General features: G+C 56.2%; 47 protein-coding genes (2 of these 47 only partly in view). 28 read left to right on the top strand and 19 right to left on the bottom strand.

Going from position 1 to position 57,671, the window contains the following annotated elements; all coding sequences use genetic code 11:
* The 6 genes from PGR91_RS04515 to PGR91_RS04490 form a co-directional block, all read right to left on the bottom strand.
* A protein-coding gene (locus tag PGR91_RS04515; RefSeq protein ID WP_101571101.1) for a zinc-binding dehydrogenase crosses the window boundary here: on the bottom strand, window positions 1-1,110 show its 5' portion. Its footprint begins 165 nt before the window's first position; only the first 1,110 of its 1,275 coding nucleotides appear in the window; it begins with the start codon at window positions 1,108-1,110; the stop codon falls past the left edge of the window.
* A 198-nt stretch (window positions 1,111-1,308) separates the two neighbouring features.
* Window positions 1,309-3,267, bottom strand: coding sequence for an SDR family NAD(P)-dependent oxidoreductase (locus tag PGR91_RS04510; RefSeq protein ID WP_118656323.1), 1,959 nt, complete (start codon window positions 3,265-3,267; stop codon window positions 1,309-1,311).
* A gap of 15 nt (window positions 3,268-3,282) precedes the next feature.
* Complete coding sequence (locus tag PGR91_RS04505; protein ID WP_118457960.1) at window positions 3,283-4,470, bottom strand: hypothetical protein; 1,188 nt, start codon at window positions 4,468-4,470, stop codon at window positions 3,283-3,285.
* 115 nt (window positions 4,471-4,585) lie between these two features.
* A complete protein-coding gene (locus tag PGR91_RS04500) occupies window positions 4,586-7,066 on the bottom strand; it encodes an alpha-ketoacid dehydrogenase subunit alpha/beta (RefSeq protein ID WP_118656321.1) in 2,481 nt (826 codons plus the stop codon).
* A 39-nt stretch (window positions 7,067-7,105) separates the two neighbouring features.
* On the bottom strand, window positions 7,106-8,464 hold the full coding sequence (lpdA, locus tag PGR91_RS04495) for a dihydrolipoyl dehydrogenase (protein WP_118656319.1): 1,359 nt from the start codon (window positions 8,462-8,464) through the stop codon (window positions 7,106-7,108).
* A 72-nt stretch (window positions 8,465-8,536) separates the two neighbouring features.
* Window positions 8,537-9,880: a dihydrolipoamide acetyltransferase family protein gene (locus tag PGR91_RS04490; RefSeq protein WP_118457964.1), complete on the bottom strand. Its 1,344-nt coding sequence runs from the start codon at window positions 9,878-9,880 to the stop codon at window positions 8,537-8,539.
* Between the two features lie 319 nt (window positions 9,881-10,199).
* Here PGR91_RS04490 and PGR91_RS04485 point away from each other — a divergent pair, with 319 nt between their 5' ends.
* The 12 genes from PGR91_RS04485 to PGR91_RS04430 all read left to right on the top strand — a co-directional run bounded on the left by PGR91_RS04485 (window position 10,200) and on the right by PGR91_RS04430 (window position 28,372).
* Window positions 10,200-10,907, top strand: coding sequence for a GntR family transcriptional regulator (locus tag PGR91_RS04485; RefSeq protein WP_055205462.1), 708 nt, complete (start codon window positions 10,200-10,202; stop codon window positions 10,905-10,907).
* 38 nt (window positions 10,908-10,945) lie between these two features.
* Window positions 10,946-11,920 (top strand): KpsF/GutQ family sugar-phosphate isomerase, encoded by a 975-nt coding sequence (locus tag PGR91_RS04480; RefSeq protein WP_259336728.1) that lies wholly within the window; start codon window positions 10,946-10,948, stop codon window positions 11,918-11,920.
* A 215-nt stretch (window positions 11,921-12,135) separates the two neighbouring features.
* The gene (locus PGR91_RS04475) at window positions 12,136-13,050 is read left to right on the top strand and encodes an AraC family transcriptional regulator (protein ID WP_118656315.1); all 915 of its coding nucleotides are present in this window, start codon (window positions 12,136-12,138) and stop codon (window positions 13,048-13,050) included.
* A gap of 117 nt (window positions 13,051-13,167) precedes the next feature.
* Window positions 13,168-14,253: a hypothetical protein gene (locus tag PGR91_RS04470; RefSeq protein ID WP_101571090.1), complete on the top strand. Its 1,086-nt coding sequence runs from the start codon at window positions 13,168-13,170 to the stop codon at window positions 14,251-14,253.
* 86 nt (window positions 14,254-14,339) lie between these two features.
* The gene (locus PGR91_RS04465) at window positions 14,340-17,438 is read left to right on the top strand and encodes a glycosyl hydrolase (protein WP_118656313.1); all 3,099 of its coding nucleotides are present in this window, start codon (window positions 14,340-14,342) and stop codon (window positions 17,436-17,438) included.
* Between the two features lie 26 nt (window positions 17,439-17,464).
* On the top strand, window positions 17,465-18,874 hold the full coding sequence (locus tag PGR91_RS04460; RefSeq protein WP_118656311.1) for an L-fucose/L-arabinose isomerase family protein: 1,410 nt from the start codon (window positions 17,465-17,467) through the stop codon (window positions 18,872-18,874).
* A gap of 23 nt (window positions 18,875-18,897) precedes the next feature.
* A complete protein-coding gene (locus PGR91_RS04455) occupies window positions 18,898-20,103 on the top strand; it encodes a hypothetical protein (RefSeq protein ID WP_147387386.1) in 1,206 nt (401 codons plus the stop codon).
* Window positions 20,104-20,182: 79 nt separating this feature from the next.
* Complete coding sequence (locus PGR91_RS04450; RefSeq protein ID WP_182424234.1) at window positions 20,183-22,519, top strand: hypothetical protein; 2,337 nt, start codon at window positions 20,183-20,185, stop codon at window positions 22,517-22,519.
* A 217-nt stretch (window positions 22,520-22,736) separates the two neighbouring features.
* On the top strand, window positions 22,737-23,258 hold the full coding sequence (locus PGR91_RS04445; protein ID WP_055205470.1) for a YtfJ family protein: 522 nt from the start codon (window positions 22,737-22,739) through the stop codon (window positions 23,256-23,258).
* Window positions 23,259-23,387: 129 nt separating this feature from the next.
* Window positions 23,388-24,629, top strand: a complete 1,242-nt coding sequence (locus PGR91_RS04440) for a BamA/TamA family outer membrane protein (RefSeq protein ID WP_055205471.1) — start codon at window positions 23,388-23,390, stop codon at window positions 24,627-24,629.
* The gene (locus tag PGR91_RS04435; RefSeq protein WP_118656306.1) at window positions 24,629-26,386 is read left to right on the top strand and encodes a phosphoethanolamine transferase; all 1,758 of its coding nucleotides are present in this window, start codon (window positions 24,629-24,631) and stop codon (window positions 26,384-26,386) included. The genes PGR91_RS04440 and PGR91_RS04435 overlap by 1 nt, the downstream gene beginning before the upstream one ends.
* 48 nt (window positions 26,387-26,434) lie before the next feature.
* Entirely contained in the window at window positions 26,435-28,372 is a 1,938-nt protein-coding gene (locus PGR91_RS04430) for a PCMD domain-containing protein (RefSeq protein ID WP_118656304.1), read from the top strand.
* 164 nt (window positions 28,373-28,536) lie between these two features.
* On the opposite strand, the gene PGR91_RS04425 is transcribed toward PGR91_RS04430, so the two are convergent.
* From PGR91_RS04425 to rlmD, 5 genes are read right to left on the bottom strand one after another with little or no spacing between them, the layout of a single operon-like run.
* Complete coding sequence (locus PGR91_RS04425; protein ID WP_101571076.1) at window positions 28,537-29,226, bottom strand: RluA family pseudouridine synthase; 690 nt, start codon at window positions 29,224-29,226, stop codon at window positions 28,537-28,539.
* A gap of 17 nt (window positions 29,227-29,243) precedes the next feature.
* Entirely contained in the window at window positions 29,244-29,705 is a 462-nt protein-coding gene (locus tag PGR91_RS04420) for a cytidine deaminase (protein ID WP_101571074.1), read from the bottom strand.
* Between the two features lie 11 nt (window positions 29,706-29,716).
* The gene (mnmD, locus tag PGR91_RS04415) at window positions 29,717-30,388 is read right to left on the bottom strand and encodes a tRNA (5-methylaminomethyl-2-thiouridine)(34)-methyltransferase MnmD (RefSeq protein ID WP_055205476.1); all 672 of its coding nucleotides are present in this window, start codon (window positions 30,386-30,388) and stop codon (window positions 29,717-29,719) included.
* On the bottom strand, window positions 30,385-31,083 hold the full coding sequence (locus PGR91_RS04410; protein ID WP_101571617.1) for an SIMPL domain-containing protein: 699 nt from the start codon (window positions 31,081-31,083) through the stop codon (window positions 30,385-30,387). The genes mnmD and PGR91_RS04410 overlap by 4 nt, the downstream gene beginning before the upstream one ends.
* A gap of 50 nt (window positions 31,084-31,133) precedes the next feature.
* Window positions 31,134-32,552, bottom strand: coding sequence for a 23S rRNA (uracil(1939)-C(5))-methyltransferase RlmD (gene rlmD, locus PGR91_RS04405; RefSeq protein WP_101571072.1), 1,419 nt, complete (start codon window positions 32,550-32,552; stop codon window positions 31,134-31,136).
* A 70-nt stretch (window positions 32,553-32,622) separates the two neighbouring features.
* Here rlmD and PGR91_RS04400 point away from each other — a divergent pair, with 70 nt between their 5' ends.
* The 9 genes from PGR91_RS04400 (at window position 32,623) to PGR91_RS04360 (ending at window position 40,705) form a co-directional block, all read left to right on the top strand.
* A complete protein-coding gene (locus tag PGR91_RS04400; protein ID WP_101571070.1) occupies window positions 32,623-33,288 on the top strand; it encodes an MBL fold metallo-hydrolase in 666 nt (221 codons plus the stop codon).
* 20 nt (window positions 33,289-33,308) lie between these two features.
* Entirely contained in the window at window positions 33,309-34,094 is a 786-nt protein-coding gene (locus tag PGR91_RS04395; RefSeq protein WP_310648900.1) for an FkbM family methyltransferase, read from the top strand.
* Entirely contained in the window at window positions 34,085-34,759 is a 675-nt protein-coding gene (gene trmD / locus PGR91_RS04390; RefSeq protein WP_055205480.1) for a tRNA (guanosine(37)-N1)-methyltransferase TrmD, read from the top strand. The genes PGR91_RS04395 and trmD overlap by 10 nt, the downstream gene beginning before the upstream one ends.
* A 52-nt stretch (window positions 34,760-34,811) precedes the next feature.
* Complete coding sequence (gene lpxB / locus PGR91_RS04385) at window positions 34,812-35,948, top strand: lipid-A-disaccharide synthase (RefSeq protein WP_055205481.1); 1,137 nt, start codon at window positions 34,812-34,814, stop codon at window positions 35,946-35,948.
* Window positions 35,945-36,568, top strand: a complete 624-nt coding sequence (locus PGR91_RS04380; RefSeq protein WP_118656302.1) for a fumarylacetoacetate hydrolase family protein — start codon at window positions 35,945-35,947, stop codon at window positions 36,566-36,568. Before lpxB ends, PGR91_RS04380 begins: the two co-directional genes overlap by 4 nt.
* Before the next feature lie 28 nt (window positions 36,569-36,596).
* Window positions 36,597-37,175, top strand: a complete 579-nt coding sequence (locus PGR91_RS04375) for a Crp/Fnr family transcriptional regulator (RefSeq protein ID WP_118457985.1) — start codon at window positions 36,597-36,599, stop codon at window positions 37,173-37,175.
* Window positions 37,176-37,242: 67 nt separating this feature from the next.
* A complete protein-coding gene (locus PGR91_RS04370) occupies window positions 37,243-37,977 on the top strand; it encodes an SDR family NAD(P)-dependent oxidoreductase (protein ID WP_101571062.1) in 735 nt (244 codons plus the stop codon).
* Between the two features lie 124 nt (window positions 37,978-38,101).
* Window positions 38,102-38,707, top strand: a complete 606-nt coding sequence (locus tag PGR91_RS04365; protein ID WP_118656300.1) for a Maf family nucleotide pyrophosphatase — start codon at window positions 38,102-38,104, stop codon at window positions 38,705-38,707.
* Between the two features lie 57 nt (window positions 38,708-38,764).
* Window positions 38,765-40,705, top strand: a complete 1,941-nt coding sequence (locus tag PGR91_RS04360; protein WP_118656298.1) for an LruC domain-containing protein — start codon at window positions 38,765-38,767, stop codon at window positions 40,703-40,705.
* Between the two features lie 70 nt (window positions 40,706-40,775).
* On the opposite strand, the gene PGR91_RS04355 is transcribed toward PGR91_RS04360, so the two are convergent.
* From PGR91_RS04355 to aspS, 3 genes are all read right to left on the bottom strand, one after another.
* Window positions 40,776-41,486: an SIR2 family NAD-dependent protein deacylase gene (locus tag PGR91_RS04355; protein ID WP_101571057.1), complete on the bottom strand. Its 711-nt coding sequence runs from the start codon at window positions 41,484-41,486 to the stop codon at window positions 40,776-40,778.
* A gap of 94 nt (window positions 41,487-41,580) precedes the next feature.
* On the bottom strand, window positions 41,581-43,173 hold the full coding sequence (locus tag PGR91_RS04350) for a glycoside hydrolase family 32 protein (RefSeq protein ID WP_145996496.1): 1,593 nt from the start codon (window positions 43,171-43,173) through the stop codon (window positions 41,581-41,583).
* 117 nt (window positions 43,174-43,290) lie between these two features.
* Complete coding sequence (gene aspS / locus PGR91_RS04345; RefSeq protein ID WP_118656296.1) at window positions 43,291-45,048, bottom strand: aspartate--tRNA ligase; 1,758 nt, start codon at window positions 45,046-45,048, stop codon at window positions 43,291-43,293.
* A gap of 110 nt (window positions 45,049-45,158) precedes the next feature.
* Between aspS and PGR91_RS04340 the strand changes: the two genes are divergently transcribed.
* From PGR91_RS04340 to PGR91_RS04330, 3 genes are all read left to right on the top strand, one after another.
* The gene (locus PGR91_RS04340; RefSeq protein ID WP_259336727.1) at window positions 45,159-45,599 is read left to right on the top strand and encodes a nucleoside deaminase; all 441 of its coding nucleotides are present in this window, start codon (window positions 45,159-45,161) and stop codon (window positions 45,597-45,599) included.
* 216 nt (window positions 45,600-45,815) lie between these two features.
* The gene (locus tag PGR91_RS04335; protein WP_055205490.1) at window positions 45,816-46,190 is read left to right on the top strand and encodes a BlaI/MecI/CopY family transcriptional regulator; all 375 of its coding nucleotides are present in this window, start codon (window positions 45,816-45,818) and stop codon (window positions 46,188-46,190) included.
* Window positions 46,187-47,719 carry a M56 family metallopeptidase gene (locus tag PGR91_RS04330; RefSeq protein ID WP_118656294.1) on the top strand — a complete coding sequence of 511 codons (1,533 nt, stop codon included), beginning with the start codon at window positions 46,187-46,189 and terminating at the stop codon, window positions 47,717-47,719. Before PGR91_RS04335 ends, PGR91_RS04330 begins: the two co-directional genes overlap by 4 nt.
* A gap of 59 nt (window positions 47,720-47,778) precedes the next feature.
* Here the strand turns inward: PGR91_RS04330 and PGR91_RS04325 are convergent, their stop codons facing one another.
* Entirely contained in the window at window positions 47,779-48,540 is a 762-nt protein-coding gene (locus PGR91_RS04325; RefSeq protein ID WP_118656292.1) for a M15 family metallopeptidase, read from the bottom strand.
* A 1,520-nt stretch (window positions 48,541-50,060) separates the two neighbouring features.
* On the opposite strand from PGR91_RS04325, the gene PGR91_RS04320 reads away from it, so the two are divergent.
* The gene (locus PGR91_RS04320) at window positions 50,061-51,074 is read left to right on the top strand and encodes a nucleotidyltransferase domain-containing protein (protein WP_118656290.1); all 1,014 of its coding nucleotides are present in this window, start codon (window positions 50,061-50,063) and stop codon (window positions 51,072-51,074) included.
* Window positions 51,075-51,152: 78 nt separating this feature from the next.
* On the opposite strand, the gene PGR91_RS04315 is transcribed toward PGR91_RS04320, so the two are convergent.
* The 3 genes from PGR91_RS04315 to PGR91_RS04305 form a co-directional block, all read right to left on the bottom strand.
* Complete coding sequence (locus PGR91_RS04315; RefSeq protein ID WP_118656288.1) at window positions 51,153-52,379, bottom strand: site-specific integrase; 1,227 nt, start codon at window positions 52,377-52,379, stop codon at window positions 51,153-51,155.
* A gap of 326 nt (window positions 52,380-52,705) precedes the next feature.
* Entirely contained in the window at window positions 52,706-54,403 is a 1,698-nt protein-coding gene (locus tag PGR91_RS04310) for a M56 family metallopeptidase (protein WP_118656286.1), read from the bottom strand.
* Window positions 54,404-54,455: 52 nt separating this feature from the next.
* Window positions 54,456-54,866: a BlaI/MecI/CopY family transcriptional regulator gene (locus PGR91_RS04305; RefSeq protein WP_259336726.1), complete on the bottom strand. Its 411-nt coding sequence runs from the start codon at window positions 54,864-54,866 to the stop codon at window positions 54,456-54,458.
* 252 nt (window positions 54,867-55,118) lie between these two features.
* On the opposite strand from PGR91_RS04305, the gene PGR91_RS04300 reads away from it, so the two are divergent.
* Window positions 55,119-55,607: a low molecular weight protein-tyrosine-phosphatase gene (locus PGR91_RS04300; RefSeq protein WP_118656284.1), complete on the top strand. Its 489-nt coding sequence runs from the start codon at window positions 55,119-55,121 to the stop codon at window positions 55,605-55,607.
* Between the two features lie 26 nt (window positions 55,608-55,633).
* On the opposite strand, the gene PGR91_RS04295 is transcribed toward PGR91_RS04300, so the two are convergent.
* Window positions 55,634-56,185 (bottom strand): NADPH-dependent FMN reductase, encoded by a 552-nt coding sequence (locus PGR91_RS04295; protein ID WP_055205495.1) that lies wholly within the window; start codon window positions 56,183-56,185, stop codon window positions 55,634-55,636.
* 220 nt (window positions 56,186-56,405) lie between these two features.
* Between PGR91_RS04295 and PGR91_RS04290 the strand changes: the two genes are divergently transcribed.
* Window positions 56,406-57,248 carry a metallophosphoesterase gene (locus tag PGR91_RS04290; RefSeq protein WP_118656282.1) on the top strand — a complete coding sequence of 281 codons (843 nt, stop codon included), beginning with the start codon at window positions 56,406-56,408 and terminating at the stop codon, window positions 57,246-57,248.
* 148 nt (window positions 57,249-57,396) lie between these two features.
* Window positions 57,397-57,671 carry the 5' end (the start) of a UDP-N-acetyl-D-mannosamine dehydrogenase gene (gene wecC, locus PGR91_RS04285; protein ID WP_118656280.1) on the top strand. It continues 943 nt past the right edge of the window, so 275 of the gene's 1,218 nt are visible here — the first part of the coding sequence; it begins with the start codon at window positions 57,397-57,399; its stop codon lies beyond the right edge, outside the window.

The raw sequence follows: 57,671 nt of genomic DNA, 5'->3' as shown, positions 1-57,671 counted from the left end.
CAATTTCTTTCCGCCGGGGATGCTCGGCAGGTTCAGCGTCGTTTCGATCACGGCGTTGATACCGCCTACGTGCGTTACCAGGCCGGCCGGATCGAGTCCTTTGCCCATCATCTCGATGGCTTCCTTCATGTCGTCCGTATTGCCGCCGCTGGTGCCTACGACGTGCGTGTAGGCGTAGTGTACGTTGTAGAAGTTGAATTGCGCCTTGAAATCCGTTTTGGCCGGGCCAGCGAAGAAGTTCAGGCAACCGTCGAATCCGAGGATCGCGTCTCCCTGTTCCACGACCGGAGCGACCGGAGCGAATACGAACACGTCGTCGTAGCCTTTGCCGCCGTTCAGCGCTTTCAGTTCCGCTGCCGGATCGGCCATTTTGCCGGTGTTGACGTATTTCAGTTCGATGCCGTTTTTAGCGGCTTCCGCGGGCGAATAGAGCGATGCGGCGCGATCCAGACGCGTCTGGTCGATATCGGTCACCACGATCAGCTTCGGTTTGCGGTCGGTGCGGTGGATGGCGTAGTTGATGGCGGCCAACCCCATCGGGCCCACGCCGGCGAGTACCGCCATGCTGCCGCCTTGTTTGATCTCCATCGCGTGTTTGTACGACCCGGGCGTGATGTGGTAGTTCGCATGCATCGCGCCGATCACGCACGACAGCGGTTCGGACAGCGAAGCGGGGTAATATCCGGCGCCGGTATACGGCAGCAGGCAACCGTTTTCCATCACTTCGTTCGGGATTACCACGTAGGTGGCGTCGCCGCCGATGAATTGGTACGAATAGCCCGGAGCGCTCAACACGCCGACCGGCCCTTTTTCGTAATTCAGCGCGGGTTGGATCGAGAATTTGTCGCCGGCTTTGAATTGTTTGCTCCACTTGCTGCCCACTTCGACCAGTTCCCCTGCGAATTCGTGACCGATAATGACCGGACGCTGCGCGATGTCGCGCGGAACGCGTTTGTGGATGTCGGCCTCGTGGGAGGCTTTGTACGACGACATGCAGATGCTGTCGCATACGACTTTGGCGAGTATTTCGTTATCTTTGATCTTCGGCAGTTCGAATTCCTCCAATCGGAGGTCGTTTTTGCCGTACAGTCTTACAGCTTTTGTTTTCATGTGTTTTGGTTTTAAAAGTTCACGACGACAAGGTTTCACATGAAAAATCTAAATTTTCTGCAAAGATATACATTAAATTCATATCATGCGAATTTTTGTCATACTTATATAGGTTAAAGGCGTTACGAAACGGTTAACTGTCGGGCCCGCACCGTCCGTATTCGTACGGGCCCGATAGTCGGTGTGTTCCGTCTTCCGTTAGCTCAGCATCACCTGACCGCCGGTGACCGGTACGGCCTGCCCCGTTTCGCAGGTCTGTTCGATCAGGTACAGCACGGCTTTGGTAACGTCTTCCGGGCCGGTTCCCTTACGCATCGGAACCTGATCCATGTAGAACTTGCGGACGTCTTCGACGGTCTTCGCTCCCGGCACTTTGCCTGCGTGCAGGTATTGCAGGAACAGTCCGTTCTCGGGGTTCGACCACAGCGGCCCTTCGTAGAAGTTGCCCGGACATACCGAGTTCACCTTGATCCGGAACGGAGCCAGTTCCAGCGCGAACGACTGCGTCAGCCCGATTCCGCCGAACTTGCCGCCGGCATAGGCGAAGTTCGCCTTCGAACCGCGCAGACCCGATTTCGAGTTGATTTGGACGATGTCGCCGTAATTGTCCGGCGCGTATTTGTTTTGCAGCTTCATCACACGCGAAGCGGCTTGAGCGCAGTAGAAGTAAGCGTTGTAGTTGATTTTCGTGACGAATTCGAAGTTTTCGGGCGTCATCTCTTCGAGACCGCCGGCGCGCAGAACGCCCGCGTTGCTGACGAATACGTCCAGGCCGCCGAAGTTGCACACCGTTTCGTGGATCAGGTTGCGCAGGCTCGCCGTATCGGCTACGTTCGTTTTGACGAAGATCGCGCGGTTGCTCTTTGCCATACCGCAGAGCCGTTCTGCGGTTGCCGCGCCGACCGTTTCGTTCAGGTCGGCCACCACGATGTTCGCCCCTTCTTTGATCAGACAGGCGGCGATTCCTTCACCGAACCCCTGGGCGGCTCCGGTGACGATGATCGTCTTGTTCTCGACGCGGCCCGAAGCTCCGCCGGCGCTTACTTTGCGGCGGTAGTTTTCCACTTCCCAGTTGTCGATGAAGTCGATCTGTCGCTGGGTCATCGGGTGTTCGCCGCCGAATGCCTGCGCGATCAGGGCGATCTTCATCATGTCTTCGTAGACGTCGAGGATGATGTCGCAGCCCGCGGCGTTGTCGCCGACGGCTACCAGGCCGATCCCTTTGATCAGGATCACTTTCGGCGTGTAACCGTTCTTATTTACATACGCTTCGATCTCTTTTTCGGCCGTTTCCAGCAGCGCTTCCTTGCTATCGCAGTCGAAATAGAGGTATTTCGATTTGCAATATACGATCGCGTCCGGCGAGAACGGAGCGGCTACCTTGGCGTACTCGGCCGCCGAAGAGAGGAAGTGTTTGGTCAGTTCGTTATTGCGTACTTTCAGCGTTTTGAGACCCTGCTTGCTGAGCATCATCCGGATGGCGGGCAGCACTTCCTGAGCGCATTCGCATACCGGAACGTCTCCTTCGGGCAGTTTCGCGCCGGCCGCCTTTTCGATCGTTCCGAGCACTTTTTCGTAGATGGCTTCCACCTCTTTGGTCGTATTCGCTCCGACGAAGATGCCGTGGTTCTGCAGCAGCAGGATTGCGGGCTCCTTGCCGAATTTCGCTTTGTAGGCGTTGATCCGGTTTTCGACTTCTTTGAAGAGCACGTAACCCGGGTCGGTGTACGGAATGTAAACCGCATCGTCGCCGAACAGCTTTTGCGTTTCGGCCTCTGCGTTTTGGCCGCACATCAGGCCGTTGACCATCGTCGGATGCAGGTGTACGATGAAGTTAGCTTCCAGCGCGTTGTGCATCGACGTCTCGACCGACGGACGGCGATCTTTGGTGATGCAGGCGGCCGCCAGGTCGTTTTTGACCTCTTCCTCGCGGGCTGCCGTGTCGCTGCTGTACGTTTTTTCCGAGATCACGTTCAGCTTTTTACGGTCAAGCACCGCAAAGCCGTCCTCGGTAATGGTGGCCAGCGCGCATCCGCTCGCTTTGACCCACAGTTTTTCCGCATTTTTGTACGAAGTGTTTCCGCCGCCGGCGATGACATAGCGGCTGTCTTTGCCGTATTTGCGGGATATCTCGATCAGTTCTTCTATCTCTTTCATGATTGGTTTACGGGTTTAAAGGATGATGGATTTGATAACGCGGTCGCCGTGCTTGACGTATTCGTCGCGTTTGTCGATATCGGCCTTTCCGCGGCTATCTACGTAGCCTTGCATACCGCTGCGGACGATGTCCTGATGGGCGGCCACGACGCAGGCGCCGCAGTAGTTGATGAATTTGAGCCGTTCGGTCAGCGGCGCGCCGCCGCGGGCGAACAGTTCGATCGGTTCCATCGCGGGCGTGTTGTGTTCCGAGCCGAACGTTACGACGAAACCGTTGTCGTGCAGGTAGCCGGCGTACTTCTCAAGCACTTCGACGCTGTTGCGCGTCGTGATGAATTCTACCGAGAAAATACCGCGCTGGCGCAGGATTTCGGCCGTTTTCACGACGTCCTGTTCGAAGTCGGTGAATCCGCCCTTCGCATCGTCCGCCAGGAACGGGTAGGTCGGGATGCCCCCGGCGGCCAGGATGATCTTGCGTACCGTGTCCATCGGCAGGAATGCTTTCGGGTCTTCCGGGACGAAAGCCGCTCCGCCCGCTTTGAGCAGGTTGCCGCGAATTTCGTTCTCGACGGCGGCGAGGTCGTCTACATTCGATTTCAGCGCCTTGCCTCCGAAAATCGTTTCGAAGAATTTAGCGATGGCGGCCTTGTCGTTGTTAAAATGCGCGTATGCGGCGATCCGCAGCGCTTTGGCCAGATGGCGTTCGCGGATCGAACCTTTGGTCAGCGTCTTCTCGATCAGGTCGAAGTCGAGCCTGAACGGGGCGTCGTACGATGCGAGCACGTCGTTCAGCTTGCCGCACATGGTTTTTACCTGCGCGTTCGATTCGGCGCGGACGTTGGCCAGTTGCGAGGCGTACGGTTCGGGCAGGTCGATCGGGTAGGCGAGGCCTTTGCCGCTGAGGTAGGTGCGGCCCGGGTTGTTCGGGTCGTTCACCCGTATGCCGGCGGCTTGGTCTTCTTCTTGCAGGCTGATGAACTCGATGTTGAACAGCGGGAACAGCTTGCGCTGAATACATCCGTCGTTCCACTCTTTGTAGCCGTCCATCGAATAAAAGTCGTTGATGCCGACCACTTTCACGTTTTCGTTGACGGCGCGATCCAGCGCGTCGGTCAGTTTGTCGAAAGCGCTGAACGAGTACGGCGTGTGCAGGTGTGCGTTGACGTCGACGCATTCGAGCTTATGTTTTTTTGACACATCCATGATTGTCGGTAGTTTTACGTTTATTAGGTTTTGACATGTTTCGTTAAGAACGAAAGGTCACACGGACTTCGATATCTATGCGACCTTTCGGAAATCGGTGTTATGTTACACGTCTTTAGATACCTTCTTTAGCTCGGCGGATCTGTTCGGCATCGGTGTAGTTACGCGTCGGAACGTATCCCTGCAACGGAACGATCTTTTCGTGGATGATGTCCAAGAAGCTGTCCGGTTGCGGGAAGAACGCGTATTCCAGCTCGTAGGCCGGCGTGATCCAGTCGCGCGATCCCAGAACGACGGCGGGCGCGTCCAGGTAATCGAACGCCAGTTCGGTGATGTTGCGGGCCAGGTCGTTCAGGAACGAGCCGCGCGCCGTAGCGTCGCCGGCGATGACGATCCGTCCGGTTTTCTTCACCGAAGCGAGCACTTTCTCGTAGTTGAACGGAACGAGGCTGCGCGCGTCAATCACTTCGGCGCTCATGCCGTATTTCTCTTCGAGCGTTTTGGCCGCTTCGAGCGCGCGGTACAGCGTGGCGCCGATGGTCAGGATCGTGATGTCCTTGCCTTCGCGTTTCACGTCCGGTTCGCCCAGCGGAATTTCGTAGTATCCTTCCGGAACGCCGCCTTCGTGGAACTGCTCGCCCACATCGTAGATACGCTGGCTTTCGAAGAAAATCACCGGATCGGTGCCCTGCAGAGCCGCATTCATCAAACCTTTGGCGTCGTACGGAGTAACCGGGAACACCACTTTCAGGCCCGGGATATGGGCTGCCAGCGACGTCCAGTCCTGCGAGTGCTGCGCGCCGTATTTCGAACCTACCGATACGCGGACGACTACCGGCATCTTCAGGATGTTGCCGCTCATGGCCTGCCATTTGGGTAGCTGGTTGAACACTTCGTCGCCGCAGCATCCGAGGAAGTCGCAGTACATGATTTCGGGGATTACGCGGCCGCCGCACATGGCATATCCGATAGCCGTTCCGATGATGGCGGCTTCGGCGATCGGCGAGTTGAACAGGCGGTGGTACGGCAGCGCTTCCGTGAGACCGCGGTATACGGCGAACGCGCCGCCCCAGTCGCGGTTTTCTTCACCGTAGGCGACCAGCGACGCGTCTTTGTAGAAGCGGTCGATGATGGCTTCGAAGATACCGTCGCGCAACTGGAACTGTTTCATCTTCGAGAACGGCTTGCCGTCCTTGTCGAACGCGAAACGCTCTTTCTTGGCGATCTGCTGTACGCGCGGGTTTTCGCTCATCGGGTGGTTCACTTCCGGCTTAGCGTCCGACAGCGAGTCGATCGACTGGTTCGAGAACATCATCGTGCCGAGCAGTTCCTGATCTTTGTGCAGGTCCATACGCGGGGAAAGTTCGTCGTCGATAGCCAGTTTGAAGGTATCGAACATGATGTCCTTCACCTCTTTGGTCGTGGCGTCCAAGTCGGCCTGCGTTGCGATGCCGGCGGCGATCAGTTCCTTGCCGTAGGCTACGATGCAGTCTTCCGCTTCCCAGGCTTCCACCTCTTCTTTGGTACGGTACGACGAAGCGTCGGAAGGCGAGTGGCCGCTGTAACGGTACGTCAGCACGTCGATCAGTACCGGGCCGTCTTTTTCCTCTTCGAGGATCGCTTTCTTACGGCGGTAGCAGTCGATCACGGCCAGCGGGTTGAAGCCGTCCACGCGTTCTGCGTGCATCTGGGCCGGGTTGACGCCGGCGCCGATGCGGGCCGCGAAGTCGAAGCCCATCGTTTCGCCGCGGGTCTGACCGCCCATGCCGTACTGGTTATCCATGATGTTGATGATCACCGGCAGGCCGCCTTTCATATCGTCCGCCCACAGTTGTTTGAACTGATCCATCGCAGCGAAGGTCATGCCTTCCCAAACCGGGCCGCGGGCCATCGACGCGTCGCCGAGGTTGGCAACCACCACGCCCGGCTTGCGGTTCACTTTCTTGTACAGGGCCGCACCTACTGCGATGCTGCCGCTACCGCCTACGATGGCGTTGTTCGGGTAGATGCCGAACGGCGTGAAGAAGGTGTGCATACTTCCGCCGAGGCCTTTGTTGAACCCGGTCGTGCGGGCGAATACCTCGGCCAGCGCGCCGTACAGCAGGAAGCGGATACCCAGTTCTTTTACGGAACCGCCCTTGAAAGCTTTCTTGGCGACGTTTACCGTAGCGCCGTCCCAGAATTCGTTCATCACCTTCTCCAGATCCTTGTCGTCGAGTAGCTCGATGGCGCGAAGACCTTTGGCGAGAATTTCGCCGTGGCTGCGGTGCGAACCGAAGATAAAGTCATTGATGTCGAGCATGTAAGCCATACCTACGGCGGCGGCTTCCTGACCGGCCGACAGGTGCGCCGGGCCTGGGTTGTTGTATTCCACGCCGTTGTATCCGCCGGTCGTTTTTACCAGTTGCAGCATGGTTTCGAATTCGCGGATCACGACCATGTCGTGGTAAATGCGTTTCAGATCGTCCTTGGTGAAGTTCTTCGCCTTGAGCTCTTCCTTGATCGTCTTTTTGTACTGATTGACCGGAATCGGGGTGAAGGTGATCTCACCGGCTTTCCGCATCTCTTTCGGGTCGATATATTGCGACTTAGGCATAATATATGATTTTTAAGTTTTTAATTAGTTGTTATTCGGTTAGAAAGCAAAAATGGTTTCTTTGAAAATTTCGGATACGGTCGGGTGCGGGAATACGACTTCCTGCATCTCTTTGAGCGTCATTTCCTGTTCGATGGCCATGCAGGCGCCGTAGATGATCTCGCTGCACGGGTTGCCGAGCATGTGTACGCCGAGCACTTCGCCGTATTTGGCGCCTACCAATACTTTGCACAGGCCGCTACCGCCTTCGTTTTCGGCGACGAAGCGTCCGGCATAGGCCATCGGCAGTTTTGCGATGCGGTATTCGATACCTTCTTTTTTAGCCTGTTCTTCGGTCAGTCCGACGCCGGCTACTTCCGGATTCGTATAAACTACGCCCGGGATCGCGTTGTAACGCATGACGTCCGGACGGCCCGTCAGGTTGTTAACGACTACTTCGCCCTCGCGGCTGGCCGTGTGCGCCAGCATCGAGAATCCGGTCACATCGCCCGCGGCGAAGACGTTCGGCACGTTCGTGCGCATCTTGTCGTCCACTTTGACCGCGCCGCGGTTCAGTTCCAGACCGAGGTTTTCGAGGCCGATGCCCGCCGTAACGGCGCGACGACCGACGCTCATCAGGATCTTGTCGCCTTTGGCCGACAGCGTTTTGCCGTCTTTGTCTACATAGACCACTTCGTTGCCGCGAATTTCGGTCACTTTGCAGTTGAGATTGAACTTGATCCCTTTCTTTGCGTAAATATCCTGCAACATCGAACTGATTTCGCCGTCCAGTCCGCCGAGGATTTTCGGCAGCATCTCTACGACGGTCACTTCGGTGCCGAGGCTGTTGAAAAAGCTCGCGAACTCCATCCCGATTACGCCTCCGCCGATGATTACCAGCAATTTGGGTTGTTCTTTCAGGTCGAGGATTTCGCGGTTCGTAACGATCACGTCGCCGGCTTCCTTGACGCCCGGAATCGGCGGAACGAAAGCTTCCGAACCGGTGCACAGTAGCAGGTTTACCGCATAGTACGTTTCGCCGTTGCACTCGATCTCGATTCCGTTGGCCGAGCGTCCTTTGATTTTGGCTTCGCCCTTAACGACCCGCACCTTGTGCGCTTTCATCTTCGAACCGACGCCGCCCACCAATTTTTTTACTACTTTATTTTTGCGGTCGACGATCTTGCCGAAATCGAACGTCGCGCCCGGCGCGCTGATTCCGTATTTGTCGCCGTGTACGGCGTAGTCGTATACTTTGGCGCTGTAAAGCAGGGTTTTGGTCGGGATGCATCCTTCGTTCAGGCAGACGCCGCCCAATTCCCTCTTTTCGAACAGCACGACGTTCAGCCCTTTCGCACCAGCGCGTTCCGCAGCCACGTAGCCGCCGGGACCGCCTCCGATAATTGCTAAATCAATCATTGTATTTCGGTTTATAGTTTTAAGTGATGAACTCCGAAACGCCTTCAGTGGCGTTTCGGAGTCCGGTTGGTTTTACAATTCGAATTCGAGGTTTTCGATCTCCGTGGCGATCTGTTTCACGAAACGGGTCGCTTCGCCGCCGTCCAGCGCGCGGTGATCGTAGGTAAGGCTCAGTCCGATGTGCGGAACGAAACCGTAGACTCCGCCGCCGAGGTCTTTCGGACGCGGAACGATCGTGTTCACGCCGAGGATCGCAACTTGCGGCAAATTGATGACCGGGGTAAAGATCTCTACGCCGTAGTTGCCGAGATTCGATACGGTGAACGAAGCGGCTTCCGAAGAGAGCAGATCCGGATCGATCGAGCCTTTCTTGCAGGCTTCGGCGACCTCTTTGAGCTGGCTGGCCAGCCCCTGGATCGACAGGTCGTCGGCATTCTTGACGGTCGGAACCATCAGGCCGCGTTCGGTATCGACGGCCAGTCCGAGGTGCACCTTCGAGAAGTTGCGGGTGCTGTCGCCGAGGAAGTGGGCGTTGACCTGCGGGAACTTCTTGAGAGCCTTGATAACGGCCATACATACCATGTCGTTGAGGGTGATGTTGGTCGGGTAGCCGTTTTCGACCGCTTTTTTGACCTTCTTGCGCAGCGCCATGATGCGGCGGGCGTCGGCGCTGAGGTGGTGGGTAAGCTGCGCCGAATTCTGCAACGAAGCGTGCATCGCCTTGGCGATGATTTTGCGCATGTTCGAGATCGGCTTGATTTCGCTGTCGGTGGCGTAAACCGAATTCTTCAGCGCGCCTACGTCGGCACCTTTGGCCATGCCGGCCAGTCCGCTTCCGGCCGTCGGAAGGGCTGCTCCCGTCTCTTTGATAATGGCTTTGGCCAGGGGCGTGGTTTTCGGAGCGGCTTCCGCGGCGGCTTTTACGTCGCGTTCGATCACGCGGCCGTGAGGGCCCGTTCCGGTCAACGCGGCAGCGTTGACGGCTTCTTTTTCTGCCAGCGCTTTGGCGCGCGGGGATACCGGCGACATTGTCCCCGAAGGAGCTGCCGCAGGCGCTGCCGCCGGTGCGGGCGCTGTCGTTTTTACTTCGGCGGGCGCTACCGTGGCCGCTGCCGCCGGCGCCGCAACTTCTGCTGCGGGAACTGCGCCACCCGGACGGAATTCGTCGGTGGATTCGCCTTCGTTGCCGATCACCATTACGTTGGTCAGCACCGGTATTTCATCGCCGTTGTCGAAAAAAACGTCCAGAACCGTTCCGGCTACCTGGGCTTCTTCTTCGAAAGAGGCTTTGTCCGTTTCATAGGCGAAAAGGATGTCTCCCACCGCTACGGTGTCGCCTTTTTTCTTTTTCATTTCGGTCAGGATACAGCTTTCTACGGACTGTCCCTGCTTCGGCATGATAACTACTGTTGCCATAATTTAGGTTTAAGTATGTTGGTTTTAAATTGTAGTTTTTGGAAAATCATTGCAAAGTTACAACAATAACTTAGATATACAAGTGATTTTGATAATTTTTTTTAAGCGTTGATAACAAGCGTGTTATTGAAAATATTAATACTTACAAGTTTGTAGCTTGTATATACAAATTTGTTGACTTGGAATTTGGAATAACAGAATACTTTGTCTACTTTTGGACTGCCCGGCGCGCGGTTCGGACGGTCGCCCGATCGCAGTATCCGGTTGACCGATAAGCCGGTTCGTCGGCGTGCGGGGCGATTAATTCAGAGAAGTTGTTATGGGCAATTTGCCGCAGTATAAACAAATGTACGAAACGTTGCGCGGACAGATCGCGTCGGGGGAATTCCGTCCGGGCGACTTGCTGCCGTCCGAGCACGACCTTTGCCGGCAGTACCGTCTGGCGCGGCCGACCGTGCGCAAGGCGCTCGACCAGTTGGTCGCCGACGGGTTCATCGTCAAGCACCAAGGCAAAGGCAGTATCGTCAAAGGGGCGCCCAAAGGAATCGGCATCCTGTCGCTGACCGGAACGACCTCGGCGCTGAGTAGCGCAAATCTTTCGACGCACATCATCCTGAAGCCGGAGGCCCGACCGCTGGACGAGGCGTTTTCGTTCCCGGTCGAACCGCAGGAGCAGCGGGCCGGCTGTTTTTATTTCGAGCGGCTGCGGCTGGTGAACGGCGAGCCGGTGTTTTTCGATATAACGATGCTGCCCGATATCAACCTGCCCCGTTTCGCCGAATACGATCTCGAAAACCGTTCGCTGTTCGATTCGCTGCGAACGCGCTATCAGATCGTCGTGACCGGCGGAACGCAGCAGCTTTTCGCGATCCGCGCCGACAAGCGGCTGCAGGAGTACCTGAACGTGCGCGCCGGCCATCCGATCCTGCAGTTGAACCGGAAGATCGAGACTAATCGTCCCGGTTTCCATATTTACAGTCAGGTTTTCTGCGCCACGCAGGGCTACGGCCTGATCGGAACTTTTTGATAAGAGGGGGATTCATTGCATAATCGACCGAATTTATTATGAAAAACGATACGAATATGAGTCAGATCAAGCAGTATGCGATCGATACGTTCAACGCCGAGGCGGACGCCATTCGCAACCTGAGCAACCTGTTGACCGACGATTTCGACCAGGCGGTCGAGGCGATACTGGTTTGTACCGGCAAGGTCGTCGTTACCGGCATGGGCAAATCGGGTATCATCGGTAAAAAAATCGCCGCTACGCTGGCCAGTACCGGGACGCCGGCTTTTTTCCTGCATCCGGGCGAAGCCTATCACGGCGACCTGGGTATGATCTCGAAGAACGACGTGGTGCTGGCGATCGCCAATTCGGGACAGACCGACGAGGTGCTGAAGCTGATCCCGTTCATGCAGAACAACGGCAATACGATCATCGCCATTACCGGCAACCCGCAGTCAACGCTGGCTAAAAATGCACATTTTCATTTGAATATCAATGTGGGGCGCGAAGCGTGTCCGCTGAATCTGGCTCCCACGTCGTCGACGACCGCGATGCTTGTGATGGGCGACGCGCTGGCGATCGCGCTGATGAAGATGCGGAATTTCAAGGCGGAGGATTACGCCGTGTTTCATCCGGGCGGAAGCCTCGGACGCCGGCTGTTGACCCGCGTGCGCGACGTGATGCGCAAGGACGGCGTTCCGTGCGTTCCGAAGACGATGACCCTCGGCGAGGTCATCATTGCGATCAGCGACGCCCGGCTCGGGATTGCCGCGGTCGTCGAGAACGGCAAGTTGATCGGTGTGATTACCGACGGGGACGTGCGCCGGGCGATGGCTAAATACAAGGAGAATTTTTTCCGGATCGAGGCGCAGGAGATCATGTCGCGCAATCCGAAAACCATTTCGCCCGATGTCCGCATTACGGCGGCCGAGGAGATGATGCGCGTCAACAAGATTCATTCGATCATTGTGGTCGACGATGCGGGCGCCGTGGCGGGCGTCGTCGAATTTTTCAACGTGTCGGTGCTCGGGTAGCGTTCCGGAATGCCGTAAGCGACCGTCGAAAAGCCCGCGCAGAATTATTCTGCGCGGGCTTTTCGCATATCGGGTCGTGGTATGGGTATTGCGGCGGCTCGGTTGCCGTTTGCGGTCGAATAAGCGGCTTCCGGGGCGGCCGTTTTTGCATTTGCGAAAAAAGAATTAATTTTGAGGACGGCGGCGGGCATCCGCGGCCGCTAAACCGGAATCCGATGGCAACGAAGGATCAGAGCGAGTTCAAATACCTGGTGGCGAACGATCGGGACCGGCTGTGGGGAATTACCGTCACGTCGGTCGGTTTTCAGCGCATCGATGCGGACGAAGCCTATCCTCCGGCCGACCACCCGGCCGGTTATTATTTCAACGTGACCGCCGGCCGGGTGCTCGACGAATACCAGTTGATCTACGTGGTCGACGGAGAGGGCGTTTTCGAATCCGACGGCAAGACATACGCGCTGGCTCCCGGGGCGATGTTCTTGATCTTTCCCGGATGCTGGCATACGTACCGTCCGAACCGCAAAACCGGTTGGAGCGTCTATTGGATCGGTTTCCGGGGCAAGGTGGTCGACGAACGGGTTGCCGGCGGCTTTTTCAGCGGGCGTTCGCCGGTCTACAACGTAGGGATCAGTACGCTGGCGATCGACGTTTACCGCGGCGCGATGCAGGCGGCCGGACAGGAGGGCCCTTATTACCAGCAGATGCTATCCGGCGCCGTTTCGCTGTTGATGGGGGTGGCGCTGAACCTGAATTCCGGCCGGAAATCCCCGAACGACGAGACGTGCGATAAAATCGCCCGGGCGAAGGTGATCATGCGCGATAACCTGTCCGAAAATATCAGCGCGCAGGAGGTGGCCCGGCGGCTGCACGTCAGCTACTCGTGGTTCCGCACGGCGTTCAAACGGCACGCCGGGATGGCGCCGGCGCAGTATATCCTCGAACTGAAACTGTTCCGGGCGATGGAGTTGCTTTCCGATCCGGCGATGACGGTCAAGGAGGTTTCCTATGCATTGGATTTCAACTCTTCGCGTTATTTCTCCAGCTTTTTCCGCAAGCGCACCGGGTACAGTCCGCAGGAGTACCGCTGCCGGCTGCGCGGCAGCGAAGCCACGGACGATCCGCTCGGCTGACGGATCAAAAATCAGAACTTATATATCAATTTTGGAACACGATCCGCGTCCGGTCGTTTTACTTTTGTATGAACGAGGGAGATCGTGCGTAATTTTTTAACCCGAACAGAAATCGTTATGAAAAAGAAACTGTTTGTCGCCGCGGCCTTGCTGGCGGCGATGGGCGCGTCCGGCAAGGGACGCGATGCCGCTCCGAAACGGATCGCCGATTCCGACGGAATCGTCCGGATCGAGGTGCTCGCCTGCGAGGATACGATCCTCCGCCGCGGTTCTCCGGATACGGAAGATATCAAATACGGATTCGAGGGCGGCCGGGTCGTGAAAATCGGAAACACTTATCACATGATTACGTCGGAGATGGTCGGCGATCCGTACTGCGTGCGGATGCGCACCGGCTACTGGACTTCCGAGAACGGGACGGACTGGCGCCGCCGGGCCACGATCCGCGAGTCGGACGCCGATTTTACCGGCGCGTCGCAGCGCGCGGCGATCTGGGGGCCGATGATGGTCTACCATAAAAAAGACAAACGGTGGCATCTCTTTTACGTATGCTATAAGGCGCTTCCGCAGCAACCCGACGTCAATAACCTGAATTTTGACGGCGTGATTCAGCACGCCGTTTCCGATGTAAAAGGAATCGAAGGGATCGGCGGGCCCTATACCGACCGCGAAATATTGATGCGCTACGACGAGAATCCCGATCCGTGGGAGGGACATCAGGGGGTCGATTCGTTTTTCCCGTATCGAATCGGAAAGCAGTGGTACGCGCTGTACGGCAGCGCGACGACCCAGCAGATGTCCACCTGCAGGTGGATGGTCGGGATGGCCCGGGCCGACCGAATCGAAGGGCCGTGGACGCGGATGAGCGAACTGAACCCGGTAGGCCTGGAGAGTTTTGCCGAGAATCCGATCGTGATGCGGCTCGAAAACGGAGTTTATATCGCGATCGTCGACGGCGGTCCGTGGGTCGATAAGCTGGGATATACGTTGTCGTGGGACGGTGTGCACTGGTCGAAACTGCGCCACATCGACATCGAACCGGTCGTGAAAAAATGGTGGACCGCGCTGCGGACGCCGATTTCGCTGATCAAGGAGAAAGACGGCACGTATACGATGTTCTTCACCGCATTTAAGGATTACGACGGCCTGTCGTACGGGGTGGTCAGCAAGTTGAAACTGAAACTTACCTTTCTAAATAAATAACCGTGTCGGGGGAGACGAAGGCGCGCGCCGGTACGGAACGGGGGCTCTTTTCGGTGCGGGCGGCATAACCTACAAATATTGGACGAATGAAAAAAATCCACTTGACCATCCTGTCTTTGATGCTTGCCGTCGGCGGAACTGCCGACGCGCAGGACGGAGCCGACGCGCAATCGGCGCAGCGGCTTTTCGATCAATTCGCCGATCCCGGCAGCGAGTTCCGCACCAAGCCGTTTATGGTGTGGAACACCGAGATTACGCCGCACCGGATCGACCGTATCCTTTCCGAATATAAGGAACAGGGCTGCGGCGGCGTATTTATCCATCCGCGGCTCGGACTGATTACCGAGTACCTGTCGCCGACGTGGAACGAGATGGTGAAATATACGGTGGACAAGGGGCGCGATCTGGGACTCGAAGTGTGGCTTTACGACGAAAATTCCTACCCGAGCGGTTTCGCCGGCGGGCATGTGCCGCGCGAGATGCCGGAAGCGTTCAACCAGGGACAGGGCCTGAAACCGACGGCGGCCGATACGATGCCCGCCGATGTTTCGAAATATTTCGTGATCGTCGCCGAGGAGGACGGTAAATTCGAAAACGTTACCGATCGGGCCGCTTCGATGGCCGGACGGCCGGGCCGGTTTTACCTGTATGAAAAGACTTTTTACCAGCCGTCGCCGTGGTATGCCGGCGGGCCGTATGTCGACTTGCTGGCGCACGGGGTGACCGACAAATTCATGGAGATCACGATGCAGGGTTACGAAAAGACGTTCGGAGGCGACCTGAAGGGAAATGTAAAGGGCGTTTTTACCGACGAACCCGAGATCGTGTCGCCCGGCGGCGTGCGTTGGACGCCCGATCTGTTCGACGTTTTCCGTAGCGAGTACGGTTATGATCTGAGCGACTGCTTGCCGCAGTTGCACGAGGAAATCGGGGATTGGCGAAAGGTGCGTCACGACTATTTCCAGTTGCTCAACCGCCTGTTTGTCGAGCGCTGGGCCAGGCCGTGGTACGATTACTGTGCCGGGAAAGGGATTTCGTGGACGGGGCACTACTGGGAGCATAACTGGCCGCTGGTGACCGGCGTTACGGACAACATGTCGATGGCCGCGTGGCAGCAGGTTCCGGGGATCGACATGCTGTTCAACCAGTTCAATGAAAAGAGCACCGGCGCGCAGTTCGGGAATATCCGGTCGGTGAAGGAGGTGCGGAGCATAGCCAACCAGCTCGGGCGGCGGCGCGTCCTGAGCGAAACTTACGGCGGCGGCGGATGGAACGTGACGTTCAAAGATATGAAACGGCTGTGCGACTGGCAGATGGTGCTGGGCGTCAACTTGGTCAATCAGCACGTAGGGCACATGAGCATGGCCGGGGTGCGTAAGTTCGATTATCCGCCGATGTTCAATCAGAGCGCCGCGTGGTGGAACGACTACCGGGCGCTGAACGATTACATCGCCCGCATTTGCGCGGCGATGAGCCTCGGCGAACAGCGAAACGATATTCTGGTGCTGGAACCTACGACCTCGGTATGGATGTATAACCAGTATTACGGGACTGCGTCTTTGAACCGGGCGATGGAGATCGGGCAGGCGTTTCAGGATTTGGTGACGGAACTCGAACACGCGCAGGTGGAATTCGACCTGGGATGCGAAAATATTTTCCGGACGAACGGAAGCGTCCGCGACGGAAAGTTCGTCGTTGGGCAGCGGGCGTACGGTACTTTTGTCGTTGCGCCGCAGACCGAAAACCTCGAACGCGAAACGTTCGATATGTTGCGCGGGTTCGTGCGCACCGGCGGCCGGCTGATCGCTTTCGGGCATCCGTCCCGCGTGGAAGGCGAACCGTCTGCGGAAGCGGAAGCTTTTTTTGCGTCGGACAGCGTGATTTCGCTGGCGGAATGCACACCGGAAGCGATCGACCGTTATTTGCGCAGCGAGGGCATCCGGTTTGTCCGCCGGGAAGGGGGCGATCTGCACCATCACCGCAGGGAGTTCGACAGCGGCCAGACGCTGCTGCTGGTGAATGCTTCGCTCGACGAAGCATCCGACGTGGAAGTCGCGCTGAACGGGAAACATGCGGTGCGGATGGATGCGCTCGACGGGAAGGTATATGAAATGCCGGTCGAAACGGCAAATGGTGCTGTGACCGTAAAAACCCGTGTCGAACCGGCCGGCAGCGTGCTGCTGTATGTTTCTAACGATCCGGTCGAAGCCCGGAAACCGCAGGTGTCGACGGGCGGTACGCCGTTGCAGGCCGACGGTCCGGTGCGGATCGCACGCCACAGGGACAACGTGCTGCTGATCGATTTTATCGATTTGCAAAACGGGGACAAGCAGTACAAAGATATTTATTACAACAATGCAGGCGCGGAAGTGTTCCGCAACGCCGGGCTGAGCGGGAATCCGTGGTTCTGGGCGATGCAGTACAAACAGGATATCGTGAACATGGATCTTTCTGCCGCGCCGGGCTTTACGGCCGCCTACCGTTTTACCGTTTCGGGTACCGGGGTGGACACGAAGTCGATGAAGATCCTGGTGGAACGTCCCTGGCTGTACACCGTGAAAGTGAACGGCACGCCCGTGCAGGCCGGCGAAGATTGGCTGCTGGACGAAGAGTTCAAGTTGATCCCGGTCGGAAAATACGTGCATTCCGGAGAGAATACGGTCGAACTGGTCGCCGCTAAAACGACCGTCCATACCGAATTGGGCGCCGTCTATGTGCTGGGCGATTTCGAGGTCGTACAGCGCGGCGACCGCTGGACGATCGTGCCGGCGGCCCGTTACGGTCCGTTGCGGAACTGGCAGGCGCTCGGTGCGCCGTTCTACCCGTGGGAGATGAAATATGCGAAACGCTTCAAAGTGAACGGCGTTGCCGGGAAAAGCTATTACGTAAAGGCCGACCGCTGGACGGGGTCGCTCGTCGAGGTATGGGTCAACGGCCGTAAGGCGGGCATCGTTTTCGCCGAGCCGTATACGCTCGATGTCACGCCTTTCGTCCGGAAAGGGAAAAACGACGTCGAACTGCGCGTGGTGGGAAACATGGAAAACCTGATCGGTCCGCACCACGTCGCCTACGACGGCATCGTCGATCCGAACCGGTGGAACGTGCCGCAGTTGCGTAAGGCGTCGGAATATTTCCTGACGCCGTTCGGGTTGCAGGAGGATTTTGCGCTCGTCGAATGCGAATGATTATTTTTTGAAAACGAATAAAAAACATGAAAATCGGACTTTTTGGAATCGGACTGAATACTTATTGGGGGCAGTTCGACGGTTTGCTGGAACGTTTGCAGGGCTACCAGCGGCAGATCGCGGAAAAAATGAGCGGCATGGGGGCCGAGGTGGTCGACGCCGGGATGGTGGATGACCCGGCGAAAGCGGACGCCGCCGCGCGGCGGCTGAAAGAAAACGATGTGGAACTGGTGTTCCTGTACATATCGACTTACGCGCTGTCGTCAACGGTGCTGCCGGTGGTGCAGCGGCTCGGCGTGCCGGTGATCGTGCTGAACCTGCAGCCCGCCGCGGCGATCGACTACGATTACCTGAACGGCATGGGCGACCGCGGTCGGATGACCGGCGAGTGGCTGTCGCACTGCCAGGCCTGCTCGGTGCCGGAAGTGGCCTGCGTGTTCAACCGGCTGGGACTGAAATACGACATCGTGACCGGATACCTGGCCGAGGAGTCCGTCTGGGAGCAGATCGGAGCGTGGATCGAAGCGGCCGGTGTAGCCGCCGCGATGCGTCGGAACCGGATGGGGGTGCTCGGCCATTACTATTGCGGGATGCTCGACGTATATACCGACCTTACGCGGATGTCCGGCGTATTCGGGACGCATGTCGAACTGCTCGAAATGTGCGAACTGAAAGAGCTGCGCGACCGCGTGACCGATGCTGAAACCGCCGCTAAGATCGAGGAGTTCCGTTCGACTTTCGACGTAGCCGCCGATTGCGAACCGTACGAGGTGGAACGCGCCGCGCGGACTTCGGTCGCGCTCGACAAATTGGTGGAGGCGCACCGGCTCGGCTCGATGGCTTATTATTACGAAGGGGCCGCCGGCAACGAATACGAAAATATCGTGACGTCGGTGATCGCCGGCAATACGCTGCTGACCGGCCGTAACATTCCGGTCGCCGGCGAGTGCGAAGTGAAGAATGCTCATGCGATGAAGATACTGGCCGAATTCGGGGCCGGCGGGTCGTTCTCGGAGCCTTATGCGATGGATTTCGACGACGACGTGGTGCTGTGGGGACACGACGGTCCGGCGCATTTTGCGATCGCCGAAGGCCGCGTGGGACTGGTGCCGCTGTCGATCTATCACGGCAAACCGGGCAAAGGACTTTCGATCCAGATGAGCGTCCGCCGCGGACCGGTGACGCTGCTGTCGGTGGTCGAGGGCCGCGACGGGGTGTTTTTGCTGACCGCCGAAGGAGAGTCCGTCGAGGGTAAGGTGCTGCAGATCGGCAATACGAACAGCCGGTATCGTTTCCCGATCGGCGCCCGCGCCTTTATGGACGGATGGGCCAAGGCCGGGCCTGCCCACCACTGTGCGATCGGTATCGGTCATCTGGGCGATAAAATCGAAAAACTGGGTTTCCTGCTGGGCATCCCGGTGGTGAAGGTATGCTGAGCCGGCGGAAAATAACGGGCGACTTGCTCGTTCTGTTGACCGGCGGACTGTTGGCGCTGGCGCCGGCGGGTTGCTCCGTATCCGGCGCCGCCGGGCGGCTGACCTGGGATCGTAAGCCGGTGCTGGATCATTCGCCCCGGTTTCCTGCCGGGGAGTGGGAGCGTCCGCAGCGGGTTGTGCTGGAGGGCTTTCTGCACGCTTATCAGCCCTGTGTGATCGAGACGGACGATTCGGAATATCCTTACCGGATGTGGTTTTTCGGCTGGATCGTCGATCCGACGAATCCCGAATATCCCGGCTGCGATGCGATCTACCATGCCCGTTCGCGCGATCTGGATCGTTGGGAGGTGCTTTGTAAAGACGGCAGTTGGAGCGACGACCGACCGGAGGATTGGGCCTCGACGCTGTTCGCTTCGACCGACGGCGACCGGCATTATTACCATGCGTGGCATGTGGGCGATCCGTCGGTCGTCTTCCGCGACGGGGTGTATTACATGGCTTTCAGTTCGACGTCGAAACCGCTGGACGGGCCGCTTGCGGGGTATCCTTCCGGGATGATGTTGTGCGTAATGGGGGCTACGTCCGTCGATGGGGTTCATTGGCACAAGCGCGAAGAGCCGCTGCTGATCGCGCAGTGCGATTCGGTGTTCCCGCCCCGGGCCGCCGCCGCCCGGGTAGGCGACTTTCACCGGCCGACGCTGATGTGGGACGAGCAGCAGCAGGCGTGGAAGCTCTATTTCGACTATTACAACGCTTCCCTTCCGGGGAACTGCCATATGGGGCTGGCTGAGTGTCGGGGCGATTTCCGGACGGGGCGTTTCGATTTTGTCCATTCCCTCGACGAACCGCTGCTCGACAATTGGCCCAATCCGGAAGTGGTTAAGATCGGCACGGGTTACTACTGTTTTTCCGATCCGCCCGGTTACGCTCCTGCGGATAAGACTCCCGGGCGCTTCGAGGGATGGGACAGCCGCCAGCTCCGGACGGCTTTTTCGGCCGACGGGCGGCATTGGGAGAAGGGCGAATTTATCCCGCCCGATCCCGGAATCGCCGCCTGCCAGGTGCCGCAGACCTTCGTCTGCCGCCGCGACGGCAAATGGTGGCTCTACCTGTTCTATGCCACGCAGATCGGCCGCCGGGACAACGGCCGTCGGTACGAATGGTTCCGCGAAGGGGAGTACAATTGGTTTTACGACCAGATCCGCTATATGCGGCAAGAGATCAAATGACAGAAACGTCGGGAGAACGTTTCGTAAATCCGTCGGCGGGATTTCGAATGAAAAACTGAACTTAAACCTAATATCAAAAATGAAATCGTTGAAAATAATTTGCGCGATCCTGTGTGCCGGACTATCGTTTCCGGCTGCTGCTGCGGGGTCGCAGATCGGAGAACGGTTGATGTGGACCGACGCGGCAACGGCCGCGCCCGATATCCATGTCGGTTTCCGCGGAACGTTTACGCTTGACTCGGACGCCCGCGTCGACCTGCGGCTGAGCGGGGCTTCGTGGTATGTGGTCTGGATCGACGGGGAGTATTTTACCGAAGGGCCCGACCGTTATACGGCGGCTTATCCGGAGTACCAGCTTCGTAGCGTCGATCTGAAAAAAGGAAAACACACGATCGCCGTGCAGTTGCAGTACGAAGGGGTCGTTACCCGCATTCTGCACCCGATACAGCCGTTCCTCTACCTGGAGGCTGCGGTCGGAGGCAAGGAACTGCTGATCGACTGGCGCTGCCAGCGACTTGCCGGTTATAGCTCGCAGGTGCGCCGGATCAATCCGCAGTTGGGGTGGATCGAGTGGCTCGATACCCGCGCCTTGCAAAAGGATTGGCAGCAGCCCGCCTACGACGATTCGTCGTGGGGAAAGCCCGTTTTCGTCGAACGCGCGATCGGGGAATTCGCCGCATCGAAGATCGCTCCGGTCAAAAGCTTGAAGATCGAACCGAAGCTGATCGCCTCCGGCGAACTGGCCGAAGTGTTCGGTTATCCGGGCGATAATCCGGGGGCCAGCTTTTTCCTGCGCGACTTGTCGCCGGAACGTTATCCGGGGCAAGGCGTTTGGCGGCGTTACGATCTCGGCCGGGTACGCCTGGCGCGTCCCGACCTGGTGCTCGATCTGCCTGCCGGAGCTGTCGTGGAGATCGCTTCCAGCGAATTCCTCAGCGACGGCCGCGTCGCCCCGTGGATCACGCTGTCGGCCGGGGATTCCTATAATATGTACCGCTTTATCGCCCGCGGCGGCGAGCAGCGTTTTTTCCCGCTGATCCCGCACGGGGGCCGTTTCGTCGAAGTGCATGTGATCGCGCCGAAGGACAGCGTGCGTTTCGTCGACGAGTCGTTCGTCGAAAGGGGGTATTACGACCGTGCGGACGGCAGTTTTTCGAGCGCGGACGATCTGCTCAATACGATTTGGAACACCGGGATCGAGACCTACAAAGCGTGCAGCGAGGATGCCCTGATCGACAATCCGACCCGCGAGCGCGGACAGTGGCTCGGCGATGTCGGTATCGTCGGCATGGAGATCGGGGCTGTCGGTTTCTCCGATATCGGTATCGTGCGCCGCGGCTTGGTGCAGTCGGCCCAGTGCGCCAATCCGGAAGGCCTGGTGGCCGGACTGTGTCCCGGCGGGGAGTCTTACATGGCTTCCTATGCGCTGCAATGGGTTCCGGCCTGCCTGAATTACTGGCGGCTGACCGGCGACCGCACGGTGCTCGACGAATTGTTCGCCGCGGCCGAAAAGAACGTCGCCGCATTCGATCCGTACCTGACCGATCAGGGAATTACCAACGATTGCCCTTACTGGAACTTCATCGACTGGGGGTACGTAGCCAACGATGGCGGCAGCGATATGGCGCTGAACCTGCACTATATGATTGCCGTGCAGACGATGACGCGCTGGGCGGCCGAACTGGGACTCGAAGACAGGGAGGCCTACTACCGCGAAAAAGCCGCGAAGTTCAGCGGAATACTGGATCGTTACTACGCGCAGTACGGGTACGATTGGGATAAGATCGGATACCACCGCACAGTACTCGGCATGAAGGCCGGACTGATTCCGCAGCAGTACCGTCCGGCGGCGGTCGCTTTTATCAAAAAACATATCTTAAACTGCTTTCCGAACAACCCGGACGCTCCTCGGTTGAGCGATCCGGCTGCGAACAACCCGCAGTTGATTACGCCCTATTTTTCGCATTACGCTTTTCCGATCCTGTTCGAGAACGGGGAGACGGATTTCGTCCTCGATCAGTACCGCAAATGCTGGGGCTGGGCGTTGGGCGAAGGGCGCACGACTTGGGTGGAAGTGTTCGATACGCGTTGGACGCATTGCCACCAGTGGGCGGGAGCGCCGACCTGGCAGCTTTCGCGCTATGCGCTGGGGCTGAATCCCCGGTTCGACCGCGCAGTGAATTCGTTCGACCTGACGCTGCACGTCGGTTCGCTCGATCGCGCCTCGGGTAAAATTCCGTTGCCGTCGGGCGCCGTCGTCGGGGTCGACTGGACGCTGAAAGACGGTACGGTCTATTATACGGTCACCGCTCCGGACGAAGCGGTCGAGATTTTCACCGGGCAGGGAAAGAAAAAAGTGCAGGTGAAAGCCAACACTTCCCGGACGCTCGAACTGCCTGCGGTTTCGTCCCGGTAACCGGGGCTTCGGGTTTGGTTTCGGAGTGCGGATCATTTTACAGGATCCGCACTTTTTTATTGTAACTTTTTTCCGGCTTTCCCGTTTAATTCAGATAAAGCGGTTGGCTCGTGTGAGGATTGTTTTAAAGGGATGAGAAAATAGTCGAAAACGGGAAAACTTTTTTAGTTTTCCGTTTTTGGCCTATATTTGTGAATCCATTTAAAAATAAAATCGTATGAAACGTTTAAATTACCTGATTTTCATGTTCATGATGGTCTCCCCGGCGTTCTTGTCCGCTCAGACTGCTACGGTCGGATCGAAAGTAGGTCCTGTTAAAATATGCGATCCGAGCAACGAGCCTGTGGAGCTGCCGTATTTGGGCAAGAAAAACCTGCTGATTTTTTACGTGGACCCCGATAAGGCCAATCAGAATAAGGAGTTCCGCGAGAACCTCGAAAAGAACCAGATCGAGAGCGACAATATATACAGTTTCGGCGTGGTCAATCTCAAGGATGCTCCGTTGCTGCCGAATGCGATCGTGCGGGCTATGATTCGCAAAAAAGTCAAACAAACGGGAGCCGCGATCTATACCGATCCCGATTACATGCTGCGCGACGGGTGGAATCTGGGGGACGTGAACGATATGTTCGTGTTGATTTTCGTGAACAAGGACAAAGAGATCGAGTTTTTGTCGAAGGGGGAGCTTTCGCAGAATCAAATCGATGAATTTTACAGAGTTATCAATAAATACAAGTGATAGCTGAATTGTGGCGATTATTCACTACTTTTGCCCGCAAAACGAACGGGGGACAATGTTTTCTCTGTTGAAAAGTTCCTGAATATGGAGACCACGAAGAAAATTTTGTTACTTGTATTGACAGTTTGTATGAATTTTGCGACGGTTTCCGGCCGGACGGCTGCGACCGGCGGATCGGAAGGAGAGACGGCGGAGGCTGCGGCCGATTCGACGCTGTACCTTTCGAACGACACGATCGTCAAACCGTCAGGGGATACGACGGTGAAGCATCTGTACGTGACGCGGTTGAAGAAATCGGGGGATACGGTGGTGAGGAAGAATAATTTCTTCAGGCGTTTTTATCGCTATTTCGAAACCGCCAACGAAGATAAGACCCAAACGAAGAAGCTGGACTTCAGTATTATCGGGGGGCCGCACTATTCGTCCGATATCAAACTGGGAATCGGGATCGTGGCTGCCGGATTGTACCGGGTCGATAAAAAGGACCTCAGCATACAGCCGTCGAGCGTCTCGTTGTTCGGGGATATTACTACGACCGGTTTTTATCTGCTGGGCGTGAGTAACAATACGCTGCTCAAAGGGGGAAAGTACCGGGTCGGTTTCTCGACCTATTTCTTTTCGTTCCCGAGCGCGTTCTGGGGAATCGGTTATGACAACGCTACGTATGCGACTCCCGGCAGCTACAAGCGATTGCAGAACCAGGTGAAGGCGGATTTCATGTTCCGGGTGGCGAAGAATTTCTATCTCGGCGTCGATGCGAGTTTCAACTACATCGAAGGGAAGGATTTTTCGGACGTCGGTTATCTGAGAGGGGAAGCTACCCGTTATATCAATACCGGCGTGGGAGGCTACCTGATGTACGATACGCGGGATTTTATTCCCAATCCGTGGCGAGGGGTTTATGTGAAGCTGGAACAGCGGGTTTTCCCCGGTTTCTTCGGGAACAAAGGGGCGTTTTCGCGTACCGAACTCCAGGTGGACGCTTATCATCAGGTGTGGAAAGGGGGCGTTATGGCCTACGACCTGTACGGGGTGTTCAACTACGGCAATACGCCGTGGACGATGCTCGCCCTGATGGGGGGATCGACCCGGATGCGCGGATATTACGAAGGCCGTTACCGGGATAAGCAGATGATCGAGATCCAGGCCGAACTGCGGCAGAAGATTTACGGGCGCAGCGGGATCGCCGTTTGGGTGGGAGCCGGCAACGTCTTCCCGAGCCTGAACAAGTTCAACCCGGCGCATACGCTGCCCAACTACGGGATCGGTTACCGCTGGGAGTTCAAAAAGCGGGTGAACGTCCGGTTGGACTACGGTTTTGGAAAGAAGGGACAGAACGGATTTCTGTTCAGTATTAACGAAGCATTTTAATGAAAAAGATGATAAATCGGTTTTTCAGCGGATTGAAACGGGTGCTTGGGCTACAGGAGACCATATCGGTCGTTTACGTGGCGATCATGCTGCTGCCGAACCTGTTTCTGGCCATTACAGAGCCCTATTCGTGGAGTACCGTGCTGGGGTCGATCCTGCTGCCGGCTACGTTTTATTTGTTGGTGTCGGTATCGCTGCCCCGTCCGGGCGGCGTGATGCTGTGCACGCTGCCGCTGATGATCCTCGGCGCGTTCCAGATCGTACTGTTGTATCTGTTCGGCGGGTCGATCATCGCGGTGGATATGTTCACGAACCTGTTTACGACCAATGCGTCCGAGGCCGGCGAGTTGTTGGCGAACATCTGGCCGGCGGTCGTGTTCGTCTGCGTGATCTATATTCCGCTGTTGGTGTTGGGGGTGCGCTCTCTGGTTATCAAACGGCGGCTCAGCGGGGTTTTTCGCCGTCGCGCGCTGTGGGCGGCGGCGGCGTCTTTCGTGCTCGGCGGGATTTTCGTGCTCGTTTCGACGTTCGCCCATCCGGGATTCGGCGTGAAATACCATGTTTTTCCGATCAACGTGATTTATAATATCGACCTGACGCTCGACCGCTGGTCGCAGAGCGAAGCTTATCCGGAGACTTCCCGCGATTTTCGTTTCGACGTGACGCGAAGCCGGCAGGCCGACGGCCGCGAAATCTATGTGTTCGTAATCGGCGAGGCGTCGCGCGCCGCATCGTGGAGTCTGTTCGGCTACGAACGCGAAACCACGCCCCGTTTACAGCAGCGGGTCGGCGACGGCCTGGTGCCGTTCCGCGATATGCTGACGCAGTGCAATGCGACCCATAAGAGCGTGCCGATCCTGCTCAGCGCCGTTTCTGCGGCTAATTACAATGATATTTTCCAGGAGAAAAGTATTATTACGGCTTTCAAAGAGGCCGGATTTAGGACGCTGTTCATATCGAATCAGGTTCCGAACCGTTCGTTGATCGACTTTTTTTCCGAAGAGGCCGACAACCGCATCGACATCAGTCCGCGCGAAGGGCAGTTGTATACCGATAACCGTCCGGACGGGGATATGCTGTCTTATCTGCGGGACGTGATTGCCGAGAACGACGACAATCTGTTCATCGTACTGCATACCTACGGGTCGCATTTCGATTATACGAAACGCTATCCGGCCGAATTCGCCCGTTTCGTGCCCGATCATGCGTCGGCGGTAAACCGCGAGAACCGGGATGTCGTTTGCAACGCTTACGACAACAGCGTGTATTATACCGATTATGTATTGGATCGGGTGATTTCGTTGCTGGACAGCGCGCGGGTTTGTTCGGCGTTGTTCTATTGCGCCGACCACGGCGAGGACCTGATGGACGACGACCGCGGACGGTTCCTGCACGCTTCGCCAACGCCGACCTATTATCAGTTGCACGTGGCTGCGCTCGCATGGTTTTCGGACGAATACCGGGCGCAATTCCCCGAAAAGTATCGAAATGCCGTGGCGAACCGCGATAAGCCGTCGACGACGGGTTCGGTTTTCCACGATCTGGCCGACATGGCGTTCCTGCAGAGCCGTTACATGGATTCGACGCAGGCCTTTACCAGTTCGGGTTTCGTGTTCAATCCGCGCAGGATGTACCTGAACGACCATAACAAGGCGGTGGAATTTTATAATTCAGGCCTGCGTCCCGAGGATTTCGAGATGCTCGACCGACATCATATCGAATACGACAAGGCTCATGTCCGGGATATCCTTTATTAGGAAGTACGATTTATACGTCAAATAATTTTAACAAAAACCAATTTTATTATGAGAAAAATTTTATTAGCGTCGCTCGCGGCCGTTTTCACGCTGGGGCTGATGAGTTCCTGTTCCAAGGACGATGACGGTCCGGGACCTGATCTGACCGATTATGCAGCCAAGATCGCCGGTATTTTCAAAGGCGATATGACCGTAGCGCTCGGAGAGGCGCAGCCCGGCGCACCGACTACGGAAAAGATTTACGTTACCCGGACCGGGGAGAACAAAGTGACCATGGAGATCAAGAATTTCACGTACGAAGGCATGAGCCTGGGAAATATCGAGATCAAGGACGTTGCCGTGGCTGCGACCAAGGCGACGGACGCTTCCGCTGCCTATAAATGCGCGGTAACCGGAAAAGGCACCGTTTCGATTAACCTGAACGGGGTGCCGTTGACGGCCGATGTGGAGGTTTCCGGGACGGTTGCCAACGATAAGGCCGATATCAAGATCGTCGTGGACGCTGCGGGTCTGAAAGTCAATGTCGGTTTTGCCGGCGACAAGATCGGCGCGGATACTCCGGACTATGCGCTGGATATCGCCGGGACCTATACCGGGAAAATGATCGTTACCGTAGGCGACACCCCCGTCGGCCCGACCAAACAGGAGATCGTTTTCGCGCGTCAGAACGAGAATGTGGTGCAGATGTCGATGGAGGATTTCTCTTTCGGCGGCGCCTCCCTCGGCAAGATCGTTTTGAGTGACGTGACCGTTACCAAGAAGGATGCCGGATATACCGTTGCCGGCGAAGGCGACGTGAAAGTATCGCTCGCCGGAAATCCGTTGACCGTCAAGGTGAAGTTGGAAGGTACGGTGGAAAATAAGGCGACCGAGTTGGTGATGACGATTAACGTCCCGGGCGTGGGCGATGTCAAAGCCGAATTTACCGGCGCGATCGAATACGTTCCGAGCGACCAGGCCGAACTGCTGTCGATCGAATTCGCCGACAATGCGAAAGTTGCCGTGCAGCCTGCGACGACGGACGGTAAGAATTATACTTTTGCGATGACGGCCGACGCTACGGCCGACGACCTGAAAGGATTGGTTCCGACGATCGTGGTATCGGAAATGGCTACCGTCGTACCGGCGTCGAACAAGACCGTCGATTTCTCGCAAGGCGCCGTGGACTTTGTCGTTACGGCCGAGGACGGAACCACTACGGCTACCTATACGGTGGCTTGCGTCGGAAAACAGACCAGTCTGGCCAGCTTTGAAGAATGGGAAAAGGAATATCTGGTTTTGTTCCCTGGAGGAAGCCCGATGGAGGTCGGGATGCAGCCGATTGCTTCATCAGGTTGGGCAACCAGCAATTCTGCAGCAATGATTCTGAGCGATGTGCCGTATAAACCTGTCAGTCCGATCGATGCAGGCTATAAAGGTAAAGGTGCACAGATTTATTCGATCGATGCCCGTACGTATTACGAAGCGTTGCCGACGATGGTGCCCGCTCTTGCCGCAGGTTCGTTATTCATAGGCGAATTTAAGCTGAATATGACAAATACGTTGGCAAGTACTCGTTTTGGTGCTCTTTGCGATACGAAACCTACATTCGTAAGCGGATATTACAAATATGCGCCGGGCGATAGTATGATCAACAATATCGGCGAAGCTCTCAAAGATGCCGGAACGGACGAGTGTTCGATCGTGGCCGTATTGTATGAAGTGGAAAACGAGGAGGACGAAACGCTCGATGGTAGCAATGTCCTGAATGATTCGCGGATCGTTGCCAGTGCAATTATGACTTCCGGTGAACAGAAAGATTTCAAGCAATTCGGTCTGGAACTGAATTATACCGGAGAATACAATCCCGCGAATAAATATAAATTTGCGATCGTATGTTCGTCGAGTAAGAACGGAAGCGGCTATAAGGGTCCGGAAGGAACGGTACTCGGTGCACGGGGAAGTATGTTGATCGTCGATGAAATTTCCGTTTATTCTGCATTTTAAGACTCTCCTTTGATCAATAAAAACAGGCGAAAGAAATTTCGCCTGTTTTTTTATGGGGATCTTCCGGAAGATTTCTGCCTATTTTTGAAGGTTGTACGATTCCGTTTACATCTGTCGTCTTCCGGCGGAAGTGAGATTTGCGAATGCGTTTATTTGTTGTCCGTTTATCCGAACGTTTCGGCGAACTTCCACAGGTTGTCCTGCTGCGGTACGGGAGCCGTGACGCGTAAGGGTTCCTTGCGCACCGGATGGATGAATTCGATACTCCGCGAATGCAACGAGATGCTGCCGTCGCGGTTCGAACGCGCGGCGCCGTACTTCAGGTCGCCGCGAATCGGGCAGCCGATCTTAGACAGTTGCGCCCGGATCTGGTGGTGACGGCCGGTCAGCAGTTCGATTTCGAGCAGGTGGTAGTGCGTGCCGCTGCCTTTCAGCCGGTACCTCAGTCGCGCTTCCTTGCTTCCCGCTGTCGGACGGTCGTACACTCTCGATTTATTCGTTTTGCCGTCGCGGACGAGGTGGTGCACCAATTCTCCTTCGGGTTGTTGAGGCCGGTTCTCGGTCAGAGCCCAGTAGATTTTACGGATTTCGCGGTTTTTGACCAATTCGTTCATACGCGTCAACGCCTTGCCGGTCTTGGCGAAAAGCACGGCTCCGCTGACCGGACGGTCGATGCGGTGCACGACGCCGAGGAACACGTTGCCCGGTTTGTCGTCGCGCACGTGGATGAACGCTTTGATTTCGTCTTCGAGGGTCGGATCGCCGGTCGTGTCGGGCTGCACCAACTCTCCGGAACGTTTGTTGACTACGATCAGGTGGTTGTCTTCGTACAGGATAGATTCGGGATTGAACATGGTTCGGGTTGAGATGATTATTCCAGTTCGAATGTAAACGGCAGCAGCAGTTTCGCTTCTTCGACGACGATCGCCCGGCCCGCTCCGCTCATCACGATCCGAATCGGCGCCTGTTGCCTTTTTTCGGCGTCGGCGATCACTTGCCGGCATGCGCCGCACGGGGTACACTCCCTCGGCGACGGCGCCGAGGCGATCGCCATCGTCCGGATCGTTCGGCCCGGACGGTTCGCCTGTACGTAATAGAGCAGGCTGCGTTCGGCGCACATGCCGGACGGGAATACCTCGCTCTCCTGGTTCGAAGCCGTCAGGATTTCGTCGTCATCGAGCAGCACGGCCGCCCCGACGCGGAATCCCGAATAGGGCGCATAGGCCGAACCGCAGGCTTCCGCGGCTTTGCCGATCAGCAGGCGTTCCTGCTCCGGTAGCTCCTGCTGCGTCCGGTATTGCCGGAAATCGAAACAATGCTTTTTTGTCTCCATCGTCGTTCGGTTTAGTCTTCTGAGCCGGTGTCGGATCGCTCCGGTTTAACGGCGCGTACCATGTGGCGTTTGCCGAGCGCTCCCGGCAACCGCCTGACTTCGAAGCCGGCCGCGCGCAGGTTCTCCTTTACCAGGCCTTTTGCCGAGTAGGTGACCAGCGTGCCGCCCGGGGCGAGACAGGCATACAACCGTGCGAATAGTTCTTTGCTCCACAGTTCGGGCTGGGTGTCCGGGGCGAATGCGTCGAAGTACACCAGATCAAAGGTAGTGTCAAATCGGTAATCCTCCAACGCCGCCTCTACTTTTTTCAATGTAAAGCGTTCGTCGATGCCGACCGGGACGTTCCACGCCGCGTCGTGCAGCGCCCGGAACAGCGGATCGGTCGCATAGCTCAGTTTTCGGGCAGTTTGCGGATCGACCGGATAGCGCTCGACGGCTTCGTAAAAAACCGTACGGCCTTCCCGCCGTGCGGCCTGCGCCGTCAGCCAGGCGTTCAGCCCGCTGCCGAATCCGGCTTCGAAGATCCGGACGTGCGGCGACTCGCTGCATAAAAATCCTTCGCGGATAAAGACGTGTTCGGATTCGCCGACCGCGCCCCGCACGGAATGATAAGCGTCACCCGTAACCGGGTGACGCAGGGTCGGGGAACCATCCCCGGTAATTTCTATTTCGGGCCGGATCAAAGTCCCAGGATAAAGCGCACCATGACCGAGTGCTCGATCTTGATTTTCTGGAATTCCAACTGCGGAGCGGCTTCCTCTCCCGCAGCGTCGGCTACGGCCATGCTTTTGGCCATCAGTACGTTCGCATAGGGGCGCATGTTGAATCCGTAATCTTGTACGAAAATCGCTTCCTTAGCCTGCTGTCCGAGCGCCGCCGCCAGCACTTCCGCGTTTTTGCGGGCTGCTTTGGCCGCGTTCGTGCGTACTTCCTGGCGCAGCTCCTCGATGTTCGAAACGTCCGTCTTTTCGATGTTCACGTCCGAAATACCGGCCGTCTGCAACGCCTGGAACGCCTCGCCGAGTTGCTGGGCGCTGTTTACCTTCAACTGGTAGGCCTTGGTCGAAAGGATTGCGTTCTTACGCAGGAAGTAGGTTTGCAGATCGCTGGACATATCTTGTACGACGAGGTTCTTTTCGAGGTCGATGCCGATTCCCTTAAGTTGTTTGAACATCTCTTTTTCCTGCTGGTCGACCGATACTTTGCCTTTGTTGTCCTTTTCGTTGATGACGATACGCAGGTAGATTTCGTCTGGAACGACTTCCATTTCGGCCTTGCCGGTCACTTCGATATAGGGTTGGTCGATGTAATTCTTTTCCTGTGCGAACAGCGATCCGGCGAGCAATACGGCCGCCACGGATACCATCAGTTTTTTCATAGTCATTCTTTTTTAGAGTTTGTAACTGTATATAAGATCGTTTCCGATCCCTAAACGTTGCATCGACGCATCAATTGTACCACATTTTCGACATGGTGCGTATGCGGGAACATATCCACCGGCTGGATTTTCGTCACCCGGTACGCCCCGTCGAGCAGCGCGACGTCGCGTGCCTGCGTGGCCGGATTGCAACTGACATAGACGATTCGAGCGGGCGCTGCCGTCAGGATCGTGCGGGCCACGTCTTCGTGGATACCGGCTCGCGGCGGATCGAGGATCACCACGTCGGGCCGCCCGTTTTCGGCAATGAAACGCTCGTTTAACACATCCTTCATGTCGCCGGCATAGAAAACGGCGTTGCCGATGCCGTTCAGCCGCGCGTTGACTTTCGCGTCTTCGATCGCTTCGGGTACGTACTCGACGCCGACTACTTTCCGGCATTGCCGCGCCACGAAATTGGCGATCGTCCCGGTTCCTGTGTAGAGGTCGTAAACCGTTTCTGCGCCGGTCAGCGCGGCAAAGTCGCGGGCGATCTTGTAAAGCTCGTAGGCTTGCAGCGAATTGGTCTGGTAAAACGACTTCGGCCCGATCTTGAACCGCAGTCCCTCCATTTGTTCGAAAATATGGTCGTTGCCTTTATAAAGCAAAATGTCGAGGTCGCCGATCGTGTCGTTCAGTTTGGTGTTGACGACGTACATCAGCGACGTGATCTGCGGAAATTTTTCCGCCGTGTGTTGCAGCAACGCGTCGATCCGTTGCGGATCGTTTTCGCCGAAAACGACGATCGCCATCACCTCTCCGGTCGTGGAAGTGCGGACGATCAGGTTGCGCATCAGCCCTTTGTGCTCGCGGATGTTGTAGAACGAATACCCGTTTTCGAGACAGAATTCCCGCACGGCCAACCGGATCGGGTTCGACGGATCGTCCTGCAACCAGCATTTGCGGATGTCGAGCACTTTGTCGAACAGGTTCGGGATGTGAAACCCCAGCGCGGGACTGTCGGCGATTTCGTCGCCCGAAGCGATCTCTTCGGCGGTCAGCCACCGTTTGTTCGAAAAAGTGAATTCGAGTTTGTTGCGGTAAAAGAGCGTTTTCGCCGAACCCAGGATCGGACTGACTGCGGGCAGTTCGATTTTTCCGATCCGGCCGAGCTGGTCGGCGACCTGCTGTTGTTTGAATCGCAATTGTTCGGAGTAGGGCAGGTGCTGCCATTTGCATCCCCCGCAGGTGCCGTAGTGCTCGCAGACCGGCTCCTCGCGCAACGGCGATTTTTTTACGTAATTTACGATGTATCCCTCCATGAACCGCCGCCGTTTGCTGCGTATCTGTACGTCCACCACGTCGCCCGGAACGGCCATCGGGACGAATACCACGATGTCGTTCCACCGGCCGAGCGCCTTGCCCTCGGCGGCGATGTCGACGATTTCGAGCCCTTCGACGAGCGGGTAGTTCGCTTTTTTTCTTGCCACTTTGTCCTGTTTTATTTCTTACAAAGGTAATGATAACTATCTTTGTGTAAAATTTTGGAACCGACAATCTATGATAACCGTTAAAATTATCGTTTCGAACCCGTTTCAGGAGAATACGATCGTATTGTCCGATCAGACGAAAGAGTGCATCATCATCGACGCCGGCGGTTATACGCCGCAGGAAAACAAGGCGCTGTCCGATTATATCGAGTCGAACGGTCTGAAGCCGGTGATGGCCGTCAATACGCACGGTCATGTCGACCATATGCTCGGCGTGAACTACGTCAAGGAGCGGTACGGGATTCCGTTCGCAATCGACGGGCGCGACGCTTTCCTGATTGAGTCGGCCCCGACGCACGGAGCGATCTACGGCTTCAAAGTGGATTCCGTGCCGACGATCGACATCGACCTGCAAGGCAAAAAGGAGGTTCGTTTCGGCGATACCGCGATGGAGATTATCGAGACTCCGGGCCATACCCCGGGCCATATCTGCCTCTACAACAAAGACGAGAAATTGCTGATCACCGGCGATACGCTGTTCCGCGAAAGCATCGGCCGCACCGACCTTCCGGGCGGCGACTACAGTTGGATCATGCGTAGCATCCTCGATAAACTAATGCCGCTCGGCGGAGACGTGCATTTCTATCCCGGGCACGGGCAGGACAGTACGATCGGCCACGAGGCGCTCTACAATCCGTTCGTAACCGAGGTGCTCGGCGGGGAGGTCAATTATTAATCTTTCGAATGCCGGATACGATGGGACAGATGGGAAATGCGATCCGCAAATTGTTGTATAAAAACCTGTCGCTGGATAGTTACTTGCGGGTGCTCAGCGGCATGTACCTGCAGGGATACCGGTGGGGCGTTTCGCCCCGCTCGGAGGTGTACGAATATCCGCGTTTTCTCAAATACCTCGTTTCACCCGGCGATACGGCGATCGACATCGGCGCGAATCTGGGATATTATTCTTACGTGCTGGCCGGGCTCGCGGGCCCGTCGGGAAAAGTGTACGCCGTCGAGCCGGTGCGTCCGATCTTGAATGTGTTGCGCCGTAACCTGCGGAAATACCGCAATGTCGAAATCCTGAATTATGCGCTCGGCGACGCCGAAAAGACGATCCGGATGGGGAACAGTTCGGTCGGCGAGAACGGCTATTTCGGCACCGGGCAGAATTTCGTGATGGATCGGCCTACGGACGGCCTGCCGGTCGTCGAGTTCGAGGCCGAGATGCGGCGCGGCAGCGTACTGTTCGCCGATTTGCCGAAGATCGACTTCATAAAGTGCGATATAGAAGGATACGAGGGCGTCGTGATCCCGGAACTGCGGCCGTTGATCGAGCGGCACCTGCCGACCGTACTGATCGAGACGGGCGGCGCTACGCGCACGGCGATCGCCGGCTTTTTCGAATCGCGCGGTTATCGCGGGTTTACGCTGTGCGACGGACGGATGAAGCCGCTCGCGCCGGAAGATACGAAAGACATTATTTTCATACACGGGTCGAAGATCGAGCCGTATCAAACGCTGATCGGGCCATGCGCATAGATATCCTTACGGTCGTTCCGGAACTGTTGCAAAGCCCGCTGAACGAATCGATTCTGAAGCGGGCGCAGCAAAAAGGACTGGTCGAAATCCATATCCATAACATCCGGGACTATACATTCGACAAACACCGTCAGGTGGACGATTACCCGTTCGGCGGCGAAGCCGGCATGGTGATGAAACCCGAACCGATCTTCCGCTGCGTCGAAGCGTTGCAGGCCGAACGCAGCTACGACGAGATTATCTATACTTCGCCCGACGGCGTTCGGTACGACCAGCACGAGGCCAACCGCCTGTCGACGCTCGAAAATATCGTCATCCTGTGCGGTCATTACAAGGGAATCGACTACCGGGTGCGCGAACACTTGATTACGCGCGAGATATCGATCGGCGATTACGTGCTGACCGGCGGGGAACTGGCCGCCGCGATCATCGCCGACAGCGTGATCCGGATCATTCCCGGGGCGATCGGCGACGAGGCTTCGGCGCTGACGGACAGTTTTCAGGACAACCTGCTCGCGCCGCCCGTCTATACCCGTCCGGCGGAGTTCCGCGGATGGCGCGTGCCGGACGTGCTGTTGTCGGGCAATTTCGCCGAGATCGACAAATGGCAAGAGCAGCAGGCGCTGGAACGCACCGAACGGCTGCGGCCCGATCTGCTGAAGTGATCCGGGTCGAAGGTTGCGGAATGGAATTCAACGAGATAAAAATCATATAGCGATGAAGTATTACCTGATTGCCGGGGAAGCGTCGGGCGACCTGCACGGCGCGAACCTGATGAAAGGATTGCTGAAAGCCGATCCGCAGGCGCGGTTTCGTTTCTGGGGCGGCGACAAGATGGCTGCCGTCGGCGGTGCGGAAAATCTGGCGATGCACTATAAAAAGGCATCGTTCATGGGTTTTGTCGAGATAGCGAAAAACCTGCGCACGATCTTGGGACAGATCGCCGCCTGCAAGGAAGACGTCGCCGCTTACCGTCCGGACGTGCTGATCCTGATCGATTACGCCGGGTTCAACCTGAGGATGGCGAAATTCGCTAAAGAGAACGGCATCCCGACCTATTATTATATCGCGCCGAAAGCGTGGGCGTGGAAAGAGTCGCGCGTCGAAAAAATCCGGAAGTACGTCGACCGGCTGTTCGTTATCTTCCCGTTCGAGACGGCCTGGTTCCGCCGTCATGGGATCGAAGCGATCTACGAAGGCAATCCGCTGATGGACGCGATTGCGGAGCGCCGGCAAAACCTGCAACCGTACGCCCGTTTTATCGAAGAAAACGGACTCGACGACCGCCCGATCGTAGCGTTGCTGGCCGGTAGCCGCCGTTCGGAAATCAAATTCAACCTGCCGTTCATGGTGGAGTTGTCCGCGGAATTTTCGCAATACCAATTCGTCGTGGCGGGGGTATCGTGGCTCGACCGCGAGGTGTATGCGCCTTACCTGGCCGGCAGCGACGTCCGTTACGTGTGCGACAAAACTTACGAACTGCTGGCCGTCAGCGATGCGGCGGTCGTGACGTCCGGTACGGCGACGCTCGAAACGGCTTTGCTCGGCGTTCCGGAGATGGTGTGTTACCGCCGCGACCTGCCGACGATGCTGATCGGCAAAATGTTCCTGAAAACGAAGTACGTGTCGCTGGTAAACCTCGTGCTCGACCGCGAGTGCGTGCGCGAACTGTTGCAGTACCAGATGAATATGCCGAATGCGACGGCCGAACTGCGGGCGATCCTGCCCGGCGGGGCGAAGCACGACCGGATGATATCCGATTACGCCGAGCTGGGTCGGCTGATCGGCGGCAGCGGAGCCTCCGACCGTGTCGGGGCGCGAATGGTCGAACTGCTTAAAGAAGATAAGAAATGAAAATCATCTGCATCGGACGGAACTACGCCGAGCATGTCGCCGAACTGGACCATACGCGCGATCTGCCCGGGAAACCGCAGTTCTTCATGAAGCCCGACACGGCGCTGTTGCGCAACAACGATCCGTTCTACGTGCCTGCGTTCAGCCGGGATCTGCACTACGAGACGGAACTGGTCGTCCGGATCAACCGCGTGGGCAAGGCGATCGAAGAGCGTTTCGCCCCGCGTTATTACGACGAGGTGGGGCTCGGTATCGACTTTACGGCCCGCGACCTGCAACGCGAGTGCATTGCAGGAGGTTTGCCGTGGGAGATCGGCAAGGCGTTCGACCATTCGGCGGCGCTGTCGCCGCAGTTCTTTCCGCTGGCCGAACTGGGCGGCGACGTGCAGCGGTTGCATTTCGAGATGTCGCTCAACGACGAGGTGCGCCAGCGCGGCGATACGTCGCAGATGATTTTCGGCGTGAACCGGGTGATCGCTTACGTGTCGCAGTTCGTGACGCTGAAAATCGGCGACCTGATCTATACGGGCACGCCGGTCGGCGTCGGTCCGGTGCGTCCCGGAGATCGTATCCGGGCCTCGCTCGAAGGACGTTTGCTGCTCGATTTCGACATCAAGTAAAATTTGGACGAGTACCTTTGTCGCGTTTATGAACCGATTCAATCGTTATGCCGACCGGCTGGATGTCTCTTTGTTGAAACCGCTTTTTACGGAACGAGGCGAGCGCCGGGTTTACGGACGGGGCGAACCGTTCCTGACGGCCGGAAGCGTTCCCCGTTTCGTCGCTTTCGTCGAGAGCGGCGTGTTTCGCTATACGTGCCTTGACGGGCGCGGAAACGAGCATGTGGTGGGATATGCCTTCCCGGACGAATACGTTTGCGATTACCGGTCGTTTATCTGCGGTACGGCTGCCGTGGTCGATATCCGGGCGGTTGCGGAGTCGGTGTCGTACCTGCTCCCCTGCACGGAGCTCGAACGTTACTGGGAAAGCGGTATCGAAGGGCAGCGCCTGGGGCGCCGGGTCGCCGAGGAACTGTTTGCCATAACTTACGACCGGCTGCTCGATTTCTATTGTAAAACGCCCGAAGAGCACTATCTGAATCTGATCGACCGTTATCCGGGGCTTGTGGACGTTATTCCGCTCAAGGAGTTGGCTTCGTTTATCGGCGTGACGCCGGAGACGGTCAGCCACATTCGCCGAAAATTGTCATCGAAAAGAAAATCTTGAATTTTTTCAAGAAATTCCGCGCCGAGCGTATGTATTTTTGGCCGTAGTTAATTATGGAACGCATACGATGACGAGAACAAACGATGTTTCGAAAACGGCGGTCGTGATCGGAGCTACTTCCGGGATCGGCCGCGAAGTGGCGGCGCAGCTCGCCTCGCAGGGTTACCGCGTGGGGATTACCGGCCGGAGGGAGGCTTTGCTGGAAGAACTGGCGCGTTCCGCTCCGCAGCGCTATGAAACGGCCGCTTTCGATATTGCGCAACCCGATGCCTGCGACCGGCTCGCGGCGTTGACCGGCTCGCTGGGGAGTCCGGAACTGATTGTTTTTTGCTCCGGGACGGGCGACCTGAACGACGGATTGGACTACCGGATCGAGGAGGCGACCAACCGGGTGAATGTGGACGGATTTACCCGCACGGTAGATTGGTGTTACCGTTATTTCGAATGTCGCGGCGGGGGATGTCTCGCGGCGGTTACCTCGGTGATGGGACTGCGCGGCAGCCGCACGGCCCCGTCTTATGCCGCGTCGAAAGCCTATCAGATCAATTACCTGGAGAGTCTGCGCCAGAAGGCTTGCCGTCAAAAGCTTCCGATTCGGGTCGTCGATATCCGTCCCGGATCGGTGCGCACGGCGATGATGAAAGGCGAAGGCCATTTCTGGATCGCTTCGCCGCAGCGGGCCGCGCAGTGCATTTGCCGGGCCGTTCGCAAAGGACGTTCCGTGCAGTACGTCACCCCGCGCTGGCGGTGGATCGGCTTGGCGCTGAAAATAATCCCCCGGAGCCTGTATCGCAGGATGTAAGCCTGGCCTTCTACCGAATAGCGAGGTATAAAACGAATGGGAAAAGGGGATATTCAGGATGTTTTTGCGTAATTTTGCAAGGTATCTCATCGGATGCGTCCGATGATAATCGAAAATCCTGCATATGTTTTTTATCGAGGAATTAAAAGAATACGATTTGATCCTGGCCAGTCGCTCTCCGCGGCGCAGGCAATTGCTCGCGGATTGCGGATTGGAGTTTTCGCTGGCCGGCGATTACGAAGTCGTCGAGGAGTATCCTCGCGACCTGCCGGTGGACGAAGTGGCCGCTTTCCTTTCGCGGTTGAAGTCGGAAGCCTATCCGGAGCCGCTCGGCGGGAAGGATATCCTGATTACGGCCGATACGGTCGTAATTGCGGACGGCCGTATTTTGGGCAAACCCGCCGGGCGGGAGACGGCGCTGGACATGTTGCGGAGCCTTTCCGGACGCAGTCATTCGGTGATTACCGGGGTTACGCTGCGCAATGGAAGCCGCAGCCGCACGTTCGATTCCCGGACAAAGGTTTTTTTTAAACAACTGTCCGACGAAGAGATCGACTATTACGTCGACCGCTACCGTCCGTATGACAAGGCGGGCGCTTACGGCATTCAGGAATGGATCGGTTATGTGGCGATCGAGCGGATCGAAGGTTCGTTTTACAATGTAATGGGGCTCCCTGTGCAAAAATTATTAACGGAACTTGAAGTTTTTATCGAATTGAAAGAAAAATAAGTACCGATCCTTTAAAAATGCTCTACATTTGCATTGAATATTTAAAGGATTGTTAGTATGAGGAAAAATAAAGGCGGCTTCAATGCGGGACGGGTTCTGCTTTGTTGCATGGCGTCGGTCGTTGCGACCGGTTGCGTCAAAAATCCGAGCGACGGCCCGAAACCGGACGATCCGTCTGCGGGCGATTATCAGACGTTCGCGACGGCGCAGTCGTATGCCGCGAACATCGATTACCGTCTGAACGGTTATCAGATCGGTTTCGAGGTGTTCGGTGAAAATCCCTATGAAGAGAATGCCGACGGCACTTTGACCAAGAAAGAGGTCGAACCTTATTTCCGGGGATATACCGACGAGACGGGGCATTTCTCCGGCAATCTGACGATGCCTTCGCTGGTGACGGAGGTCTGGTTGTCGTCCGATGCGATCGGTTCCGTCGGAACGGCGCATCTGAAAGTTTCCGGAAACCGGATCGATTTCGACCAGAACGAGTATATCGCGCAGCATGCCGGATCGAAAGCGATGACCGGGAGCGGTTACACGTATCCGGACGATTGCAAAGTATTGTCCGAATGGACGGATGTGTACGGAACGTTGCCTAATGTGCTGTCGGATAATGAACTGCCTGCCTCGTTCGTTGCGAGGGTGGATAAGGTCTATTCGGGAGTCGTCGGCAAATTCATCACTACCGTTTATCCCGAATTGTTCGAAGATGAGGCCAGTGCGGATATTTCGATCGAGTCGCCGACCAAGATCAATATGGTCTTTCTGAAAAGCGGCGCTTCGTGGCAGAACGTCGTGGGATATTTTACCTATCCGACCGGAACGGTTCCTGCGGCGGACGCCCTGACGAAAATCATCGCATTCCCGAATGTAACCAAGTATTACAAAGGTAATTCGGATGTGCGTGTCGGGTCGTTGCTTGCCGGCGATCGGGTGCAGCTCAAGTACTGGGACGGAACGGCTTTTCAGGATGAATTCCCGGCCGGGGTCAGCATCGGATTTTTCCTGATGGGACACTGGTTTGCCAGTGGGAATATCGCATCTTACGATTATGCGAAGGATATCCGTTATTCGAAGCCCGATTTGAACCCGATGGCGGACGGGAAGCGCCAGCAGCGCACGGTTTCTCTGTATGACCGGCAAAGCGGATGGGTAGCCGTCGGATTCGAGGACAACAAGGACTGGAATTATACGGACGCGCTGTTCGGTCTACAGATGGAACACCAGAACGCGATTCCCGGCGTTCCTGATCTGCCGGAACCGGGCGCCGACCCCGATACCTACACCGAATACCGGGGAACGCTGGCGTTCGAGGATCTGTGGCCTTACGAAGGGGACTACGATATGAACGACGTGGTCGTATTGTATAAAAGCCGGGTTTATACGGACAGAAGCAACAACGTGTCCCGTACCGTCGATGAATTTACCGCTAAACACAATGGCGCGGCTTATACCGACGGTTTCGGTTATCAGTTGCACCTGTTCGGGGCGGATGCGGTTCGGAGCGTGCAGATCGAAAGCGACCTGGCGCCGTCTTCCTTCATGAAAGGGAAGAGCCTGGAACCGGGTCAGGATCATCCGACGGTCGTGTTGTTCGACGATATCGGCGTTGCGCTGGGACATACGTTTACAGTGACGACTTCGTTTACCAGCGGGATCGGTTACGAGCGGGTCGTACCGCCTTACAATCCGTTCGCCGTATTGAAGACCGACGAAGGACGGGGATCCGAAGTGCATTTGGTCAATTATCCTCCGACGGCGCTGGCCGACAGGACGCAGTTGCATTTCGGACACGACGTTTCGCAGCCCGACAAGGGCCTGTATTACGTGTCGAAAAACAATCAGTTCCCGTTTGCGATCCATATCGCCGGTTACGACTTCCGGTGTCCGAAGGAAGGAACGCGGATCGATGAGGCTTACCCCGATTTCAGCAGTTGGGTAGCTTCCGGGGGGCATAAGGATTGGTATCGGAATCCGGAAACATCGCTCGTTTACTGATAATCCGAAAGCGTATAAAGACAGCCGGGAGGCTTCCGTGCGGAAGCCTCCCGGCTGTCTTGGCGTAGGATCAGCGATTTCCGAACTCGCCGATCAGCCTGTCCACAAGCAGCGGAGTGCCTTGCGCCGAGTTCATCCGGATAAGTTCTGTCGGGTTGCGGATACCGGACATATCCGGCTCGTTCGGGTCGATCAGGTAAACCGGGACATCCGGTCGGATGTAGCGTACCAGCGAGGCGGCCGGATACACGGCCAACGAGGTGCCTACGACGATCAGTAGATCCGCCGTAGCGGCGATTCGGGCCGCGCGGTCGAACATCGGGACGCCCTCGCCGAAAAAGACCACGAACGGACGTAGCAGCGATCCGTCCGGGGCGCGGTCGTCGAGGTGTTGTTCCCAACCTTCGATCGGTACGACCAGCGATTCGTCGGCGCTGCTGCGCAGTTTACGCAGTTCGCCGTGCAGGTGGGTGACGTGCGTGCTGCCGGCCCGCTCGTGCAGGTCGTCGATGTTCTGCGTGACGACCTCCACGTCGAAATGATCTTCCAGTTTCCGGATCGCGTAGTGTCCGGCATTCGGCTCTTTCGACAGCAACTCGCGCCGCCGGATGTTGTAGAAGTCGATGACCGTTTTGCGGTTGCGAGCCAATGCTTCGGGGGTGCATACGTCCTCGATGCGGTATTTGTCCCACAGCCCGTCGGAGTCGCGGAAAGTCGAGATGCCGCTGTCGGCACTGACTCCGGCGCCGGTGAAGACAACGATTTTTTTCCGGTTTTTCATAACTTTTATTTTATATTACTAATAAACGAAACGTTCCGGCGGGCGTCGCAAGACGTTCCCACTCTCCTGGCTGTCGGTTTCGGACAGCGTGAGGTCAGGGTTCTACCGGATTGCATCGGATCGTTTCCAGCGCCGTAACATCGCCTTTTTTCAGCGTCACGTTGCCGCCTTCGGTGAATAGTTCGATGATATCGAACGGTTTGCCGGGGAAAAATACGTCGGTGAAGACGATCCGGCCGTCCGCCGCGAACAACTCCATCGACGCGACGTCGACGAGCAACCGCCAGCGCATCGTTCCCGTTTCCGGTTCGTAGGGGGCGGTCTGTACGGAGGCGAAAGGATCCGAAAACCGGACGGCCGCCGCTTGCGTGCGGTCGACCCGGAACAGCCGTTTCTTCCGGTCGTATTCCATCGAGACGTACTCCCCGAGGTCGTTGCGGAGCCGGATGCCGTATCGCGACGGAGCATCCGGGCCGTCGATGCCATCGAAAGTCAGGTCGAGTTCGATGGGGGCTTTGTCGAACGGAATCCGGTCGGACAGCGTCGCCGTACGGTTTATTTTCTGCCGTTTCAGTTTCACCGATCGGCCGCGAAGCCGTTCCAGTTCCCGCACCGGCTTCGATTTCAGCCGGTAGCCGTCGGCGCTGCGGACGATGCTCAGTTCGCGCGGGAAAGTGGCGGCTCCCGACCAAGACTGGGTCGTATGCCCCTGCGCGGCCGCCGCATATTGGTGCGAGTGCATCCAGCCGACGAAAATCCGGCGGTCGTCCGGCGCGTTGTCGAACGTGATGCCCGCGTAATTATCCTTGCCGTAATCGATCCACAGCGTATCGGTTTGTTCGCTGGTAAAATGTTTTCCGTCGAAATCTCCGATAAAATACTGGGTCGCCGTAGCGAGCTTATCGGGCGTTTCGGTAAAATTCACGACGCTGGCCAGCAGCACCCATTTGATTTCTTTCGATCCTTCGACCCGGAGCGGAAACAGGTCGGGGCATTCCCACGGCCCGACGTGCGATCCGCGGTCGTGCCCGAATTCGCTGAGGTATTCCCAGTGCAGGCAGTCGGGCGATCCGTAGAACCGGACGGCTTTGCCGGCGGTCAGCACCATGATCCATTGTCCGGAAGGTTCGTGCCGGACGATGTGCGGATCGCGGAAGTCGGCGATGCCGGGATTCGGCAGAACCGGATTGGCGGCGTATTTGGTCCACGTGCGTCCCCGGTCGATGCTGTATGCCAGTCCTTGCGACTGGGTTTCGATCCGTCCCTGGGCGGCGGCGACCGGATCGTAATAGGTGAAGATCGCCAGAATCGGCGGATCGGCGGCGGTTCCGAGTCCGGACGTGTTGTTCAGGTCGGCTACGCAGCATCCCGAAAAGATATAGCCCAGGCTGTCCGGAGCCAGCGCGATCGGCATGTGCTGCCAGTTCAGCAGATCGCGGCTGACGGCATGTCCCCAGTGCATCCCTCCCCAAGGGAGGTTGCCGTTTTCGTCGAACGGGATGTGCTGGTAGCAGAGGTGGTACTCGCCGTCGTAATAAACCAGTCCGTTCGGGTCGCTCATCCAGCCTTTGGCCGGCGAGAAGTGGATTCTCGGACGGTAATTTTCGGGCGGTTGCGGTTGGCCGCTTTGCGCTGCGAGCGTCGTGACGCAGCAGGCGAACAGCAGGGCGGTGATTTTTCGTTTCATCGAGTCGTCGGTTTTATACAAATTTATACAAATTTATACAAAAATATCCCGGAAAGGAAACCTCTCCGGGATGAATATCGAAACGGACGACTCCCCGAAACGGGAATCGTCTTGGATTTACTTTTCTTCTTTTTTGACGGTCAGCGACAGTTCTTCGAGCTGCGCGTTCGAAATGTTCGAAGGCGAGTCGATCATTACGTCGCGGCCCGAGTTGTTTTTCGGGAAGGCGATGTAGTCGCGGATCGAGTCGGCTCCGCCGAACAGCGCGCACCAGCGGTCGAACCCGAAGGCGATACCCCCGTGCGGCGGCGCGCCGAACCGGAATGCGTTCATCAGGAATCCGAACTGGTTCTCCGCCTCTTCGTGCGTAAAGCCGAGCGTTTCGAACATCTTTGCCTGCAGTTCGGCATCGAAGATACGGATCGACCCTCCGCCGACTTCCACGCCGTTGACGACGAAGTCGTAGGCGTTGGCCCGGATTTTTCCCGGATCGGTGTCGAACAGGCCGATGTCTTCGGGATTCGGCGACGTGAACGGGTGGTGCATCGCGTAGAAACGCTGCGTCTGGTCGTCCCATTCGAGCAGCGGGAAATCGACTACCCACAGCGGCGCGAACTTCTCGTGCGACCGCAGTCCCAGCCGATTGCCCATTTCGAGGCGTAATTCGCACAGGGCGGTCTGCGTTTTTCTGCGCGGCCCGCTGAGGATCAGCAGCAGGTCGCCCGCTTTGGCGCCGCACTGCGCCGCCCATTTCCCGAGGTCTTGCTGTCCGTAGAACTTGTCTACGCTCGATTTGTAGTTGCCGTCGGCTTCGCAGCGCACGTACACCATGCCTTTGGCGCCGACCTGCGGCCTTTTGACGAATTCGGTCAGTTCGTCCAGCTGCTTGCGGGTATAGCCTGCGCACCCTTCGGCGCAGATCGCGCCGACATATTCGGCCGAATCGAATACGCCGAATCCCTTACCTTGGGCGGCTTCGGTAATGTCGTTGAACGTCATGCCGAACCGGATATCGGGTTTGTCCGATCCGTATTTATCCATCGCTTCGTGCCAGCCGATCCGCGGGAAGTTCCCGTCGAACTCTTTGCCGAGGATGTTTTTGAACAGGCGCTTTGCCAGGCCTTCGAACATATTCAAAACGTCTTCGCGTTCGACGAACGACATTTCGCAGTCGATCTGCGTAAATTCCGGCTGACGGTCGGCCCGCAGGTCTTCGTCGCGGAAACAGCGCACGATCTGGAAATAGCGGTCGTAACCGGCCACCATCAGCAGTTGTTTGAACGTTTGCGGCGACTGCGGCAGCGCGTAGAATTCGCCCGGGTTCATCCGCGACGGAACCACGAAGTCGCGCGCGCCTTCCGGCGTCGATTTGATCAGATAGGGCGTTTCTATTTCGAGAAAGCTATTTTCGTCCAGGTAATTGCGAATTTCGTGCGCCATCCGGTGACGCAGTATCAGCGCGTTTTTCAGCGGGTTGCGGCGCAGGTCGAGGAAACGGTATTTCATCCGCAGTTCATCGCCGCCGTCGCTGTTGTCTTCGATCGTGAACGGAGGGGTTTGCGATACGTTGAGCACCTTCAGTCCGTCGACCGCCACTTCGATCTCGCCGGTCGGGATCTTCGGGTTTTTCGCGGCCCGGGGGATCACTTTCCCGCTGGCCTGTATCACGTATTCGCGTCCCAGTCCGGCGGCCGTGGCGCGCACTTCGTCGGACGAATGTTCTTCGATTACCAATTGGGTGATGCCGTAACGGTCGCGGATATCGATGAACGTCATGGCGCCGAGATTTCTCACTTTCTGTACCCAGCCGGCCAGCGTAACGTTTTGGTCTGAATTTTCGATGCGGAGTTCTCCGCAGGTATGCGTTCTGTACATTACCTGATTTTTTATATTTTTGTCTTTTGAAATGCGGGAATGTGCCGGGAAATCAGTTCCTCCGATCCTGCAAAACAGGTTTCAAAGATAGTAAATTTCTGGCGAACGGGATGCAAAACGGCGATGAATTTTTCATGCGGCAGGCTCTGGACGAAGCCCGCAAAGCTTTTAATAAAGGAGAAGTGCCCATCGGGGCGGTGGTCGTGTACGGCGACCGGATCGTGGGACGCGGCCACAACCTGACCGAAACGCTGGCCGATCCGACGGCGCACGCCGAGATGCAGGCGCTGACGGCGGCGACCGGAGCGATCGGCGGGAAATACCTGAACGAATGCCGTTTGTATGTGACCGTCGAACCGTGCGTCATGTGTGCCGGGGCTTGTTTCTGGTGTCAGGTGGGGCAGGTGATTTATGGCGCGCCCGATCCGAAACGGGGGGCGTCGCTGCATACGCCTTCGCTGTTCCATCCGAAAACGCAGGTTCGCACCGGCATTCTCGAACAAGAGTGCCGCGAATGGATGGAAACCTTCTTTCGCAAGTTGCGTTTCTAGTTCTCTCTTTCCCGAATAGCAGAAAATAAAAATAGTTTGGTATTATTTGAGATTTTATCGGACTATTTATTTGTAAATAGTTGATTGTTAGTGTGTATTTATATTAACTATATTTTTTAGTTAAATAATTATGCAAAATAGTTTGTGAACTATTTTTTTTAGTTATATTTGTGTCGTAGCTCTCCGTTTGAAAATCAATCATTAAAAACAGGAACCATGAAACATTTGACAAACCGCGAAGAAGAGATTATGGAGCAGTTCTGGGACCGAGGACCGCTGTTCATCAATGATATCCTGAAAGCGCTCGGCGATTTGAAACTGCACTATAATACGGTGTCTACGGTCGTGCGCGGCTTGGAGGACAAAGGATTTGTCGATCACGAGCAGTTCGGAAACACGTACCGTTACTTTCCGGTCATCTCGCGCGAAGATTTCAGCCGGATGTCATTGCAGAACATCGTAGGCAAGTATTTTAACCATTCCTATGCATCGGTGCTTTCGATGTTCGTCGAGGAGGAGAAAATCTCTGCGGAGGAGATCCGGGAGTTGATCGCACAGGTGGAGGCTCACTCCCAAAAAGAAAAGAAATGAAAGCTTTATTGATCTATTTGCTCGTTACGAGCGTTTGCACCGGCGTTTTTTACGGTTGTTTCCGGTTGCTGATGCGGAAAGAGACGTGTTTCGCTTTTAACCGGGCGACGTTGCTGCTGATCGTGATCCTGCCGCTGGCGATTCCCTTCCTTCCGTCGCCGGGCGGGTGGAGCTGGACCGGCGCGACGATTCCGGAAACGACGTTCGCGACTCGTTTGGACGGGTATTCTACGGCGCTTCCGCTGCCGGTCGCTAATTCGGGAATATCCCGTACCGGCGTTCCGGAAGATCGGGGAGCGAAAGAGCGTCCGGTGGTTCGGGATAGGGAGACGGTCGCCCGGGCGGCCGAAATTGTCGATGTCCCGGTCGTTTTGGTCACTCCGGTCGGGATCGTATTCTGGATCTACCTTTTCGGGGCCGGGGTGTCGTTTTTCATATTCGTTGTGGGGATGTTCCGTCTGTTCGGATGGCTCAGGCAAGCGCGTCCCAGGAGAGAGAACGGGGCCGAGGTGATCGTCTTGCCGGGGATGGTGTCGGCGGCTTCTTTCGGAAAATACGTGGTCATTTCCGACGAAGATTACGCGAACAACCGGGAGGAGATCCTGACCCACGAGCAGGGACACCGGCAGTTGGGACACGTGTTCGATCTGACGTTGCTTACCGTGGCGCAAATCGTCTTCTGGTTCAATCCGGTGATCTATCTGATCAAGCGGGATCTGCGTGAGATACATGAATACCAGGCCGACGATTATGCGTTGAAGCGTGGCGTCGACGCCCGTAAATACCAGATGCTGATTATCCGTAAAAGCGTCGGCCTGCAACATTTTGCACTCGCAACCAATTTCAATAACACCTATTGTCAAACCAAAAAACGAATTGCCATGATGAACACGATGAGAAAAAACGGAAGGATTTATTGGAAGTCGCTGGTTTACCTTCCAGTAGCGGCTTTGGCGCTGATGTCTTTCGGAATGGCCGGAAACAGCGATGCCGCCGGATCGCTGACCGTGCCGGAAGGGTGGATCAAAGCGGGCACCGCACCTGAAAATTATGAAATGGGGGTCGATCCGTCTGCGAAAAAAGATGGGAAGAACGTAGCTGTGATTCAGTCGGTCGAGGCTTTTCAGTCAGGCGTTGGAAAGTTCGGTACATTGATGCAGATGTGTCTTCCCGGCCAATATGCCGGTAAACGCGTTAAAATGACTGCGGATATCAAATCGGAAAATGTTACCGGTTGGGCTGGCATGTGGTTCCGGGTCGATGCGAAAAATTCCAGAAACAGTCTCGCTTTTGACAATATGCAGGGTCGTCCGATAAAAGGAACTACGGATTGGAAGCAATGTCAGATCGTACTCGATGTCCCTGCCGATGCGGGAAAGCTGGCCTACGGCGTATTGTTGGACGGAGAGGGAAAAGTCTGGTTCGGTAACGTGTCGTTCGAAATCGTCGGCGATTCGGTTCCGTTGACAGGCATGGATATGAATCCAAATATTCCCGAATCTCCTGAAAATCTGGATTTCAGTAAATAGAATCCCGTGTCTCGAAACGGATCGGGCGGAGTCGGTTGCCTCCGCCCGATCCGGCGTGTTCAGTCGATAGGCGTTAATATTTTACGGGCTTCGGCGGTCGGCATGATGTTGAAGTGCCACCACTCCTCGGAGATGGTCGTGAAGCCCGCTTCGGTCATTACCCGGCGCAGCAGCAGTCGGTTTTCCAGTTCCCGCCGGGTGATACGCGCCGAGTCGAGCAACTGCCGCTCGTCGGTAATGCGCGCTTCGTCGCCGAAAAAGTCGTAACACGATCCCATCGGCAGCGGTTGTCCGGTGCAGTCCATTAGCGTCAGGTCGACCGCTGCTCCGAAGTTGTGCATACCGGGGCCGTTGTTCGGGTTGGCTACGAAATCTTTCATCGCGGTTCCTTTGACCATATCCCACATTTCCCGCTGTACCGAAAGGGGGCGTGCGGCGTCGTAGACCAGCAGGTTCAGGTCGGGGCGGATCGCTTTGAGCCGGTTTTTCGCATCGATCAGCATACCGGCCGTTTCGGGCAGCATGAAGGCTTTCGTCAATCCGTGATAGAGCCGTTTGCCCATGAAGTTGTAGGGTGTCGCATAGACCAGGCGCACGGCGATCGACGAATCCTGTTCGGCGATGTCGACCAGTCCCTGGTCGCGCATTTTCTTCTCGACGGGCGTATCGTTCGACTCGTGGTTGCTGAACAGCGATTTTACGGTGTCGGCCGGGATGATCTGTATCTGTTCCACCGTGTTTCGGCGGAGGTTGCAGCAGGCGCAACCCATCAATAGGCTGATCAGAAGTCCGGTTTTCAGTGCGGTAAATTTGTATTTCATGGTCTTTTCGCTTTGTGTCGTGTCGTATATGCCGGTACGATGCCGTATCGGAACGCGGGACAAAGATAACCGGAACAAGCCGGTAACCTTAAAATAGTGCAACGAGTTGATAAAAGACTTGTTGCACTTTTTTTGACGGGATGAGGTAACGAGTTGGCAACGGTACTATTTTCCGTTTTGTGCGTCGATGTTCACAACCTCAAATAACTGATACAAAGATACGAAAAAACACAGACAAAACCAATGTTTCTGTTTGGTTTTTACGGGATTTCCGGGGATATTTCGGTTCCGGCACAGAGGGCATGATCGGAAAGTATTTGCACACGATCCTCCCTTTCCCATCGGTAGCGACCAGCCCAAAGATTCGGGGGATAAGATGCAAGGCCGCCCGGTACGGGCGCTTGTATAGCCTTGCGCCTTATCCCCCGAATCTGTATCTTTGCGGTCGGTTGGAAAGGGAGACTGTATTCTCCTATTTCACTGACTTTCCCGTACCTAGAACGATAAGTCTATCTTAGGCACGTTTCCCGCATTTTAAAGCGCCTGTATCGCATGACAGAATCGTGCGGGGTTGTGTACCTTGTACAGCTTTTGTGCTTTCGTTGGCCGCGCAATCGTCTGTCAATGCTCTTTTGTCTTCAGTTAGCGGGCGGGCGACCGACGGGAGCCGTCCGCCGGTGTCGCAGACGCCGAGAGTCTCGAATCCCCTGCGACCGACGGGAGCGGGGGATGTTCCGGCGTGCGACCGCAGGGAGCGCGTCGGGCGGGACAGCCCCGCAGGGCAAGGTTGCCGGAGCGTCCGAGAAGCCCCCGAATGGGGGTTTCGAGGGCCTCCGGGTACAACCTTGCTTCTTCCGTTTTCGGGAGCGTTCGATGCCGGGGCGTTAGCCCCGTTCACGGCACGCCGAAGCTGCCCCGGTTGCCCCGCCGCGTGGAGTCGGCGGAGGCAAGGGACGGCGAGTGCGGGACGTGTAGCATCGAAGCTCACGCCGGGGTACGGTCGGAAACGGGACGGGGTTCAGTCGGGGATAAGGGGGGGGAGGGACTAGCGGCGTGGCCACATAGCTGGGCGGGGATTCAGGCGGCCCCGCTTTATTTTACTGCCTTTACCGTTTGTTTATCCGGTTTTTTCGTATCTTTGCTCCTGCGAACAATATCATAGCAAGCCATTTTTCACGAAATGGTTTCAGGTGCAACATACTCAAAAAGGTATGCGCAGAGCCGTTGGGGTTTAGCGACCCGCGAACGGCACACTTTGGAACCTGAAAAATGGGGATGATGTTGTTCGCAGCTGCGTATATTTTAATTATTATGCGAACAACACCATCCGTCCGTACTCCGGTACAGACAAGCCGTAAGGCCAGACAAGGCGGGCACATGCCCCGCAATCGTTTATCCCGTTTCCGTTTCCATCTGCTAAACTGACAAAACATTGTCGGTCAAACCGTTATTGTCTTTTCCGCGCCTTACGGCACGGCAAGGGTTAAATCTTTATTGTCAACATTTTAACAATCGACCACATGGAAACGAACGAAATAACCGGGCAAACGCAACCCGGACAAAACACGCAAGCGGAACAACTCCGACCGCTGACCCTGACAGTCCCCGCGACATCGGAACCGGAACCAACCGCCGAAACGATGGAACCCGTCCCGAACGACACGCCGCCGATGCCGGAACCTCCGGCCACCGAAACTCCGAGGCTCTACGATCCGGGGGTAGTCGCACGCATCGCCCAATGCCTGAGCGAACTGTTAGACCCGGCCTATATCCTGCTTTTCGGCTCGATGGCGGGCGGTACGCCTCACAGCGACGCGCTCAGCTACGATTTGCTGATCGCCACCCACGACACACCGCAGTATAATTGGCTCGATGTGAGACGTTACCTGAAAATGAAAATGCCCGGCGCGGGACACGGTGCGCCCTATCTCAATATCTATATGTATGCCGCTAACTATGTCGTTTCGCAGTCCTCTCCGCTGTTCTATCTGGCGCGAAAAGAGGGGGTGCTGCTCTACTGCAGCGACCGCCACAAATTCAAACGACCGAAAAGGCCATATCCTTTCTCTGAGGCAGCATGCAATGCAAAACACTATTACACTACATTCATGTCACTCGGAGACCAGTTTCTGGAGCAGGCGGGTACGGCGCTTACCGAGAACAAAATCCGGCAGGCCGCATTCGCCACCGCGCAAGCCGCCGTCTATTTTTTTCAGGTGCTGTTTCGGGTTTATCACGGTTTCGATTTCGACACGCGCGACGTGATGATTCTGCACGAAAGAACGCGCACTCTGTCGGCGGAACTGTTTTTATTGTTTGAATCGGACAGCTTCACTCCGATTCACACGCTGCCTTGTCTCAGGCGGTTTATCATCAATGCCCGGTACGATTCTTCGTTCTTTATCCATGTAACCGAACTGGAACAGCATCTCGACCGTGTGGAGCGGATGCAAAGCATCGTTGAAAAAGTCTGTATGCAACGGATCGACCTCTACAACGAACTGGCCCGGCAGGACGAGCCGGACGAACCATAGGCCCGGCGGCCAATGAAAGGGACGGGGGTTCCGGGATTTTCAGCGATCCCGGAACCCCCGTCCCTTTTTCCCTGCCGCTTATCGGGCCATGCTGAACTTGTCGCCGATCTTGGCCTCCAATGCGCTCATGTCCCGCCCGATCTTGTCGTTCGTGATTTTGGCGTAGATCTGCGTCGTGGTAATGTGCTTGTGCCCTAACATTTTCGACACGGTTTCAAGCGGAACGCCCTGCGAGAGCGTTACGGTCGTCGCGAACGTATGCCGCGCGGTGTGGGTGGTGGGATAGAATGACAGTCCGGCGTGCCGGGCCACATGGCGCAGGGACATGTTCATCGAATTATCGTCCTTGACGGGAAACACCACGCCGCCCGGAAGCGACAAACGGCTGTACCGCTCGACAAGCTGACGGGCCACGGGCAATAGTTTTACCCGGAACTGCGTCCCCGTTTTGGCGCGGTTGTCGATAATCCACATTTCCCCGTTCCCGTCCGTGTGAATATCGGCGTGCGTCAGTTTCTTCACGTCCGAGTAGGCCATGCCCGTAAAACAGCAGAATACGAATATATCCCTGACAATCGCCGTTTTATAGTTGGGTACATACACTTTCATCACGGCTTGCAATTCGGTTTCCGTGAGGAAACGACGATCACGATGCACCACCTTATACTTGTATCCCGCAAACGGATCGGCGGCGATCCAACCGTTTTTAACAGCCGTGTAGGTCATACGATGCAGTTTGCCGACCGGGGTTTCTATCGTGCCGGACATGAGGTTGCGTTTATTCGAGAGAAAGACGGCGAATTCCTCGATGAATTCCCCTTTCAACTCCCCAAACGGGATATCGGACAGATGATATTCTTCTTCGAGAAATTCCGCAAGGTACTTGCGTGCTCTTTGAATATTTTCGAGTGTACTCGGAGAACGATCTTTGCCGACACGTTTTTCAAACGCAACAAGATATTCATCGAAGGTCTGCAATAGCAGTTTGCATTCGCCGCCCATGCCCAGCCATGCGTTTTTTACCTTTTCGGCGGTAACGTAACTGTCCCGGTCGCAGATGCGCTGGTACTGCTTGCCGATGTTGGTCTTGATGTTCTCCAGTTTCTCGTTGATCCGCTGCGCCTCGACGCTCTTGCCGGATGCCTTGTTCGCTTCGGTGTCCCATAACGCCGGACGAACGTTTAGCTTACAGCTAAACTGCGAGATCGTCCCGTTGACCGTAATGCGCCCCATAACAGGGACTTTGCCGTTTTTCTCGTTCCGCCTTTTCAGGTAGAAAAGGACTTTGAATGTGCTGCGTGCCATAACTCTAATTGTTTAGTACAAAATTACGTTGATTAGAGTTATTCGGTGCCGTGAAACAAGGCGCAAAACACTGAAAAACAATACATTAAAATGGCAAATTCGGAAAAAGCCGCGGTAACGATTTGGTAACGCAACTCTTTCCGAACTATGCCTTTTCATGCGGTTTGACCGCTTTGTAACCTCTGACAAAATATTGCTAAATCACTATTGTAGTGATATTTGCGTTACATTGCCACTATCCCGAATTTGTAAAGGGACTGGAAATTCCGGTTATCTTTGTCCCGCGGTTTGTCTTGGGGTTCGATTCTTTTTAAATGTTCGGGTATTTATTTTTCCGGTTTTTCGTTTTCTTCCGGATTTCGAGCAGGCTTATCGGATCGATCAGACGTTATGACGGCGGGTATCTCTACGATTTTGACGCGGGAGTTTTTCGACAGGGATTTGGTCTTGATTAGAATCACTCCGTTTTTGCCTCTGTCGCCGTAGACGCCCACAAGCGTCGGGTCTTTGAGCACCGATACCGTTTCGACGTCGTTTGGATTCAGTCCCTTGATATTGTCTACTTCTTTCTCGTCGATGAGAATGATGGGGCGGGGTTTCCCGAATATTGAAGTATCGGAAGAGGCTCTGTTTGTTGAGTCTGAAAATCTTGCCATTCGGCTGGCCAGCGCATGGGACAGATTGGCCGATTGCCTGTTGAGCGCAGCCATACGGGATGCTATGGAACGGGTTTGTTCGGACGAGAGGTTGTTTGTCAATGCATGGGCCAACTGGGCCGATTGTCTATTGAGCTCAGCCGTACGGGAGGCCAAAGCATTGGCTTGTTTGATCAGATCGGTCGATTGCCTGTCGAACGCAGTCGTACGGGATGCCGTATCGGTCGTATGCTCCCGGGCGTTTTGCGATGTCTCGGTAGGCTGTTCCGGTTGTTTCGAAACGGTCGGGCGCGCTGCGTTTTTTTCGTTCTGTTCATCGGCTGTCGAAGGCGGCAGCGCGGGGGAGGTCGGTGCGATCGCATTTCCGCCATTCGTCCCGGTTGCGGAGGAAGAGGACGTTTGTTGCACGGCGGATAACCTCTGGGGGCTTTCCCCGTTGTTCGGAGAGTACGGTTGTTCGGTGTCGGCGGTCTCCGTAAGTACGGATTGCCGTACCGGGCGTTCGGTAAAGGAAAAGCAAACCGTCAGGAGCGCGGTTAGCGGTAATGCCAGCAAAATTCTGAATTTCGACCGGCGTTTTTGTTTGTTTCGAGCGATCATGATAAGGCGTTTTTTGATGAGTGAATAACAGAACCCGCTGACAAACTCCGGACGGATGACGGTAAGTCCTCCGAGGATCAGCGCGATGTATTGTTCCGAATCGAAACCGTTGTTCAGTACCGCATCGTCGGCCTGGAACTCGTGCACCTCTCTGAGCGAACGTTCCCACAGCCACACGAACGGATTCCACCAGAATAGAATCCGCAGTACGGACGACAGCAGAATGTCCCAACTGTGGCGCAGCCTCGCATGGTGCGTCTCGTGCGCGACGATCTGCGCGATGTCCTGCGGCTTCGTTCCCAGTTCGTTGATATAGATGCGATTGAAGAAGGTGAAGGCGGAACCCTGCATGTTGAGGCCGTAAATACGGATTTTGCCCGGTTGTAGCAGCGTGGCGCGACGGGTGATTCTCCACAGCCGGAATCCGCCTGCCGATAACGCCAGCAGCATGATCAGATTGCCTGCGTAGCAAAACAGTCGGAGTCCCTGCGGAATACCGCCCGGTCGGGAGCCGGGGAGTGTTTCGGGTTGTATTCCGGTGAAGATCTCGGCCGGAATGCGGAAACCGTACGGTTCTCCTCCGGTTGCCTCCGGCGTCCATACCGGAACGGAAAGCGCCGGAATGACAAAAGCCGCCGCTACTGTCAGCAGCAGGTAGGCCCGGTTGCGTGCGAATGCCTTGTCGCATGCGAACAACAGCCGGTAGACGATCCAGAACGCTGCGAGACAAATCTGTGTTTTGACGAGGTAGGGTAGTTCAGTTCCCATAAGTTTTACGGTTGAGGTACCGTCGGATCGGGGTGCGCCGTGCGGTTCCGGGTTACTCGGTTCGTTTTTTTGTTCGGGCGATGGCTTCCTGCGCGATTTGCAGGATTTTTTCGGACTCGTCGACCGGCAAGTGTTCCTTTTCGCAGAAAAACGAGACCATTCGGGCGAACGAGTTGCCGAAGAAATTGCGGACGACTCCCTGCATCAGGTTTTGCGTGTAGGCTTCGCGCCCGAACAGCGGGTAGTAGCGGTGGCTTTTTCCGAGGACTTCGTGCCCGACGGCGCCTTTCTTTTCGAGGATGCGCACGATCGTCGAAACCGTATTATAGGCCGGTTTCGGTTCGGGCATCCGTTCGAGGATATCGTTTACGAAAGCGTTTTTTTCGTCCCACAGGATTTGCATTATTTCGAGTTCCGCCCGGGTCAGTTCCCGCATGTTTTCCCGCTCCGTCTCTTTTTTCATAATATACCGGTTGATTTGAAAACAAACATATAACTAAAATTTTAGTTGTGCAAGTTTTTTTAACTAATTTCTTAGTTATTGTCGGATGTTTTTACTGTATATTGTTTATTTACAGGTTTTTTGTGTGGTCTGTTTTCCGGGTGCGGTTTTCCGGGACTTTTTGTATTTTTGCGTCGGGTATAAAATCCGTTTCCCGGCGTGTTCGGAAAACGGGCGGATAAACCGAAAAGATCGGGATGTAAATAATTTGTTATGAACGGAAAATATAAAGTGCTTTTTGTCTGTCTCGGGAATATATGCCGTTCTCCGAGTGCCGAAGCCGTGTTTCGCGAGGCCGTTGACAAAGCCGGAATGAGCGGAAAGGTCGAGGTGGATTCGGCCGGAATAATCGGTTACCATGCGGGGGAGGGGGCCGATCCTCGAATGAAGCGGCATGCGTCTCAACGGGGATATCGGCTGACTTCGATATCCCGTCCGGTGATTGCGGAAGATTTCAACCGTTTCGATTTGATCGTCGGTATGGACGATCGGAACATCCGGGACCTGCGCCGCAAGGCTCCGGCGGATGGCCGGGCCGAGATCCGGAAAATGACCGATTTCTGCACCCGTTTCGACGAAACGGAGGTTCCGGATCCCTATTACGGCGGGGCGGCAGGGTTCGAGCGGGTGCTCGATCTGTTGGAAGACGCCTGCGACGGATTGTTCCGCTATGTGAGCCGGCAGGCGGAGACGGAACGGTAGATGCCGTCTTCGGGTTTCCCGGAATCTTATTCGCCGGTTTTACCGGTCAGCCAGAGTAGCTCGTCGATCATCGGGCGCAGCAGTTTCTCGGTCGCTGCGGGAGAAGCGGCCGTCCCTTTTTCGTCGAAAGTCTCCCCGGCCGAAATCACCGTGCACAGCATCGGTACGACCAACGCCCCGAGTTTCAGCAGCAAAGCCTGGAGTTGCTGTACCGTCGCGATTCCCGGCACTTTGCCCGAGGTGACCGAAACGACCGCCACCGGTTGGCGGCGCCACTCCTGCAGGTACAGGTCGATGACGTTTTTCAGCGCGGCCGGGAAGGAGGCGTTGTAGACCGGAGTGACGATGATCAGCGCGTCGGCCGCCACGAATCGTTCGGTGAAATCGATCACTTTCCCGGACGGATTCGGCAGGAAGGCGAAACGTTCCTCGAACAGCGGAAAATCGTACGCTTTCAGGTCGAGTATTTCGGTTTCGGCCAGTTCGTTGGCCGTCAGATAGTGTTGAAGATAGAGGGCGACACGGTGACTGAGGCGTCCCGTCCGCACGCTGGACGATAGAATGGCAATCCTTTTCATAGTAATTCGATGTTCAAAACGGTGCTTTTCAAAGATACCGTTTTATCCGTGAATAAAAAATACCGAACGATCCGAATTTTAGTCGTTCCTGAAGCGGACGATGGCGCAAAAAGAGCATATGGAATCAAATATTTTTGAATTATGGCAATTATTTTTAACTTTACGACCGGTCATAGCATTTTTTTATGCGCTGAATATCGTCATTTAATCTCCTCGGATTATGAAACGTATCGTATTCTTTTTGTTTTGTATGCTGTTTTCTTTTTCTTTTTCCGCCCCGGGAAAGGACCGGTCGTTCTTTTTCGTTCAGTTGAGCGATCCGCGGTTGGGCCTTTGTAGTGAGGACGGCGGTTTCGAGCGGGAAAAACAGCAGTTCAAGCAGTTTGTCGACGCGATCAACCGGTTGAAGCCCGCATTCGTGGTGATTTCCGGGAACCTGGTGAACGACCGCGGGAACGCCGCCCAACTGGCCGGGTTCCGGGAGTTGTGCCGCCGGATCGATTCGAAAATCCCGATTTATCTGTTGCCGGGCGCCTGCGACGTAGGGGACGAAGCCTCGCCCGAAGCGGTGCAGGATTTTATCGGCCGGTACGGCAGCGATCGTTTCGTTTTCCGTAAGGAAGGGTGTTGCGTGATCGGCCTGAATACGCCGGTCGTAAAAGCGGGAAACTCCGGGCAGCGCCGGCAGCAATACGATTGGCTCGAAAAGCAGCTCCGGCACGCCGGGAAATACCGGCGCCGGATCTTGATCGGACATCATCCGTTTTTTGTAAACCGGCCGGACGAACCCGACGCCGACGAAAACATTCCGTCGCAGGAACGGCAGCGATACCTCGATCTCTGCGCCCGTTATCGCGTCGATCTGGTGCTGGCCGGACACCTGTGTCGCCGGACGGAATCCGATTTTAACGATACGCATTTCTCGGTAGCCGGTTCAGCCGGCCACCCGGCGGGAAAAGAGAAACCCGGTTTGCAGATTGTGATCGTTCATCCGGAACGGATTCATGCGGTTTATTACGAGATCGACCGGATCCCTTCCTGCGTGGAATTATTTCGCCATTAACCCGGACCAAAATTGTTTCTGCCTGAAAATGTGATTAAAACGGGGCGATAGCGTAGAAATTCGTAAATTTCCGTAACTTTATCGCGCCGATTGTGCGACGCAGGAAGCGCCGCAACGATCGGTTGTATCTAAAAGCATCAGAACAGTTATGGAGAGTACCGAACAGATACTTTTTCTCGGGTTGGGCTATATCGGCCTGCCGACGGCGGCCGTGGCCGCATCCAAAGGATTGCAGGTCATCGGAGTCGATATCGATCCGCAGGTCGTGGATACCGTCAACCGGGGCGAGATTCACATTGTCGAACCGGGATTGCGGGAGGTAGTCCGCGAAGTCGTGCGGGCGGGGCGGTTCCGGGCCGCTACGAAGCCGGTCGCGAGCGGCGTTTACCTGATCGTCGTGCCGACTCCGTTCAAAGGGAATCA

It is taken from the genome of Candidatus Alistipes pullistercoris, assembly GCF_027665465.1.
GTDB classification, from domain to species: Bacteria; Bacteroidota; Bacteroidia; order Bacteroidales; family Rikenellaceae; genus Alistipes_A; species Alistipes_A hominis.
This window is presented reverse-complemented; position numbering and strand designations above follow the sequence as displayed.

What these genes read in the sequence shown, in the direction of transcription:
- PGR91_RS04510 (WP_118656323.1), bottom strand. Translation starts at nt 3,267, where the DNA reads ATGAAAGAGATAGAAGAACTGATCGAGATATCCCGCAAATACGGCAAA.
- PGR91_RS04505 (WP_118457960.1), bottom strand. Translation starts at nt 4,470, where the DNA reads ATGGATGTGTCAAAAAAACATAAGCTCGAATGCGTCGACGTCAACGCA.
- PGR91_RS04500 (WP_118656321.1), bottom strand. Translation starts at nt 7,066, where the DNA reads ATGCCTAAGTCGCAATATATCGACCCGAAAGAGATGCGGAAAGCCGGT.
- lpdA (WP_118656319.1), bottom strand. Translation starts at nt 8,464, where the DNA reads ATGATTGATTTAGCAATTATCGGAGGCGGTCCCGGCGGCTACGTGGCT.
- PGR91_RS04490 (WP_118457964.1), bottom strand. Translation starts at nt 9,880, where the DNA reads ATGGCAACAGTAGTTATCATGCCGAAGCAGGGACAGTCCGTAGAAAGC.
- PGR91_RS04485 (WP_055205462.1), top strand. Translation starts at nt 10,200, where the DNA reads ATGGGCAATTTGCCGCAGTATAAACAAATGTACGAAACGTTGCGCGGA.
- PGR91_RS04480 (WP_259336728.1), top strand. Translation starts at nt 10,946, where the DNA reads ATGAAAAACGATACGAATATGAGTCAGATCAAGCAGTATGCGATCGAT.
- PGR91_RS04475 (WP_118656315.1), top strand. Translation starts at nt 12,136, where the DNA reads ATGGCAACGAAGGATCAGAGCGAGTTCAAATACCTGGTGGCGAACGAT.
- PGR91_RS04470 (WP_101571090.1), top strand. Translation starts at nt 13,168, where the DNA reads ATGAAAAAGAAACTGTTTGTCGCCGCGGCCTTGCTGGCGGCGATGGGC.
- PGR91_RS04465 (WP_118656313.1), top strand. Translation starts at nt 14,340, where the DNA reads ATGAAAAAAATCCACTTGACCATCCTGTCTTTGATGCTTGCCGTCGGC.
- PGR91_RS04460 (WP_118656311.1), top strand. Translation starts at nt 17,465, where the DNA reads ATGAAAATCGGACTTTTTGGAATCGGACTGAATACTTATTGGGGGCAG.
- PGR91_RS04450 (WP_182424234.1), top strand. Translation starts at nt 20,183, where the DNA reads ATGAAATCGTTGAAAATAATTTGCGCGATCCTGTGTGCCGGACTATCG.
- PGR91_RS04445 (WP_055205470.1), top strand. Translation starts at nt 22,737, where the DNA reads ATGAAACGTTTAAATTACCTGATTTTCATGTTCATGATGGTCTCCCCG.
- PGR91_RS04440 (WP_055205471.1), top strand. Translation starts at nt 23,388, where the DNA reads ATGAATTTTGCGACGGTTTCCGGCCGGACGGCTGCGACCGGCGGATCG.
- PGR91_RS04435 (WP_118656306.1), top strand. Translation starts at nt 24,629, where the DNA reads ATGAAAAAGATGATAAATCGGTTTTTCAGCGGATTGAAACGGGTGCTT.
- PGR91_RS04430 (WP_118656304.1), top strand. Translation starts at nt 26,435, where the DNA reads ATGAGAAAAATTTTATTAGCGTCGCTCGCGGCCGTTTTCACGCTGGGG.
- PGR91_RS04425 (WP_101571076.1), bottom strand. Translation starts at nt 29,226, where the DNA reads ATGTTCAATCCCGAATCTATCCTGTACGAAGACAACCACCTGATCGTA.
- PGR91_RS04420 (WP_101571074.1), bottom strand. Translation starts at nt 29,705, where the DNA reads ATGGAGACAAAAAAGCATTGTTTCGATTTCCGGCAATACCGGACGCAG.
- PGR91_RS04410 (WP_101571617.1), bottom strand. Translation starts at nt 31,083, where the DNA reads ATGAAAAAACTGATGGTATCCGTGGCGGCCGTATTGCTCGCCGGATCG.
- PGR91_RS04400 (WP_101571070.1), top strand. Translation starts at nt 32,623, where the DNA reads ATGATAACCGTTAAAATTATCGTTTCGAACCCGTTTCAGGAGAATACG.
- PGR91_RS04395 (WP_310648900.1), top strand. Translation starts at nt 33,309, where the DNA reads ATGGGACAGATGGGAAATGCGATCCGCAAATTGTTGTATAAAAACCTG.
- trmD (WP_055205480.1), top strand. Translation starts at nt 34,085, where the DNA reads ATGCGCATAGATATCCTTACGGTCGTTCCGGAACTGTTGCAAAGCCCG.
- lpxB (WP_055205481.1), top strand. Translation starts at nt 34,812, where the DNA reads ATGAAGTATTACCTGATTGCCGGGGAAGCGTCGGGCGACCTGCACGGC.
- PGR91_RS04380 (WP_118656302.1), top strand. Translation starts at nt 35,945, where the DNA reads ATGAAAATCATCTGCATCGGACGGAACTACGCCGAGCATGTCGCCGAA.
- PGR91_RS04375 (WP_118457985.1), top strand. Translation starts at nt 36,597, where the DNA reads ATGAACCGATTCAATCGTTATGCCGACCGGCTGGATGTCTCTTTGTTG.
- PGR91_RS04370 (WP_101571062.1), top strand. Translation starts at nt 37,243, where the DNA reads ATGACGAGAACAAACGATGTTTCGAAAACGGCGGTCGTGATCGGAGCT.
- PGR91_RS04365 (WP_118656300.1), top strand. Translation starts at nt 38,102, where the DNA reads ATGTTTTTTATCGAGGAATTAAAAGAATACGATTTGATCCTGGCCAGT.
- PGR91_RS04360 (WP_118656298.1), top strand. Translation starts at nt 38,765, where the DNA reads ATGAGGAAAAATAAAGGCGGCTTCAATGCGGGACGGGTTCTGCTTTGT.
- PGR91_RS04355 (WP_101571057.1), bottom strand. Translation starts at nt 41,486, where the DNA reads ATGAAAAACCGGAAAAAAATCGTTGTCTTCACCGGCGCCGGAGTCAGT.
- PGR91_RS04350 (WP_145996496.1), bottom strand. Translation starts at nt 43,173, where the DNA reads ATGAAACGAAAAATCACCGCCCTGCTGTTCGCCTGCTGCGTCACGACG.
- aspS (WP_118656296.1), bottom strand. Translation starts at nt 45,048, where the DNA reads ATGTACAGAACGCATACCTGCGGAGAACTCCGCATCGAAAATTCAGAC.
- PGR91_RS04340 (WP_259336727.1), top strand. Translation starts at nt 45,159, where the DNA reads ATGCAAAACGGCGATGAATTTTTCATGCGGCAGGCTCTGGACGAAGCC.
- PGR91_RS04335 (WP_055205490.1), top strand. Translation starts at nt 45,816, where the DNA reads ATGAAACATTTGACAAACCGCGAAGAAGAGATTATGGAGCAGTTCTGG.
- PGR91_RS04330 (WP_118656294.1), top strand. Translation starts at nt 46,187, where the DNA reads ATGAAAGCTTTATTGATCTATTTGCTCGTTACGAGCGTTTGCACCGGC.
- PGR91_RS04325 (WP_118656292.1), bottom strand. Translation starts at nt 48,540, where the DNA reads ATGAAATACAAATTTACCGCACTGAAAACCGGACTTCTGATCAGCCTA.
- PGR91_RS04320 (WP_118656290.1), top strand. Translation starts at nt 50,061, where the DNA reads ATGGAAACGAACGAAATAACCGGGCAAACGCAACCCGGACAAAACACG.
- PGR91_RS04315 (WP_118656288.1), bottom strand. Translation starts at nt 52,379, where the DNA reads ATGGCACGCAGCACATTCAAAGTCCTTTTCTACCTGAAAAGGCGGAAC.
- PGR91_RS04310 (WP_118656286.1), bottom strand. Translation starts at nt 54,403, where the DNA reads ATGGGAACTGAACTACCCTACCTCGTCAAAACACAGATTTGTCTCGCA.
- PGR91_RS04305 (WP_259336726.1), bottom strand. Translation starts at nt 54,866, where the DNA reads ATGAAAAAAGAGACGGAGCGGGAAAACATGCGGGAACTGACCCGGGCG.
- PGR91_RS04300 (WP_118656284.1), top strand. Translation starts at nt 55,119, where the DNA reads ATGAACGGAAAATATAAAGTGCTTTTTGTCTGTCTCGGGAATATATGC.
- PGR91_RS04295 (WP_055205495.1), bottom strand. Translation starts at nt 56,185, where the DNA reads ATGAAAAGGATTGCCATTCTATCGTCCAGCGTGCGGACGGGACGCCTC.
- PGR91_RS04290 (WP_118656282.1), top strand. Translation starts at nt 56,406, where the DNA reads ATGAAACGTATCGTATTCTTTTTGTTTTGTATGCTGTTTTCTTTTTCT.